Below are 57,671 nucleotides of genomic sequence, written 5' to 3' on the forward strand. Positions count from 1 at the left end.
TTGCTGTACATCAACACTCGCCAATGGTTGGCTAAGATCACGACAGATCTCGCCATTGGCGATCAGCGCGAGATAACGTGAGCAACAAACTCTTAAAAAAGAGGTGAAATTGCTCACGTCATGTTTTGCTTGCAGGGATTCGCGATACAGTTTACAAATCATCTGATTAATACTCATGTTATCGCGTGCGGCAATTTCTTCTAAAGTGTGCCAAAAAAACTGCTCTAACCGAATTGAAGTGACGACACCATCAATACGTAAAGACTTCGTTTTATTACTCCATAATTCACTGTGAGCATTTATAAATAATTGGCACATGACCTTTCCCTGTAATTTTAGTTAAAACAAAGCGACAAACTGTTTTAACATAGCCGGATGCGCAGGCCAAGCTGGTGCTGAAACTAAATTTCCATCGGTAATTGCACCATCCATTGGTAACTCAACGTACTCGGCACCGGCCATTTTCACTTCTGGTTGGCAAGCTGGGTAAGCAGAGATTTTTTTACCTTTAATAACACCTGCGGCGGTGAGTAATTGCGCGCCATGACACACCGAAGCGATAGGTTTATTGTTATTTGCAAAATACTTAATGATCTCAATTACTTTAGCATTCAAACGTAGATATTCAGGTGCACGTCCTCCTGGTAAGTAAAGCGCATCGTAATCAGCGGCATTAATGTTGGCAAATGTCGCGTTGAGCGCAAAGTTATGACCGCGCTTTTCGCTGTAGGTTTGATCCCCTTCAAAATCATGAATAGAGGTGGCAATCATATCGCCTGCTTTTTTATCTGGGCAGACTGCATCCACATCGTGGCCCATTGCCATTAATGCCTGAAACGGCACCATATTTTCATAGTCTTCTACAAAGTCACCAGTGATCATTAGTACTTTAGCCATTTGCTGCTCCTTACAATTTGTTAATGTATTTACTGCTTGTTCAGTTAAACATGCTCACAGTAAGTAAGGGTAGTATGGGAATACTACAGCTTTAATTTATCAACTAATCGGTAATATCATGCTGCAATCGCTACGGTAAAAAATCAATAAATGCTCTGACCATATGTTTTTAAGGTTTTCTCGCTAGACTTATAAAAAACAAAATATAATTATTAAATGATACTTTTGAGGCTGCTTTTATCCTCTGCTTTAGCAATATTTCCAGTCTTACCGAGTCTGTTGCAACTTAGATAAGACTGAAGATTATTGTTAATGAGCAGGCGAATTTTTTATGCAATGAGGTGCAAAAACCTATTTGCTCAGCTTAGTAATACGAAGATGTTATCCGTATATAAGTTGACTTTTAGTAATTATTTCCTACTTTCACTTTTACAATGATCTTATGTCTAGACTATATTTGAACTGGTAACTGATTAATTATTTTAATTTTAGTGCAATCTTACAATCAGCTTTTGTATGCAAAGATTGCCTTCATTATTGAGAAGTGATGCACTGTATTGATGATTAGCTATTCTGATATGGCCGAACGAAAACTTATTATTAGGTTCTTTTCCGTAATAGGTACGGTGACAACGCTATGTATGGCAATAATCGCTTTGTTTAATAATCAATCTACTTTGGTTTACCCTCTATTAGGCTCATCAATTTTATTTGCTTCCCCTTTTTGCCTTGGTGATAGAGTTGAGATTTCCTCTTTAATTGTTCTGTATACTTTATATGCTTTAATGATTTATTTAGTACTTACAGGTGGGAGCCATGGCACTGGGCCGATTTGGATTTTTATTGTATCTCCGGTTACTTTTTTTGTGCGTGGTTTTAAACGGGGAATCATTGATTTAATTATTTTTGTAATTTGCGTAACTGGCGCCTTTTATTTATCGAGCTACTTTAAATTTTACAGCGGCTACTCGGTTTATTTTCCAATTCGCATTATTGCTTCTTTTATTATTGTTGCTCTGTTGAGTGGCTTTTATGAATATTTTCGGCAAATGTACAGCCATCGTTTGATTGAACTTGTTCAAAAAAATGAATATTTAGCGACTCGTGACCCTTTAACAAACCTACCCAATCGACGTTATGCAATGGAAGAGCTCGAGCAATTTGAAGCACAGCAGCAAACGGCGAGTATCATTATTGCGGATGTAGATAATTTTAAGGATATTAATGATCAATATGGTCACTCAGTTGGCGATGAAGTGCTAAAACACCTTGCTGAATTATTTGTTGCTCAGTTAAGTGAAAATGATATGGTGGCGCGCTGGGGCGGTGAAGAGTTTTTATTTTTTCTACGTCATAAAAATAAACAACAAGCGACACAATTTGCCAACGATATTCATCATGCTTTATCACAAAATCGTTTAGATATTGGTGTAAACCAGCTGGCTGTTACAGTGAGTATGGGGATCAGTAAATTAACCGCGGATGTGTCTATTGATAAAGCGATGCACAAAGCTGATGAATTGCTTTATCAAGCAAAGGAGCAAGGCAAAAATAAAACGTGTGTTTAGCGCTTATTGGGAACGCTATGAATACATTATATATAACAGGAGCCGGTGTGAGTGCCGCCAGCGGTATTCCTACCTTTCGAGGTGAAGATGGGTTTTGGACTATTGGTAGTAAAAACTATACGCCAATGGAAATGGCTACACGTGCTATGTATGTAAACAACCCGCGTGAGTTTTTAGCTTGGTATTATCATCGCTTTGCCACCTACCGTAACCATGGTCCTAACGAAGTTCATCAATGGTTGAGCGATAAAAACCTGATCACACAAAATATTGACGGGCTAGATGGCAAAGCAGGCAATAAAAACTATATCGCCATTCATGGTCGGCTTGATAAAATGACTTTGTTTCATGAGCAAGGTGATGATGTGAAAGCGCATGCGACACCGTGGGATAATGTAGACGAAAGCCGCTTACATGAGTCACTGCTTGAGCTGTTTAACATCGAAAACCAGCAGCCTGTGCTGGATCAATCTTTAAAGCCTTTTGTGTTGTTATTTGATGAATATTACACTGAGCTTTATCGTATTAGCGAAGCACAACAGCGGATGCTTGATGCCGATAAAATCGTTTTTATTGGCACTTCGTTTAGCGTTAATATTACTCAAATGGCGCTAGAAGTGGCACGCAGTTACGATATCCCAATCGAAATTGTTGATCCAGAACCTGCGCATGTTATGCATCGTAATGTTAATTATCATAAAATGACGGCATTAGACTATATTCAACGTAACTAAACGCGAGCTTGATACGCGCTTTATTTAGCAAAAAAGATCATAAAAAGCATAATCACGATGACTGTATTTTTGATTTTTACAAAAATAACCGTTACTAATTAAACATAGCAATACTGAAGAGATGTAAATGAAAGACTTAACAGCAATAGCCAATTTATCAATATTATTAGTAGAGCCATCAGATGTTCAGCAAAAGCTTATTATAAAGTCACTTACTCAATGCGGTGTTACACAAATAGAAACTGCTACTTCTCAAGCGCAAACGTTAACAATGCTGGAGAATTATCAGCCGGATTTGGTCATTAGCAGCATGTATTTTTCTGACGGTAGCGCTGATTCTTTATTGCAAAAAATCAGAGTAACCCCAGGTATTGAGCATCAAGCTTTTATGTTGGTATCGACAGAGCGCAATAAAACCTATCTTGAACAGTTAAGGCAGTCCGGGGTATTAGCTATTTTACCAAAGCCGTTTAGTGCTGAGGCAATTACGCGAGCGTTAAAGGCAACATTAGATATTATTACTGAAGAAGAAGTTGAATTAGAACATTTTGATGTAACGCTATTGCGTGTACTTGTGGTTGATGACAGTCGTTTTGCACGCAAGCATATTATTAGGGTCTTGGCTGGAATGGGAATACCGGCGCCTGTAGAAGCCGAAAATGGCAAACAAGCGATTGACCACCTTAATAGTCAATCATTTGATTTAATTGTTACTGATTACAATATGCCAGAAATGGATGGTAAAGAGCTAACGGAGACCGTAAGAAGCTCGAATGCTTACTCGCATATTCCTATTTTGATGGTGAGTTCTGAGGCAAACGACACTCATTTAGCTAATATTGCTCAAGCTGGTGTAGACGCCATATGTGACAAGCCATTTGAACCTGCCACAGTAAGAGAGCTGCTATTTAAAATAATGTCTTAGATATTAATGGCTTAATAGTAATCTAGGCTGCTATTAAGTCTCGTAATTAAGAAAAGTAATTCTGAACACTAAAAAGACATAGTTGTTGTCTTTGCTAATGAAGTCATGTTTAAGCGTCAATATTCATCAAATTACACTGGAAGTTGCAGGCAGTTACGATATCCTTGATATATGTTTGCTCCAGCGTCAGCGCAAATGTGAGTTATAAAGAATGCTGGTATTGCAGTGCTGCCAATAGCTAACTCCAAGTGTATGTAAAGGAATACGTTGATATGCAATACATTGGGTATACTACAATACTTGCCGTGATATTTATCAGTGGTTGCAGTGATATTAAAATAGAGAAGCAGTGCTTTGAGCCCATTCATTATCAAGCAAGTAAATTATTTCAAAGTAGTGAAATTCGTGTCGAACCTATATGGTTTGGCCATCCTCGAAACGACTACTTAAAAGATCACAACGTAGAGGGTCATCTCAGCCCTTACGGCGGGTTTGAAAAGATATCAGCCTCTAGTCAGCTTACTCTTACCGGAAATATATATAAGATAACGCCAAATATAGGTGAGCGTTATATTGGCAGAAATTCAGAGTATCTTTTATTTGAAGTCACAGTTGATGCAAAAAAGTATGTGATTTCTGATCAGATCCCTGAGCATATCCTGCTACCTTTACGGTGTTTTTTTAATTAATGCCGTGTCTATATAGATAATGTTATTTCGTTGGCTGCTAGTGGTGCTTATCTTGTCGCCTACTTGCATAGTTAAAAACATGGAAAGTCGTTGTTCAAAAATTTAATTTAATTTAAATAAGGAAATGTTTAACAATGAAGTATTTTAAAACCCCTGAATTTTTGCATGAAGTGTTTGGCGAAAAACAATCGATTTTAGAGATCACCGGTACTATTTTGTTTGCTTTAGTCGGCAGTTGGGTTATTTATTCGGTTGCGGAGATTAAACTCGATAATTGGCGAGCAATCTTAGCTTTTATATTAATTGCTGACGTATTAGCAGGATGTATTGCTAATTTCACTCTTGGTACCAATGAGTTTTACACAAAGCGTCCTAAAAATAGGCTGATTTTTATTGCCATTCACGTTCATATAATAGTGATTGCGTGGTTACTTTCACAGCCACTAGATACTGCACTGCTTATGTGGGCATATACGATAGTGGCAGCATCTGTTGTTAATGCGTTACATGGTAAATCAATCCAGGGTTTTATTGCTGCAAACTTAATGTGTTATGGCATCTTTTTGTTGATTTACTTATCGCTGCCAACGTGGTTTTTGATGGTGAGTCTATTTTTTATGATCAAAGTTTTATTTAGTTTTGCTGTTGATCACTATCGGCAATCAGCCTAGATGAATCCACTTAGGTATAAAAACCAGTACAGCTTAATTAGCTGTACTGGTTTGCTATTTGGCAAAAAAGCTTATTTAAATAATGCTAAGTCTTTTTATCTCCTGGGCAGAAGTGTGCCAAATGTGTTGTTAAGCGTTAAAAACGGGTACGAATACCAAACGTAATACGACGCTCAAAGATATTTTGGGTGATCACATGATCAGACCACTGTGCGTAAATATCTTCTTTTTCTTCGGTTAGATTGCTCACTGAGGTATAAATGCTCATATCTTCAGCAAATTCATAGCCGGCATACATATCAAAGTACAAAGTGCTATCGGTCCAAAATGGCATTACCCCTTCGCCCATTGGCGAGCTTAAGCTGTCTAAGCGATCACTACGGTAGTTGGCTGCAAGACGTAGTTGTAATGGGCCTTTTTCGTACCAAAGTACAGCATTGGCTGATTTTTCTGAGTTATCTTGAATTGGTAAACTTTTACCATAAACATCAACGTTAGCGCTGTCACTTGGCGCATAAGTAAAGTTTAGTGATGAGCCTAAGCCATCAAATGGCGCTGGTAAAAAGTCAAATGCTTGCTGATAAACAACTTCAAAACCTTTTATGTCACCACCTTGGCCATTTATTTCAGTGGTTACAGGTACTTCACGGCGAATAATGCCATCAATATCAGGCAAGCCTTGCATGACAATACCGTTTTCAACAAATGACTCTATGTCCATTAAAAAGGCTGAAATACTTAATAAACCGCTGTCATTAAAATACCACTCAGCAGATAGGTTATAGTTAGTTGCGCGCCATGGTTCTAGATCAGGATTACCATTTTGGCGACCTTGTACTGCCACTAATAAGTCAGGGCTTACTCCAAGCTCAGCGGCAAGTACATCTCCGGCTCGGGTACGACCAACACTTATACCACCAGCAAGCTTTCCAATATCGAGCGTGGTCATTGTTTTACCGTAACCTGCACGTAGGATCACATCTTCGGTTAGGTTTAAATTAAAGTTCATTGATGGTAAAAAATCTGAGTAATCTCTGTTTAGCCATTTTTCACCGGTTTTCTCACTGGCAGTACACAACGAACAAGGACGCGCAGAGCCTAGTTGATTTTGCAGCATGTCGAGTTCGGTTTTAATATATTGTGCGCCGATATTTGCGGTATAGCTCAAATCACCCAATTCACCAGCAAAGTTTGCTTTAAAGTAAGCTGTTTGAGTTTGTTCTTTTACTTGGTAAGTACGTGACGGATTAGCTAATCGTTTGTTACCCGGGTAAATTGCATTTTGAAATGCCATTGGATCGTCCATTACTTTAGGATCGATTAAGTAAAAACTATGCCCAGTGCCACCTGGCCCTAAACCATTGACTTGGTTGACCCAACCATCGGGCATATCACTAAAGAAGTTAGTTTTCCCTATGGTTAAATCACCACCTGCTACGCTATTTTCACCGTCGCCATTGGTATCACCTAATGATGCGCCGGAATCTTTCCACATCACATCGGCACTAATATTGCCGGTGGTAAATGGTGCAACGAGAATATAGGTTTCGCGCTCTACGTCTCGTTTTGATGCCCGCAGACCAAAATCAAGATTCTGTAGGTGATCTGTCTCAAAGGCATAATGGCCATCAATACGGGCAACATCAAGTGTGGCTTGTTCTTCAAAGTTATTTTCAGAGTAGGTTGAAACGAGATTATATTGGCTTATATCATTACCAAAGCCTTCTGCAAAACCAAGGGTTAAATATTCGCCGCTGCGAGAAAAGCTCACATCAACTTCTTCTGGGCCATAGCCATTGGGGTTAACTGGCGTAATACCATCACCATGATTTTTTAATAAACCATGTTGTGCGCCTGAGGTTAAAAAGCCGTGGGCCACATTTTCAGTATGGCTTCGCTCTGCAGAGCCATGAATATACCTAAATTCACCAGAGAGTGGGCCATCACCTTGGTATTCGAATAAAAAGCTAGCATTGGTTGATTCACGGTCGTTAGTTAAACTTTCAGAGTAGGCGCTTACCCGACGAACTTTTAAGTTAGCATCGTTGACTGTGTATATTTGTCCGCCCCGATCATTATCTAAGCGAGGAATAAAGTTATCAGAATACGCCCAAATAGAACCACGGGCATTATCAACCATCACCCCTTGCTTACGATCGGCGTCATCCATTTTTGTATAAAACAAGTCACCAGTAAAAGTTAGTGTGTCGGCAATTTGATATTGAATGGTAGTGTTTAGGCCAAGGCGATCACGCTCTGTTTCTCGGTCCATCACGCCATAAAAACGTTGGCTGTAAAAGCTGTCGTTAAAATCGCCATCACCGTTAAAATCGCGGTCGGTTTCATTTTGCACTTCTGAAGAGGTTAAAATTGTGCCATTACGGTAATTCGCTAAGGTGCTTTCGTCATAAGCGGCAGTAACAATAATGCCAAATTTGTCATTGTTATATCCGGCAAAGGCTACCAGTTTAGGGTCGGTTTGCTCTGATAAACTACCACGGGTTGCTTCTCCTGTGAGTGAGAAGGTTGTGCCTTGGTCAAGATCAAATGGTCTACGTGTTTTTAAATCTAAAGTACCTGAAATGCCACCGGCCAAGGTGTCGGCTTGAGGTGATTTAAGCACATCAATCCCTGATAGCAGCGCCGCTGGGACATCAGTGAAGTCTGGTTGTAATGTTGTAATTGAACCTGCACTTAAGAATTGTTCGCCATTGAGCAAAGTGGTTACTTGCGGCATACCGCGAACGTTAATGGTTGAGCCCTCACCCGCAGAGCGGCGAATTTGTATGCCTGGGATACGTTGCAGCGTATCGGCAATGGTTACATCAGGCAATTTACCAATATCTTCCGCGGTAATAGAATCCATTATTCCAGTACTAAAGCGTTTGTTGTTAATATCTTGTTTGTTACTGGCGGCAATACCGCGCACTTCAATAGTTTCTATGTCGTCATTTGCTGTCTGTGCTTGGTCTGCGGCAAAAACGCCAAAGCTGGTATAGCCACATACAATAGCGGCGACGGTTTTTGCTATTAGGCTCCTATTTAAAGTGGGTTGGTGACGGTTTTTAATGCTCATGCTGATATACCTCATCCTGTAGATTTAAAAGTTAATTATTATTTCCTGTTAATTTGTAACAGGTGTTGACTACTTGCTTGTTATTAATTAACATCACTTTCAAACAAAATGCAATAACAATTACATTAACATTTGATAATTTTTTGATTTTTAATCCAACGTTGCTATCTAAGGTAATGATTTAAAATAAGAGTTTTATTTATGGAAAAGTTAGCCATGAAACGCGCCGCAAAAATTTATACTATGAATAAAGGCTTAGGCAACAGCGAAACGATCATACAAGGTGATTGCAATGTTGCTAAGCAGCAGGTGAGTCTTCCTTGTGCGTGTATTTATCAAACGCGTTTAGATAATAACATTGCATGGATGGCTGAGTTCGCCAAACAAAGTCAGGTGGAGTTTTCACCGCATGGTAAAACCACCATGGCACCGGATATTTTTAAAAAGCAATTAAATGCAGGTGCTTACGCGATCACCATTGCAACTGTGCAACAAGCAGTGGTAGCAGCACAAGCTGGCGCTAAGCGCATTATCATGGCGAACCAATTAGTTGGTAAAGCCAACATGCAGCAGCTTAGCTATTTATTAAAACAGTATCAGGTTGATTTTTATTGTTTAGTGGATGATGTTAGCAATGTAACAAGCCTTGGTGAGTTCTTTAGTAAGCAAGGCATACAAGTTAAATTATTTATTGAGTTAGGTGTGCCAGGTGGACGTTGTGGTGTAGTTGATGAAAAAAAGCTCCAACAATTGGTTGCGCATATTAAGCAGTTTTCTTCATTACAGCTTGCGGGCATTGAAGTGTATGAAGGAGTGTTGAGTACACAAAGTGAAGTGACTGCATTTTTAACGGATGCGGTAACAACATGTAAAGAGTTGATTGAGCAGCAGGCTTTTGCCACAGAACAAGTAATTATTACCGCAGGTGGCTCAGCGTGGTACGACTTAGTCTGCGATGCTTTTGCACCTAGTAACATGCTCGATAACATGGTGCCTGTGATCCGCCCTGGCTGTTATGTCGCTCATGATCAAGGGATTTATGGCCATGCGCAGCAACAGATTCTAGCGCGTAATCCGTTGGCGTGTAATATTGGTAGCGATTTACAATCATGTTTAGAGGTTTGGGCATATGTACAGTCATTGCCAGAACCGGGACGAGCAATTATTGGTATGGGTAAGCGCGATGTGGCATTTGATGCCGGGCTACCTATTGCGAATTTACATATTGACCAACACGGTGTTGTTACTAAAGCAGGTGCTGATTGGCAAGTTGAAAAAATAATGGATCAGCATGCCATGCTGCGTGTTGATCAAAATAGCCACTTAAAAGTCGGTGATATTATTGCCTTTGGGACTTCACATCCTTGCCTGACATTTGATAAATGGCGTTATATTAATGTTATCGATGATAATTATAACGTTGTTGGTATCTTTGATACGTATTTTTAGGAGAGTAGTTAATTGGATATTGTTTCACGAATTAAAGAGCGTTTAGGCCATTTACGGCAATCAGAGCAACTCGTTGCACAATTAATTTTAGCCGATCTGCAATATGCAGCATCGGCAAGTATAAGTGATTTAGCACAGCGCGCAAAAGTCAGTCACGCATCTATCACTCGGCTAGCAAAAGCGCTGGGCTGCGATAATGTGCGTGATATGAAACTACAGCTTGCACAATCACTGGCAGTAGGAGAGCGCTTTATTAGTGAAAATGCCTCTGTACGTGAAGATATTCCAGCTATATACAAAGCAATACACGATATTCTCGATATTAATGCCGGATTAATTGAACAGTCGCAGATTGAAGAAGCAGCTCGCTGTATTGCTGAAAGCCGTCATACGTTAATTTTTGGCGTTGGTGGGGGTAGCTCTGTAGTTGCACAAGAATGCCATAACCGCTTGTTTCGACTGGATGTACTCAGTAACGCTTACAGTGATCCGGTGATGATGAGAATGACTGCCGCCAGTGTTGATATCAGTGATGTGGTGGTGGTGTTATCGCTTACAGGCTTAGCAAATGACTTAATTGATGCGGCAAATATTGCCAAAGATTATGGCGCTAAAGTGATTGCGGTTTGCCCAGAGAGTGCGCTTGCTGATATCGCAACGATTCACTTACCAATTAAAACTAACGAATCAGATTACATTTTTACGCCCAGTACAGGCCGTTACGCGATGCTTGCTGCAGTAGACATATTGGCAAGTGAAGTGGCTATTTTAACGCAGAAAAAATCTCGCGAAAAACTTCGTCGCATCAAACATGAGTTAGATGAGTATCGTCAAGGACCAGACAGAGCACCACTAGGAGATTAATGATGCGGCACGATATCTCGCAATCAGCAGACACAATCATTTATCAAGCAAAAGTATTTGATGGTTTAGGCAATGCGCCTCAGTACATGGATGTCGCAATTAAAGGTGAACATATTGTCGCACTCGGCGAGTTATCACAGTGGCAGGCAACACACACAATAATGGCCAATGGATTATGCCTAGCCCCGGGGTTTATCGATGTACATACCCATGATGATCTTGAGTTGTTAAGAAACCCAGCGATGGCAGCGAAAATAAGTCAAGGGGTGACAACGGTGATCACCGGTAATTGTGGGATCAGCGCGGCGCCGGCAAAACTAACTGCAGATGCGCCGGATCCAATGAATCTGCTGGGTGAAAAAGCAGAGTTTACTTTTGCACAGATGCGCGATTATATCGATGCATTTAATGTACAAAAAGCCAATGTGAATGTTGCCGCATTGGTAGGGCATACCACATTGCGCAATAACGTTATGGATGACTTATTACGTCCAGCGACGCTTGACGAAATTGCCGCGATGCAATTGCAATTGGATGAAGCCATAACCCAAGGTGCCCTCGGTTTGAGCACTGGGCTTGCCTATCGCAATGCACAGTGTGCACCTGAACAAGAGGTACAGGCATTTGGCGCTATCTTACAAAAGCATGATGCTTTATATACCACCCATTTACGCACCGAGTTTGATGCCGTGCTTGAGGCGATGGATGAAGCGTTTGCTATGGAGCAAAAGTTTGGCATTAAAGTGATTATTTCCCACTTGAAGTGTGCAGGTAAAAATAACTGGGGACGCGCCCCAGAGCTGTTAGCAAAATTTGCAGCACAAGGCGAGCACTCAAAATGTAGTTGCGACGCATACCCGTATGCGGCCAGCTCCAGTACCTTAGATTTGAACCAAGTGACTGACGACTTCGATATTTTTATCACTTGGTCTGATGCCCACCCTGCAATGGCCGAGCAATTACTTGCTGATATTGCTAAACAATGGGACGTCAGTTTGCTGGATGCTGCTGAAAAACTGCAGCCAGCTGGTGCTGTGTACCATGGGTTAAATGAAGACGATGTAAACACTATTTTAGCGTTTGATAAAACCATGATTGGTTCAGATGGTTTACCGTGCGATCCACACCCACACCCTCGGTTATGGGGCTCATTTCCCCGAGTGCTGGGTCATTACAGCCGTGAACAAGGAATTTTTTCATTAGCAACTGCGATTCATAAAATGACAGGCTTAAGCGCGGCTAACTATCGGTTGGCAAATCGTGGAGTGATCAAAGTAGGCAACTTTGCCGATTTGGTGTTATTTGATGCCAATGAGATTATTGATAACGCAACATTTGTTGATCCAGAGCTGGCGGCTTCAGGAATTCATCGTGTCTGGACCAATGGCCAAGCAACCCTTATAGATAAACATATTCTACCTGCATATTCAGGTAAATTTTTAACATCCCTAGGAGCAAGTAAAGATGATTAGACGAATTGGTATTGAAGGCGGTAAAGGTACCGGTGGTCAGCACTTACCGTTTGCACGCGCAGTAGAAGCGGGTGGTTGGCTGATGGTATCTGGACAAACCCCAATGAAAGATGGAGAAGTGGTTGAAGGGGGGATTATTGAGCAATCAACACTGGCGATTGAAAATTGCCTCGAGATTATGAAAGAGGCCGGTTATGAGCTCAAAGATGTGGTGCATGTTACTGTTATTTTAACTGATTCTCGTTACTTTCAGTCGTTTAATAAAGTGTTTAAAGAGTATTTTGGCGCTAATCCACCGGCACGTATTTGTGCGGTCGCGGATTTAGTCGTCGATTGTAAAGTTGAGGTGGATGTTACCTGTTATAAGGCGCCTTAAGATTTTGTCAGTAGCTGAATGACAGCGCTGACATTTACACCTAAGAGCACACAAAATAATAACCGCTCTTAGGTCAGAATAATAACTAACATCAACCACGTAATTAATAATTAGAAGTGCTGTTACAAAGCGCAGCGTGGATTGGTGGAGCAGGGTGTCTTATGAAGTGGCAATTATTAATGGCCTTTTTAGGCTACTTAGGATTTATGATTTGGTTTGGTTGGTGGGTAAGCCGAAATTCTAAAGGTGGCGATGACTTTTTACTGGGGGGACGTAATTTACCGTTTTTTCTTACGTTAGGTACTACAGTTGCCACTATGGTAGGAACAGGATCATCAATGGGGGCTGTGGGATTTGCTTATTTAAATGGCTGGGCTGGGATGATCTATGGCCTTGGTGGTGCTGCGGGAATTTTATTATTAGCAAAATTATTTGCGCCAGTGCGTGAACACCAATTCATGACTATGAGTGAAGAAGTATCATACTATGTGGGAGCACATCCACTCGTTAAGAATACCATCGCAATATTTATTTTTGTCGCCAGTATTGGTTGGTTAGGAGCGCATATTCTGGGCGGTGGTATGTATTTAGCATGGCTTACTGGGTTATCGCCATTTTCGGCAAAACTTATTATTGCACTGGGCTTTAGTATTTACGTGGTGATTGGCGGTTATGTTGCTGTGGTATGGACCGACTCTATTCAAGCATTGGTGTTATTTGTTGGCTTTTTCTTGATGGCTGGGGTCGCTCTTTATGAAGTGGGTGGCTTGGCTGATATGGCCAATGCGCAACCTGCGCTTAACCAAAGCTTTTTATCATTGGATAAAATAGGTGCAGTGCATGGCTTATCATTATTTTTCGCGGTGTTAATAGGCGTCTTGGTTGCGCCATCATTTCGCCAACGTATTTATTCTGGCAAGCATGTTAAAAGTATTCGTCAATCGTTTTATTTATCGGGTGGCTTGTATTTAGTATTTGCCATAGTACCTGCCATCATCGGTATGGCAGCTTATGCACTGAATCCTGCTTTAGAGAACAGTGCATTTTCTTTCCCTTTTATGGCGTTTGAATTATTACCTTTTGGCTTGGCAGCGCTGGTTATTATTGCTGGCCTTTCAGCCACGATTTCCAGTGCTAGCTCAGATGCGATTGCAGCTGTGAGTGTATTAATACGTGATCTGTATAGTTTAGTATTCAAACGAATGCCCCACGCTAAAGATGTTGTATTACTTTCGCGGATGGGCTTAGTGATGACGATAGGCATTGCGTTATTATTGGCGTTATTAACTAACGATGTGATTGGTTACATTACAAATATGATCGCCACTTTAATGTCGGGTCTATGTGTATGCGTGTTATTTGGTCATTTTTGGCCACGCTTTAATTGGCAGGGGGCCATTACTGCTTTATTGGTTTCGCTGTTGGTCTCGTTGGCGATTATTTTAACGCCAAATTGGCTGGCTTATTGGAGTAACCCAATTATTCCGGCCACTTTAGGCTCCGCTTTATTAGCTGCTATGGTAACTTTGTTTACCCCAGTTCAAGTGTGCACATCTGCACAAGCATTAGCTATTTTAAAAGCTCAACGCGAGGAAATGCAACATGATTAAGATTGCGTTTTTTGGTGAAGCGATGCATGAACTATCTACAAATCAAGAGCTTAATTTTGGGGGGGACACCTACAATACGGCAGTTTACTTTAAACGTCTTATGGGAGAACAGGTGCATGTTTATTTTATATCTGCCATTGGTAGCGACGAACTAAGTAAGCAAGCTAAGGCTAGGTGGCAGCAGCAAGCGCTTAAACTCGATTTTTTACAATATGCAACAAATCATACTTTAGGCGCTTATGGTATTACGCTTGATGCTAATGGCGAGCGAGTTTTTCATTATGATCGAAAAAATAGCGCTGCCAGAGAGTATTTTAAGCTTGATACTCAACATCAATTCTTAACTGCATTGCAGCAGCAACAGTTTGATTACCTTTATTTTTCAGCTATAAGTTTAGCAATTTATGATGACCCAACTAAACAGCTATTAATGACTGCTATTGCACAGTTTAAGCAAGCTGGTGGCATCGTTATTTTTGATAGTAATTATCGCCAAGTGCTTTGGCAAAGTAATATGCAAGCACACTATTGGTTTCGCCAAGCCTTTTTAGTTGCAGATATCATTTTTGTTACCAACGACGATCACTTTGGTGTGTTTGGTGATTGTGAACAACAGCAGTTGGTCGACTTTTATCGGGCATACCCACAAGCGTTGCGAGTGATTAAGCAAGGACTGGATGACACCATTGTGTTACAGCAACAAACAATTAATTACTATCCAGTAACCGCAGTCGCGAAGGTAATTGATACTACCGCGGCTGGAGATGCGTTTGCAGCGGGTTTTTTAGCTGAACAAATATTAGCGAGTCCTTGTGCAATTGCAGTGCAGACTGCCCAGCAACTTGCGGCTCAAGTGATCACCGCCGCAGGGGCAATTGTCGCTACAACAGTGACTCTCAAAGCAAGCAAACAACAGGAATTAAACAATGCATAAAATTATTCATTTTATGATGGGGGCAATGCTACTGAGCAGCTCTTGTTATGCTTTTTCTGCGCCCGCCACCGAAGCGCTGATGCCAATGCCTAAAGAGGTGCAATCATTGGCTGGGAGTACTACCTTTGAAGCAACTCTTAAGGTATTTATACCTAAAACGCAGCACGCTATCGTCCTGCCTTTATTAAATAGTTCGTTGTTTGCTACCCAATTTCAGCATCTACAAGTTACGCCAAGAGCGGCTGCGCAATTACACATTAATATCACGCAAACAGTGAGCGAGTTACCTTATTTAAATATGGATGAAAGTTACACGCTAACTATTGCAGATAATAAAATTGACCTAACGAGTGCTAATCAATACGGCATGCTTAGAGGATTGGCGACTTTATCGCAGCTATTATTTAGTGCTAAGCAGCCGCTACAAGTTAATAATCTAATTATTACGGATGAACCAACTTATCCGTGGCGTGGTTTATTATTTGATGGCGTGCGTCACTTTTTGCCAATTGCAGATGTAAAACGGACATTACGTGGCTTGGCTTCAGCCAAGTTTAATGTGTTTCACTGGCACTTAACCGATGATCAGGGCTGGCGAATTGAGCTAAATAGTTACCCTAAACTACACCAGCAGGCATCCGATGGTCTTTATTATACTCAAGCACAAATTAAAGAGGTGGTTAGCTATGCGGCAAAGTTAGGTATTCGGGTGGTGCCAGAGTTTGACGTTCCGGGTCATGCCAGCGCGATTATACTTGCGTATCCTGAACTTGGTAGCGGAACTCAATTAACTCAGATGGAGCGACGTTGGGGCGTATTTAAACCGTTACTGGATCCAAGCAACCCTGAGGTTTATAAATTTGTTGATGCAGTAGTCGCCGAGCTTGCGGGTTTGTTTCCTGATCCGTATTTGCATATTGGTGGCGATGAAATTGATGATACTGATTGGCAAGCCAATAGTCATATTCAAGCTTATATGCATAAGCAAAAACTGGCTGATAGCCATGCATTACACGCCTACTTCAATCAACGGGTTGCTAAAATATTAGCAAAATACAATAAGAAAATGATTGGTTGGGATGAGGTATTACATCCTAATTTGCCTAACAACACCTTAGTGCAATCATGGCGTGGTCATCATTCATTGGCGGCGATCACTGAGGCCGGTTTCGATGGTTTGTTATCAAGCGGGTTTTATATTGATCAGCCGCAGTGGACGAGCTATCACTATCGTAATCATCCGCTGCCGCCGGCGAAACCCGCAGTAACGGCGAAGACTGTAATCGGACATGTTGATTTTACCCTCACACGCATAAAAGGCAGCGCGGTGACTGGCGATATTACTGTCTTTGCAAGTGATCAGTCTCGTATGCAAGCAATTGTCAACATCGCGGGTAAAGGGGCATTCATCACTGATAAAGTGACTAAAATAGCGAATAACTATCAGGTGCTTATTGATACTTGGCTTGGGCCAACTCAGCTGACATTTAGTTTAACGCAGGCTAGCAAAGATCCCGCATTCGTGGGTAATACTCCTTATGTGTTTAGGGCAAATGTCGGTGGTGAGATACCTCTGGTGCAGTTGAACCAACAACTAAAACATCAGCAGCAACGAGCCAAGCTAGGTAATGTATTGGGTGGTGAAGCAACTATTTGGGCTGAGCTTGTCACCTCTGATAATTTAGATACGCGTATTTGGCCAAGACTCTATGCAATAGGAGAACGTTTTTGGTCACCGACTAGCTTAACGGATGAGCGCAGCATGTACACTCGGCTTGCGCTAATGGACCAATACGCCGATGAACAGTTAGGCTTACTACATCAACAGCAGTTTATTCAACGTTTAGAGCAGCTACCAGAGGTTTCAAGCAGTGCGCTTAACGCGTTACTTACTTTTAGTCAGCTGATAGAGCCCGCACACTATTACACGTTGCATCATTTAGCGTTTCTAAGCGATGATTACCATCAGTTAGCGCCACTGGATAAATTAGTGGATGTTTTACCGGTAGAGAGTTTAACCTTAAAACAATTTGATTATGCGGTGGATGATTACCAACAACAATGTGATCGCCAACAACTTACCGCATTGCAAAGTCAGCTAGTAATGTGGCAGCAAGTACTTACTAATAATCCGCAGGTATTTTTAGCGGTTAATGAGTGGCAAGCAAGCTATTTGGCAATTGTTGATGCTCTGCAAAATAAAGATGCGTTAAGTGAGTCGCAAGTTATCGAGATCAATCATGGTACGATTGCGCAAGTTATCGCATCAATTAACCGATTAAAACAGGCGCGTTTAAGTTGCAGTAATTAATTTACTGCTTGGATCAAATTAAATGCCCTGTTAAGGGCATTTATTACTGTCGAGTCCGTTAATTACTCGGCATCAAAAATAACTCTCGTACATTGCAACGTGGGTTTGCCTCTATAGCAAATAGTACCGCCTCGGCTACATCATTTGGGTCAAGTTTGTCGGGTTTTGCTTCATCAAAAAAAGGCGTATTGACCATGCCTGGGGCAATAGTGGTGCAGCGTCCTTGCCATGGCTTCATTTCTTCAGCTAAGTTTTGCCCAAAACCGTAAGCAAACCATTTCGTTGCGCCATAAACAGAGCCTTTAAGGGCAATCCGTCCTGCGGCTGAGCTGGTTAAAATAAAGTGTCCTGTGGTTTTTCTTAGGTGTGGCAGAGTGAGTTTTGCGGTGTAAAGCAGTGCATTGATATTAATATCAATCATTGTTTGCCATTGCTCAGGATCGCCCTCTTCAACACCTGGCGTTTGAACACCCATACCGGCATTGGCAAATGCAACATCAAGGCGGCCAAAGTGTTTTATACCTGTATTAACTACGTTTTCAAGCGATGAAAAATCAGTGGCATCTGCGCAAACTGCTAATGCGTTATCAGCCCCGAACTCTTCAACCAGCGCATTAAGTTTGTCTTCACTGCGAGCGGTCAAAATTACTTTATGACCGTTTGCGACTAAGGTTTTTGCTGTTGCTTCACCAATACCACTGGAAGCGCCTGTAATAAGTACAACTTTTTCTTTACTCATGACTTGCTCCTCGATTAAATCTGAGACTAGATTTGATACTCTTAGTGGTAATGGTAACAGTGAAGGATTAACCTCCATTGAATGCTTATTACACCAACTTGCTGGTTTGATTTAACTATATGATTTTTAATTGTTTTTAAAGATTAAAATAAAAAGTTAGGTTTATATTTATTATGCTATATAATCGCGCGGTTTCGCTTTGAGGCCAGCTTATTTTTTAGCAGGCTACAAATCGCAAATGGTTATAGCAGCTCACACTTATTGGCTTATAACAATGTGGTTTTAACCTTGTGTAAGCTATGTTAAACCTTGCTCAATTGCAGCAATTACTTAGTGGAAATAAACAGTGAAAGATAAGTTATTAGTGTTTTGGCAAAATCATTCAGAAACCATAATGACTCTAGGTTATAAACTGATTCTAGCGTTGGCTATTGTTATAGCTGGTGCTCTAATTGCGCGCTCTGTTAAAAGAGCGATCCAAAACTCTAAGTCGCCTCTTAAGAAAATGGATAAAACCTTACTACCAATTTTATCGAGTGTGCTGGGCTACTTGGTGTATATCATTGCAGGGTTGTTTATTTTAGATATTTTTGGTGTTAATACAGCCAGTTTAATAGCACTTATGGGGGCGGCTGGCCTTGCGATTGGCCTTGCGTTAAAGAATACCCTCAGTAATATTGCCGCAGGTATTATGTTATTAATACTTAGGCCATTTAAAGTTGGTGACTTTGTTGATGCCAGTGGCACAACGGGTACTGTGAGTGAAATTAACCTCTTTACAACTATTTTTAAAACCAATGATGGCCTATATATCGCTTCGCCAAATGGCAAAGTGTGGGGTGGTAATATTAAAAATTTCACTCGCAATGGTAAAAGACGCATGGATATTGTAGTAGGTATTTCGTTTGCTGACTCAATAGATGATGGCTTAAATGTACTTAAAGAAATAGCCGCATCAGAAAGCCGATTATTAGCGGATCCAGCACCTAAGGTGATGGTGACATCGATAGCTGAAAGCTCAGTGAATATTCAATTACGTGCGTGGACAGTTAACGGTGATTATTGGCAAACAGTCTGGGATCTTAATAAACGCGTAAAAGAGTCTATTGAGCAAGCAGGGCTGACAATTCCATTTCCGCAGCGTACGTTACATATATCGGAGTCGATGGCATCGGCAATAACCGTTAACAAGGATGTGTAAATAACAGATAGTGATTTAATATATTAAATAGCAATCTGTCAGCTTAACGCCAGTTAATTAATATTGACTGGCGTTTTCTTTTTGTGCTCATTGAAAACATGCTGATAAGTTCGTCTACTTGATCCCATTTTATCTGTTCTGTCAACGTATTAGCAGCGATTTAAACGTTATAGTAAATGCCTTTATGGTAGGTTACAAAAGCGAAGTGACTGCTGATAACATTATAAGGTTGTAAGCGATTGACGAATTTAACTCACTTAAGTAATTTATAAAACAGTACAGTACTTTGTAATTCGCCCGATGAACTAAGGGCAAACTGTGGTATTTCACCGGCTTCTATATAGCCTAATTTTTCATATAAAAGTGAGGCAATATCGCCTAAGCGGGTATCCAGTACCAGTAGTTTTAATTGTTGCTGCAGCGCACTTTTTTCAAGGGTATGCATAAGTTGTTTTGCAAATCCTTGGCCTTGGTATTGGCTATGTACCATTAGCTTTTCAACCTCACCGCGGTGAGCGCCATTAGCTTTTTGACACAACGATAATTGCACTGCACCAATTACCTCAGATCCTTCGGTGATAACAAATAATTCGCGGCTATCATTTAATAAATCGCATTCAATACTGTGCCAGTAGTGATCTGCTTGTGCGCGCGTCAATGGCGCGATAAAACCAATCGATGCACCATTGTTAACGCTATCAACCAGTAAATGATTTAGCGATTGCTGATATCCCGCTAGTGAACTGATTTTATGTATTTGCGTATCTACAACGCTTGTATCTTGCATGGTTTATCCTTCTAATTGAAATGGATACACAGAGCCTAGGTGCAGATGTTGAGTTAATTCATCCAGCGCTTGCCAGCTTTCACGTAACAAGTTTGGATCTGCAAAATCATCATTACTAAGTTTGTCACGATAGTGCTTATTCGCCCAATCACATAGTTGTTGGTACTTACTATCGTTTAAAATAACGGCAGGATTGACTGCCGCGAGTTCTTGCTGATTTAGCGCTACACGTAAACGTAAGCAAGCAGGGCCACCACCATTTTGCATGCTTTGTTTTAAATCAAAAAATTGCACTTGATCAATTGGATTGTCTGCAAGGATCATTTCTTCAATATAACTGTTAACTGCCTGATTGTTTTTACATTCTTGTGGAGCAACCAGTAACATTTTGCCATTGTTTAAACTAACCAGTTGGCTATTAAATAAATAGCTAGTTACAGCATCTTGCACGCTTACTTTGGCTGTTGGCACCTCAATAATATGCAGTGTTTTGTCGCCAATATATGCATCTTTTATTTGTTGTAGGGCGATAGGCTGATTTAAGAAAGCTTGCTCGTGACAGAGTAATACATTGGCGTTACCCACCGCGATTACGTCATTATGGAACACCCCTTGATCAATCACCTCAGGGTTTTGTTGAATCATTAATTGGCTAGATGGTTTTAGCTGATGTAGTCGGCATATTGCTTGTGATGCTTCAAGTGTCTGCCTTGCAGGAAATTTAACTGGCTTAGGCAGTGCGCTGTTAAATGCGCTGGCACCATATACAAACAGCTCCAAACCTTGAACACCATGCTCGTCGCCTAAGCGAGTATGGTTAGCCGCGCCCTCATCACCAAAAAAACCTTGATCTGGCAAATGGGTATGATGACTAAAGTAGCCTTCGTTATTAAACATGGCTTTAAGTAATCGTGTTGTTGTTTGAGGCTCAAGGGAGCGATGAAATTTGTTATTCAAATTAGCAGCAGTAAAGTGAACTTTGCCATCAAGTGTGTCGGCTGATGGTGATACAGTGCCGGCATTGGCAGTCCACATTGATGATGCTGAATAACATGCGCGAACTAAAACAGGATCAGCTTTAAACGCTTTACTGATCACTTGTTCAGCAGTGCCTGTAAATCCTAAACGACGCAATACATTTATATCAGGGCGGGCATGTGGGGCAAATACCCCTTGAGTTAGTCCCAAGTCATGCATAGCTTTCATTTTCGCTAAGCCTTGCAGTACCGCCTCTTTTGGATTGGAGTAACTTGCCGCATTATTTAATGATGCTACGTTACCGTATGATAATCCCGCGTAGTTATGAGTCGGGCCTACAAGGCCATCAAAATTAACTTCTACAGCTGTCATAGTTATCCTGCAATTTTACTAATTTTAGTGTATTTAAACTATACAGAAAATAATCAGTAGTAGGTTAATTAAAATTAGCTAATTCTAGTTCTACGCTCTGCAAGTTTTGTTGCAAACGTTTTTGTGCTGCGAGTAGGTAGCTTTTTTGCTGTGCTATTTTTGCTTGTTGTTGACGCAGTGCTTTATAGATCACTCGTTTGGGTAAATCATAGTGCTCGGAGGCTTGGCTAATTGTTAATTGATGCACCGACAACTTTTTAAGCGCTTCATCTAAGTGCGGGTAGTTACTTAACATATTCACGCTCCTTTTCTGCGGTGGTGTGAGGATCATTGGCATGGTGAATATGCCAAATGCTTATATCTAAGCGCCATAGTAAATACAACATATGATAAATATTAGTCATAGCTCGCTCCCTGTAGACGAGGTAAATGAAGATAAAACTCAGATTAGTGAGTTACTCTTTTGTAAGGAAGATCTGTGCCAGTCTGAATAATTATTTTTAGTTAAAACAAATCAATAGCTTAAGGTTTTTTCGTTGTTGTATGATTGAGTATAAGCACTAATGTAGTGAAAAATAATGATGGCTTTGCACTTTGCTGGAGCAGAAGGGGAATTATTGCGCGTTCAGATGAGCGCGCAATAATATTAAGTAAGTTTAAAACCCTTCAAGTACCAGCTTACCGCGTGATTGATGAGATTCTAATATTGCGTGCGCTTTGAGCAGGTTTTCTATATTAATTTTCCCTAAATGTTGGCCTAAGGTAGTTTTAATGATGCCGTTATCAACTAGCTCTGCTAATTCAGTAAGTAACTGATGTTGCGCTATCATATCGTCAGTTTGGAACATTGAACGAGTATACATAAACTCCCAATGCAGTGAGATACTCTTGCGCTTGAGCGCTAAAATATCAAAACTTGCTGGGTCGTCTATTAAAGCTAATTTACCTTGTGGTTTAATCACTTTAATAATTTCATCAAGATGTTGCTCGGTATGAGTGAGGCTAACGACATAATCAAATTCAGCAAGGTTATGCTCTGTTCGTTGTGTATCTAAGCTTTGTGAGTGATCAAGCACTTGATCAACACCTAGCCCATTTAACCAGCTAACACTATCTACGCGTGATGCAGTGCCTATCACCGTTAAGTTGGTTAGCTGTTTGGCCAACTGCACTAAAATTGAGCCAACACCGCCTGCGGCACCAATAACTAATAATGAAGCTGGTTTTGCATTGTTGGAACGTGATATTTGCAAACGATCAAACAGTAATTCCCAGGCTGTAATACTGGTTAGCGGTAACGCAGCAGCTTGGGCATCGTTCAAGGTAGTAGGCGCACGGCCAACAATACGTTCATCAACTAGTTGAAATTCAGCATTACTGCCTGAGCGAGTTAAATCACCGGCGTAATAAACCCGGTCGCCCAGATTAAATAAACTTACTTTATCACCAACAGCTTTTACGATCCCAACAGCGTCCCAACCAATGACTTTGTGACCTTGTTCAGGGCTAACATTTGCGCGGATCTTCGCATCGACAGGATTAACTGAAATTGCTTTTACTTCGACCAATAAATCGTGACCGGATGCTGTTGGAATAGGTAACTCGATGGCTTCGAAAGAATGATTGCTAAGTGTTTTGGTTGCTGTTTGGTATCCAATTGCTTTCATGAGTTGCTCCGTTAAATTGTTTTGCTGCACCCACTATAACGCAGTTTTATAATAGAAAAAGAGTGGGGTATATATACACGAATCTCTCTCAAAATTTTTGATAATTAACTTAAGTCAGTATTGAGTTTATCAAGTAAAGTAATTAGTTGTGTGGCTTCTTGCTGCGTAATAGATGGAAAACGGCAACGAATTTGCTCAGGGATATTCGCTGCTTGTTGTTGCAGCTGTATGCCTTGTTTGTGTAACTTTACGACTCGCTTACGTTTATCTGTTTCATCTTTAACCACGGCTAATAAGCTTTTATCGGTCATTTTTTTCAAAATTTGTGTCATGGCGCCGCCATCTATTGCGGTTTTTTCCAGCAGCTGTGCAATACTGATCTCATCTTCTTCCCAGAGCGCCATCATCACCACATACTGTGGATAGGTCAGTTCAAGTTCGTTTAGTGCATCTCGATAGGCACGTACCACTGAATTGGAGGCCATATACAGACGATGACAAATTTGATTATCTAATTTCAATTGTGGATATTTCATAGTAGCTCTCGAATGATGACACTGCATTTTAATTTGCATGCAAAATATTTGCAATGATCAATAAACTACTTTATTATTTTGCATGCAAAATAAATTTAGTCCCAACCTTAAATAAGGAAAACATTATGAAAGAATTACTACAAGTCGCTTACACAGCTAAAGCAACTGCAACGGGTGGCCGCGAGGGCACTGCAAAATCAGACGATGGCCGTTTAGATGTGGCACTTTCAACTCCAAAAGGGTTAGGTGGCGATGATGGTCAAGGCACTAACCCTGAGCAGTTGTTTGCAGCGGGTTATGCAGCGTGTTTTATTGGCGCATTAAAATTAGTTGCAGGCCAAGCTAAAGTTAAGTTATCTGCTGATACCCGCATTGATTCAGAAGTATCGATTGGTCCAATCGAAGGTGGTTTCGGTATCGCTGTAAAATTAGCTGTTTTTGTCGGTGATGTAGATAAAGACACCGCAGAAGCGTTAGTGGCTAAAGCACACGAAGTTTGCCCATATTCAAATGCTACTCGTGGTAATATCGCAATTGAATTGTCGGTTATCTAACTTATTGTAAATTTAATAATTTATATTTTTAAAGGCGCATTTTTATTTTAAATGCGCCTTTTTTGTGGCTTTTATTTATAACCATGAGCTTTTTAGAGCGCCATTTATAACCAAGAAGCGCAATTGTGATAATCTGTACTAAAATTTGTAATCCTTAGTTTGCGCTACCCGACAATCAATATCCTCACTTATATCATTGTATATTAATACTATTTCAGTATGTTAAACCATGTATGTCATTGCCAAGCATTAACACAAATAGTTCAGTAATGATCAACTCGATGTCTAAATTGGCTTTGTTATCGGGAAAGTTTATTAACCACTGGTTAGGTTGAGTGGTCTAGGAATATCCATTAATACGGTTTTTTTCAACAAAATTGATTAACTTATGAATAATTGAACTAGAATGTAAACGTAGTTTTAATTCGAGGATAAGTGGAATGCGGCAATTAGCGTTGGCGAAAAAGTTACTATGGCTTACTTTAGGTAGTATTTTTATCACCGTTGTAGTGCTATCGAGTGTGCTTTGGTGGCAATTATCAAGCAGCAATAAAGTGTTATCAGCACAAGCTGAAAAATTGATAGTTACAGAGGTAGAAGAAAAGCTCACCAGTAATGCTGCAGTGTACGGTGAAAAAATCGCAGGGTTTATCAACGAAGCATATCGAGTGCCTTTTTCACTCGCTGCGATACTTGGTAATGAATCGGCTAAAGATGCTTTAACACGTGATTCGGTGGTACAGCTTAATCGCTCTATTATAGAAGGTAATTCGATACTTTCTTCAATCTACTCGCAATTTGAAGCTAATGGTTTTGATGGTAACGATCAACAATATAAAAGTGGTTTTGATCATTCAGTCGCAGGCCAAGGCACCTTAGAGATTTACTTCACTCGCAGCCGTGAAGGTGTGATTGAACAGCAAGTTGTTGAAGATGCAGCAGAAAAATACGTTACGACTTTAAACGAATTTGGTCAACGTGAGGCTGAGTGGTACTTATGTGCTAAAGACACTAAAAAACCGTGCATTATGGAACCCTACTTGTACGAAATCTCCCCCGGCAATTCGGAAATGATGACATCTTTGACTGTGCCAATACTGCGCGACGGTAAGTTTATTGGCCTCAGTGGCGTTGATATTACACTGCCAGTTTTTCAAACTATGACCGAGCAGTTATCAAAAGAATTATATAATGGTCAGGCGCGAGTTACCTTATTAAGTTCGATGGATTTAATTGTGGGTAGCAGTCATAACAAAGACAAACTTGGTCGTCCGCTAAAAGAAGCAGTCTCTGCCTCGGTGTTAAAAAATTATACTAGTTTGAAAGAAAGCTCTGGAGTACAAAAGAGCGAAAATGAATATTTAGTCAATTACCCAATAGATATTAAACTTGCTGGTCGTCAGTGGACTTTGCTAGTAGAAGTACCTGCAGAGCTTGCACTACAAGGACCACAGCAGCTCAGTGCAAGTATGCAAGATAATGCCAACACTCTTGGTGGGTTAATTTTAATATCTGGGTTAGTGATTGCTGGCGCTGCATTTATTATTATGACTTTAGTTGTCAAAAGCATCGTGGCGCCGCTGCAACAAATTCAGTTACGGGTTGATAATTTAGCCAGTAGTGAAGGGGATTTAACACAAACGTTAACGGTTGACACTCATGCAGAGTTAATTGCGCTCGCTGTTGGGTTTAATGCGTTTTTGGAAAAGTTACGTGATTTAATTGCGCAATTAAAAGATGTATCAGGGCAAACTAAGGAGCAGGCACAAATTGCCGCACATGTAGCCGTTGATACTAAGCAAAATGTGCAAGCTCAGTTTCAAGAAATTGAAAGTGTCGTAACGGCAATGAATGAAATGAGTGCCACTGCACTTGAAGTTGCCCGTGCTTCAGAGCAATCAGCGCAGCAAGCGGATGAAATTAATTCATTAGTGGTCAGTAGCGAAGCGAGTTTATCGTCTGCGGTATCACAAGTGAAAACTATGTCTGAAGAAATAAAGCAAGCCAATCAAGCCGTAGCCAAAGTGGCGGCGCGTAGTAACGATATTACACAAATTTTAGATGTGATCCGCACTATTTCAGAGCAAACTAATTTACTCGCACTTAATGCTGCGATTGAGGCAGCTCGCGCTGGTGAACAGGGGCGAGGCTTTGCTGTCGTAGCCGATGAAGTGCGTGCTCTGGCATCTAAAACTCGTGCGTCAACAGATGACATTAGTGGCTTAATTGACAACTTACAGCTTGAAGTGGGTAATGCCTCAACAGTGATTGAAAAAGGAGTTGTGCGAGCACAAACTGCAGTTGATGAAACTACCGTTGCTTTTGATGCTTTACACAGTGTGGTAATTAAAGTGGAAGAGATAACTAATCAGATCACCCAAATAGCGACGGCTGCAGAGGAGCAAAGTTCTGTAACTGAAGAAATTAATCGTAATTTAACGTTGATCTCCGATGCTGCATCACAACTTGCTGATTTATCAACTCAAGCTGGCGATGGTAGTCAAATGCTCAATCAGCTTGTTGCACAACAAGACGATGAATTGAATAAATTGAAAACATAATACCTCCAATGTGATTAACTTGGTTCTGTATAAAACCGGTATAACTTAACCTGTCGCTCACAAACTAGCCACGCCACTTCGGCGTGGTTAGTTTGAGTTACATTATCAACTCTAAACTAGGTCCACCCCTAATTCAGCTGTCAAAATAATACAAACCAAAGAGCGGCAAAATATTTCAACGCGCTACCTCTTTCAAATTAGGTATGGCTTTTATACGTAAATCATCAGTCCAGCAAATCGATTTACTCGACTATTTTTATGCCGTTTCTATTTAAAAATAACCTGTTTGTTACTGCGAGTGTAAATACGTTTTTCAGGTTTTGTCCATTCACCCTTTTTTAAATAAGAGGTAGAGACAACAAACTGCTCATCTTTAAAATCACTGGTTGATTTTACTTTTGTAATGCCTTCTTTTGAACCTGTTACGGTTTCGTATGCTACAAACTGCGTAGGGCTCAATACTTTCAATATCCCTTGAGTATAAAAGCCTGCTGTAGTGAAATAATAAAAAACTAATGACTGCTTTTTACTATCCCAAAATATCATTGATTCGCCGCCATATTCACCTTCATTAATTGAGTGAAGGGTACGAATTGCTTTCCCATTGAGGGCTCGCTCCCAGCGACTTACATCCTGAATCTTTGGCTTATTATCGGCAACATTGAAATCAGCTTGCCATGTGCCGAGGTAAGGTTTAAATACTTCAAGCTCTGGTGCTAAGTCAATCGTTTGTGCACTAATAGCACCAGCGTAGATAAAGCAAAAAGATAGTAAAAGTGTTTTTAGGTATGACATAATCGTGCCTATCATTATTAGTTTTTCAAATTGTAGTATAGGCGAGAGTCCGTTGATTAAAAAAACATTATTGCTTTTTTCTGTTAGTTTTCTAGTTGTATTAGTGATTGGTGGGCTGCTTGATTATTGGCCATATTTGGTCGCCAGTGTTTACTGTACTATGAGCAGTATTACGTTTTTAGTTTATAAATGGGATAAGCGTTTGGCGATAGAGTCAACAGATCAGCCTATTAGAGTGCCGGAACGTAGTTTACATATTTTAGCATTAATTTGTGGTTGGCCGGGAGCACTGATCGCTCAGCAATGGTTAAGACATAAATCACAAAAACGTGCATTTATTGCGGTACTTTGGCTCACTATCATTATAAATACTTCTGTATTAGGGGCTGCCTATTATTGGCAATTGCTTTAAATTGATGCACTATCAGGTAACCTAAAAATAACAAAAGTCTGATTTTATGTATTTTTTATATCGCTGCTATCATTTTATTTTAAAATGTATTGTTATTTTTATTGGTATTCCTGATCCGCGTTTGTATCAAGGTTATAGCGGGTTTAAGCAATGGCTTGCATTACTTAATCCTAATAAACCTGTGTTAGTTGTAACTGACAATACGTTAAAAAATTTAGGCGTTGTTGCTCCCATTTTAGCTTTGCTGGATGAGCAGGCAATCTCTTGGCAGCTGTTTAGTGACGTTGATGCTAATCCAACGATTAGCAATGTTGAAAGCGGTTTAGCACTTTATCAGCAATACACATGTCATAGTATTATCGCCGTTGGTGGCGGCTCAGTAATTGACTGTGCCAAATTAATTGGCGCACGTGCAGTAAGACCTAATAAATCAGTTAAGCAGTTAAAAGGCTTGTTTAAAGTACTGAAAAAACTTCCCCCATTATGTGCTATTCCAACAACTGCAGGTACTGGCTCAGAAACGACCGTTGCTGCGGTGGTAAACGATCCGCAAATGCAAACAAAATATGCCGCCACTGACTTTGCTCTTGTACCAAGTGATGCAGTTTTAATTGCTGAGCTAACACAAACGGTGCCTGATTTTATTACCGCAGCTACAGGTATCGATGCACTCACGCATGCACTTGAGGCATACATAGGCACTAATGGCCTTGCTTTTAGTGATGACAAGTCATTGCGGGCAATCGAACTTATTTTACAAAATTTATTAACAGCGTATAAAAATGGTAATGACTTAGTTGCGCGGGAAAATATGTTACTCGCTTCATTTTATGCAGGACAAGCGTTTACCCGAACATCTGTAGGTTATGTGCATGCTATAGCGCATCAATTTGGCGCGCAATACGGCACAGCTCACGGTTTAGCAAATAGTGTGGTATTGATGCATGTGCTGAAATTTTATGGTTCCAGTATAGATAAAAAGCTGGCGGCTATTGCTGATCATTGCCAATTAACACAATCACACCAAAAACCAGCAGAAAAAGCAGCAATACTATTAAACACCTTAGAGCAGTTACTTATTGATTTAGCTATCCCTCGTCATTTAAAAGAGCTAAAAGTAGCTGATATACCTAAGCTTGCTGATGCTGCAATTGTAGAGGCTAACTGGGACTATCCAGTACCAAAATTTATGAACGTAGCTCAATGCCAAGCCATTATTCATAAAGTAGTGAGTGATACGTAATAAATGAAAACCTTCCCATCAGCACAGATAGGGAAGGTTTAAGCGTTAAATTAGCGTTTTAACTGTGCTTCAGGTTGATTTAATAATTCAATTATAGGATTTTGTGCAGTGATTTTTGCTTTAAGAGCAAAGCCGATCAATAACCCTGCGATAAAGCCACCTATATGAGCGCCATAATCGATACCATCAGGTGCTGCAATCATGCCATAAATATTGATCCCTAACCAAATTACAAAAAACCACACTGCAGATAATTTCTTTTGATAAATGATAAACATAAAAGTTAGGCTGGCGTGCCTAAACCACATTAAGTACATACCAAATAGCCCTGCAATTGCGCCGCTAGCCCCGACACTTGGAATAATCGAGCTGGGATCAAAGATAAAGCTAGCAAAAGACGCTGCCAAACCGCATACCATATACCATATTAAAAACTTTTTATGACCTAATACGTCTTCGAGGTTATCACCAATAATGTATAAAAAGTACATATTACCAATAAGGTGCATTACTGAGCCGTGTAAAAAAACACAGGTAATCACGCTCCATAAATGTTCGCCTTGAGAGATCTTACTTGGATTCATTGCAAATAATTCGAGGGTGGCACTGAATGCGTCTGAATTGAAAAAATACAAGGCAAAAACAATGGCATTGAGTGCAATTAAACCGCGAGTAACCCACGGCGTTTGTTTTGGTTTTAGGTTATATTCAACGGGCATTTGCGTTAAAAATTGAAACAGATAAGTTTTCCAACTAACTTTTTGGTTTAGCTTGTCTAGGCTTGCTTTGAGCTCGGGGCTGTTTTCAACGCTTTCTAATTGACCTTTTTCAATCCAACTGCCATCACAATGACGGCAAACATCAATTTCGGTATGAAAATCTTCGAGTAAATGAAAGCGCTCAAGGTTCTTACTGCAATCGGGACAGTCTAGCTTAGAAATACCTAATGACTCACCAAAATGAGTCTCGTATTTTTCACCAATAGGACCTTCGTTGATTTCGGCAATCATCCGGTTAACTTCGTTTTTTTCAAACCATAAGCCACCGCATTCGCGACAGATATCTATCTCTTCACCTTGATAATGAGTAACATCCAAAGGGTGATCTTTGCAGTGAGGGCAGCGTTTAGTTGGCATTATCAGCCTCCTTCAATGAGCCGATAATAATATCGTTTTGTTGTAATTCTTGTTGTAAATTTAATGCACTAGCTTTTAGTTGAGGTAATGTTTGTTGCTCAATAATATCGGCAATTTGATTTAGTTCAATTGACGCTTGGCGCGCAGACATTTTACGCTTTAACGCCGCATCAATGACAAACTCAGCACGACTATAAAAACGACGAATTTGTGTTAGAAATATACTCGGAGTTTCAAGAGTTGTTGGTGAGTACTGCATAGTTTGCCAAATATACTTTTCAAGCGTGGGTTTATTATATTCAAGTTCACTTGTGTGTGGGCTTTTGGCTAAAAGTAACGAATAGCGTTTTATATTCTCTAAATTATCATTTACTTCATCATATAATGAAGTACGCAAATAATAGTTATCCTCCATTTTACTATATGAATCAAATTTTAGTGCTTGCTCTAAACCGCTTTGCGCAGCTAAGTAAACACCAAAAATAGTTGAAAGTACTAAAAACACTTGGTTCAACCAAAAGCTAGTACTTTTTAGCTCTTTATTATCAACTTTTTTCAGTACGTTAGGTATTCGAGGAGGTGTATTTGCTTGGTCAGAGTGGTTTTGTGATGACTCCAAAATTCATATCCTTATTTTTACTGTCCATTTAATAAGCGCAACAGGATACGGGGATTTTTTTAATACGACAATTACTTTTTATGGAAACTATACTTAATTTTTAACACAGGCAATACAAATTGGTGATGGCAAGAATAAACTTGCCATCAGTGGTGTCATAATGCAGATTGGCTTGCTTCAATTTGATCTAACTCGATAGTCAGGATCGTTTTCTTATCAACAGTAACCCACTTTCTATAGGTTAAGTAACCGTCTTTAGTAATTTCGATGTCGTATTTACCTTCATCGAGTTCAATACCTGCTTGGTATTTCGGCTTTATATTCATTATGCGAATACGGGCATCATCAGGAGAAGTAATAACGGTCAGTGATATTGCACTGTTTACTTCTTCTGTGGTGACAACAGATTGCTCAGCAGAAGCCGTCTGTTGTTCAACTTTAGGGTTACTTGAACAACCTGATAGCATCACTATAGCAACCAGCGCACTTAATTTTTTCATAATTACTCCATTAAATTGTTCATTATAAACATCTTTGTTTATATCACTTTTAGCAACGAAAAATCATGGAATAACAATAGGAAGGATTATGTATTTACTAGAGTCTTCCATGACTTTTATATTTACTTTAACTATAAATCAAATGGCATTTTAGTATGTATAAGGATGAGGTTCAAATCATAGTTGCAAAAAATACCAGTTTTCCTTATTTTATTATGTTTATAGCAATAAAAGAAACAGTTTCATTATGACTATAATAAATATTAGTTTAGGGTTTTGCTCTTTTTAAGCTTAGTAAATCGTTGCCACGTACCCAATATTAAAAAAGCGACTAGCATAAATACAGTGATGTAAAAGGCCATTATGGCCACTTTGATCATTAGTAAACACGCGATAATAATGGCGAAGATGATCGCGATACGAATAATAGGGCTTTTGATAAATCTATTTGAAAAAAGTAAGGCGGTTAGGCTTAGCTTGCTGCGGGTGTTTTTCTTAACATCCATGTTTTGTGTCCTTAGTGTTTTTTGTATTAGCGTAATTTACGCGTTTAAATTAGTGTGTATTTTATGCAGTGATAACGTCATCATCATTATTATCACGCTCAAAGTTCAGATTAAATTGGCCTTGGCGATTAATGGTAAAAATAGCGCGCGTCCATTTTTCTGGTTGGTGCTTTGTTGCTTTATCAAATACTTGTTTGAATAAATTGACAATCTCGTCTGTCACGGTAATTGGATGTTCGCTTGAGTCGTCGACTGTTTGATAATAGGCTTTGCATTCAAGTACGTTTTCATCTTCGCAATTTAAAATGAGCTGGGCTTCAAGCCATGGCTCATTTATTTGCTGGTACAAGTATTGCCCAAGTTGTTGTGGGATGTTTTTAATATTTGGTTGCATGTGCTGTCCTTAGCGTTTTCTATATAAGTTAATTATTGCTCAATGAGTACGACGATAGATTTACCTTGCTCAGCCGCATCTCTAAAGGTTACAAAGTATTTATCTCGAACTAGCTCATAGGCTTCGGGGTTTACTTCATCGTCTCCATCCTTTTCAATTTCAGCAATAATTTGCTGCCCTTCTAAGTTGCTAATATCAAAATTGTATTCTTCCTCCATTATCGCGTATAAATCTTTAACCATATCCGCAGGAAAAAAACCAAAGCTACCGCTGATATCCGCATCGGGTCGGAGTAGTTTGTGAGGATAAAAATTAAAGCTAGCAATCAATAATAAACGGCTATTACCTGCGATGGCGTCCCATAATTGCAGTGCTGGTTCAAAGCCGCGCAGATTTATTTCGATAGATTGCCAATGAATGGCTTCATTTTGGGTTATCTCTAATAACTGTTGGTATTTGCTTTCATCATCATCGGCAAGCGTAGTGGGGTAACTATCTTCGTCAATAAGTAATAGGTGAATTAAACTGCTCATAGATAATAGGCTCGTGTTGTGTGATTATCGAAACTAATCAATTAAAAATAAAGGTAAATATAGTGAATCGGTTTGGCATTGCCAACCATGCATGTCTTTGCCTAACTTTGCCATAGTAAGAGCATTTAAACAGATAAAGCCTTCTTCCATATCTTTTAAATCACCAAATTTACATTCATCTTTATGCCAAGTTATGGCTTTGTCGATACTAGTTTGCCAACGTAATTCATCACCTGAGACTAAGGCCGAGATTGCTTCTAATAAAGGAAGTATATATTGCAGTACATCTTTGTCTTTAGTGTTTTTGGCTTCAAGTAAAGCAGCCTCAACATCATCTTTATTAATAGTTTGGCCTGTACCAATCGCTTTTAATAGTTCAGCGTATTGGAGTTTTGCTTGATGTTGAACGCTGGATAACTTTATTTCACTGTGTTTAAGCTTTTCTAAAACATCCTGCTCAGCAAAGAGAAGAACAACATTTAGCTCTTGTTGAATAGTCCAATCGTTATTACTCGTTTTTAATTTAGGGTCGAAGCCGCATAAAAAAGCAAACGGTGCTGCTTTTTCAAAATTGGGTTTTACTTCTGAGTGCTCTTCGAGTGCGTATTTAGCGTATGCAAGCATAAAATAGAAATCGGTTATTTTAAATACGCTATTTTTATTTTGTTCAGGGGTTCTAGTATTATCTTGAAAACGCTCTATCCATGCGGCCAAATGGCTGTTTGCACGTGAGATGTTTTCTTCTATATTTTCTATTGATAGTTGGTTTAACTGTAGCATTATCAATTCTCTATGGTAAAGGTTGTAATTTTCCTTCGACGACTTGACCGCCTTTTTCAACGGCTTCAATAACAATTTTATTTAACGGTATATCTAAGTCATTCGCATTGAATAAGTCGTTGCCTAGTGTATTTTGAGCCGGATATTTCTTGGATTTTCTCATGCTTTTAATTGTATTTTTTATCCACTTCGTGGTCATTTGATCGCCTTTCTTAGCTCCTTTAGTGAGCTCGGCGCCAGGTCCCTTAGCTTCAACGATAAAGTATTCTAGCACGTTGCCATTTTTATCCCGCTTAGCCCATACTTGGTCAAAACCGGGGCCCGGACCAAAGCCTAGCTCCATTTTCGCAGGTGGCGCGGGCTTATAAAAGTGTTGTGCCATATAGGCACTTGCTGCACGTTCACCTTTAACTTCGGTAAGCTTCGCTTTAAATGCACCAATGCGATGGCTTGAATCACCATTTTTAATAGCGTCATCTAGTTTGTTCTTATAAGCCGTTTCATAAGCCGCTAAGTTTTTATAATGGGCATCAAGGGCTGGGTTTCTGACTCGCTTAAGCGCTGTAGCCCCCTTCAAGTCATTCCCTTTCGGCGGCTCTAGTTCATTGGCAACGGTTTTCTTCGGTTTGCCTACTATACCCGTGCTTGCCGGTGGCTCAAATTCATCGAGGGCTTTGTTTACGCGATTGCCAATTTCGTTTGCGGCGTTTTTTACCCCTTGGTCTATTTGCGGGGTGACTTCATCAAGCTGTTTGACCATAGCTTGCATGCCGTCAATGGCCGAGTCTGGCAGTAGGAGGTCGTATTTCCAGCTGGTTGAAATATCTTGCAAGGTATCTCTAAAGCTTTTAATAATTGCTTTGACTTCACTGGCGGCTTGTTTGCCTAAGTCTTGCCAGTTTATTTCGCGCAGGTATTTTACTGGGTCGCCTTTGCCTACTTTCGTTGGGTATAAAGCCGGAACACTGCAATAGCGGCTTCCATCGATTCGTTGCTGTCATTGGCTTTATCATCAAATAATAATTCGTTGTGGGCTGCGGGGGAATTATGTCGCGGGGTAAACCCGCTGCCACGAATGCGTAGACTCGAATTTACTTGTGCAAAAATGAAAGGCTAGGGCACTAATCTTTGAAGACTGTAGCGCCCAGCTTTACAACATACATGTTGTTAAAGAGCGGGTTTATTTTTTACTTGAATTTAAGTAATTAATTAGTGCATTTACTGCGCAGTGATTACTTCATGAACGGTATTCTCACGCTCAAAGTTGAGATTAAATTGGCCTTGGCGATTAATAGTAAAAATAGCGCGTGTCCAGTTTTTGGGTTGGTGCTTAGTGGCATTCTCAAACAAAGTACTGAATAACTCGATTATTTCGTTAGAAACAGCGATTGGGTGCTCACTTGAGTCATTTGCTGTTTGATAATGGGCTTTGCATTCAAGTACGCTTTCATCTTCGCAGTTTAAAATAAGTTGTGCTTCAAGCTACGGCTATTTTATTTGCTGATAAAGGTACTGACCGAGTTGTTGGCGGATGTTTTTTATGTCTGGTTGCATATGCTGTCCTTAGCGTTATAAATTGTTATAGTTAAGATAGAACGCCAAAACTATTAAATAAGGTTATTCCACACCACCTTATTTTTTCTAAATACGTTTCAAACTCAGGAGATTTATCTTCATTATCTATTAGTTGGTTGATTTTTTTCATTAAATCGATTTCCGTATCACTAGGATCACTTAATTGTAATGAAATAAATGGAGTGGGGTGATCAGAAACTACTTTTCTAATTTCTAAGAGTACGTAAAGTGTAGTGGCATAGTTAATTTGGCCACCCATTAAGAAAGAAATGTTATGCTAATAAGCATACAAATTTGGGTGAAAAAATGACGAAATTAAAACGCGCAACGTATTCTGCTGCAATCAAATTAGAAACAGCTCAGCTTGTAGTTGATCAAGGCTACACGCAAGAAGATGCAGCTAAAGCTATGGGGGTTGGTAAATCAACTGTAAGTAAGTGGGTAACTCAATTAAAGCAAGAACGGAATGGCCAGTCCCCATTGGCTTCATCAATGACGCCTGAACAAATTGAAATCCGCGAACTTAAAAAGCAAATCCAACGCATTGAATTAGAAAAGGATATATTAAAAAAGGCTACCGCTCTCTTGATGTCCGACTCCCTGAGCAATTCTCGTTAATTGAGAAATTAAATCAACGAGAGCGTTACCCAATCAGCGTGTTGTGTAGCGTATTCAATGTGCATCGCAGCAGCTATAAATATTGGGCCATACGGGATACAACATCGACACCAGAGCAAGTAAGGTTAGAAGCGGAAGTTAAAGTTATACATGCAATGAGTGGCGGTTCGGCTGGGGCACGGACAATCGCAGCAATTGCAACGAATAACGGTTTTGAATTAAGCCGTTATCGCGCCGCTAAGCTGATGGTTAAACTAAAACTAGAGAGCTGCCAAGTACCACAACATCAATATAAACGCGGTGGTAATGAGCACCTTGAAATCCCGAATTTTCTAGATAGGCAGTTTGATGTTGTTGAGCCGGATACGGTGTGGTGCGGTGATGTGACGTATATTTGGATAGGCAATCGCTGGGCTTATTTAGCGGTCGTTGTTGATTTATTTGCACGCAAAGTCGTTGGTTGGGCAATGTCATTGTCGCCAGATACTAACTTAACGCTAAAAGCGCTTGAACTCGCGTATGAAAGCAGAGGAAAACCGACAGGACTGATGTTTCACTCAGACCAAGGAAGCCACTATACAAGCTTGAAGTATCGCCAACGTTTATGGCGCTATAAAATCACACAAAGCATGAGTCGGCGCGGAAATTGTTGGGATAATGCGCCAATGGAACGATTTTTTAGAAGCTTTAAAACGGAGTGGATGCCAAAAGTTGGATATGAAAACTTTGAAGAAGCTAAATATAGTGTGAGTGATTATATCAACGGATATTACAACAATGTTAGACCACATCATTATAATGCAGGTTTAGCACCAAATGAATCTGAGGTTAGATACCAAGATTCTAAAACTGTGGCCAAAATTAGTTGACCACTACAAAGTGCTATTTCGCTAAAAAATTGGGTTATCTGCTCATCAGTTAGATCTTCATCATATAGCTCATCAAATATTTCTTCTATTTTTTCATTGATGTCGTTAAATGCCTCATATTCGTAAAAAATATTATTCCACTCAGATACAGAGTATTTGATTATTAGCCAATCGCTTTCAGGAAATTTTTCTTTTTTCTTTTCCAAATAATCATTAGAGTTCCAAGAAAAGCCAAATGCACTAAAGCCTGAATCACAATGAATAGCTATTGAATTTATATCTTTATACTTGTGAATCAACTTGTTCAAGAGCGCTTTATAAATATCACTTAGATCTTCGACAAGTTGATTTTTTTCTTGTTCAAGATCCATATTGTTCTGCCTTTCGATATTGTTGCCCATTGTTCTAATACTTTATGTATTCTTTAATATTAACAATTTATCTTTTAACAATAAAATCTGGCAGTTGTTTTTCCACAGTTCATAATAGCTACTTAAATTTATTTTAATTTCAAGTAAAGGTGCAGCAATGTACCAACTTAAATAATAGTCATTGTCAATTCCATACAAGGCTTCAAAAAACGCAAATGTTACTTCATTATCATTTCTTTTTGAGTCTCTAATTAAATCTCCAAACTCATCAAAAAGCCAATAATGTGGAATATCGTCATCTATGTGAGACTCGAACTCAGTAGGCGTTACAAATTTAATTTCAAAATTATCTGTTGCACTTCGGAGTTCATCATCCAGATTTTCTAATAAATTAACTTGTTCTAATATAAAGTCTTTGGCATGAGATACGATTGCTTCATCGCTAATATTGGCTCTTCCTTTGACGTCTTTAATTGATAAAACGTTCTCTATTACTTGAGTTAGCTTCTCTTGTTCAGGAAGAAATTGTGTTATCTGATTAACGTTATTAATTATTCCTTCCTCATGAAATATATAAGTGAAATGGGACTTATCAAATTCTTGTGTACCTTGACAAAAGCATTTCCAATCTTTAATTAAATTATCCATAAGTTCTCACTATTTTATTTAGGTAATACTGAAGGATCTATTTTCCATCTAGTAATTAAAGTTTCTAACTGTGTATGAAATTGATCTAGAGATTGACTATTGTCAATTATTTCTAGTAATTCTTTGTGAAAGGTTCCAGACCCTTTTTTTCCATGCATACCTAGGGTGCTACTGTTAGGTACTTTCCATTTCAACTCAGATATTTTTGTTCTAACCCGCTTTATTTCTTCCATAGGGAGGCCCCATTCTTTAAATTTTGGTGTTCTAGCGACCATATACCATTCGTGGTAGCCACCGGGCTTTCTAATCCGAGACTCAATACTCTCGCGAATACTTTTATCATCCCAAAGTAACCGCATTTCCTCTAAAGACAAATTATTATACCATTCATTAAATTTATTATTTCTTATAGAAGGAACTTTACCATTTACTAATAATTCATCAATGGATCTATTGGCTACCTTAGCCCCCTTTAAATCATTCCCTTTCGGCGGCTTTAATTCATTGGCTACCGTCTTCTTCGGTTTGCCCACTACACCCGTGCTTGCCGGTGGCTCAAACTCATCGAGGGCTTTATTTACGCGATTGCCAATTTCTTGCGCTGCGTTTCTTACCCCTTGGTCAATTTGGGGGGTGACTTCATCAAGCTGTTTGACCATAGCTTGCATGCCGTCAATGGCCGAGTCTGGCAGTAGGAGGTCGTATTTCCAGCTGGTTGAAATGTCATTAAGAGTATCTCTAAAGCTTTTAATAACTGCTTTGACTTCACTGGCGGCTTGTTTGCCTAAGTCTTGCCAGTTTATTTCGCGTAAGTATTTTACTGGGTCGCCTTTGGCTACTTTCGTTGGGTAAAGAGCCGGAATACTGCAATAGCGGCTTCCATGGACTCACCGCTGTTTTTAATCACGACTTTACCCACGCCTTTTACAGCAGAGTATTAAAGCGTTTATGGAGTAAAAGCTAATGAAAGGCTAGGGCGCTAATCTTAAAAGATTCTAGCGCCTAGCCTAACAACATCCATGTTGTTAAAGAGCGGGTAAATCAATATTGTTTAATAAGTTTGCTGTGCAGTGATAACGTCATCATCATTATTATCACGCTCAAAGTTCAGGTTGAACTGACCTTGCCGTGTAATAGTAAAAATGGCGCGCGTCCAGTTTTCTGGTTGGTGTTTAGTGGCATTCTCAAAAAGGGTGTTGAATAAATCGACTATCTCGTCTGTCACGGTAATCGGCTGTTCGCTAGAGTCATCGGCTTTTTTAAAGTGAGCTTGGCATTCAAGTAAACCTTTATCTTCACAATTTAAAATAAGTTGTGCTTCAAGCCACGGCTCTTTTATTTGCTGATAAAGGTACTGACCTAGGTGATGCGAGATGTTTTTTATGTCTGGTTGCATGTGCTGTCCTTAGCCATAGATAAATTGAATCTATTAGTGATCATAACTTTCAATTTCATCAGCCAGCTCTTGATCCCATTCAAAATCAATATTGAAGTCGCCTGATGGCTCAAGTGTAAAGGTAGCCTTATTCCATTTAATTTCTGGGTTATCTGACATTATCGTAGAGAGACTTTGGAACTCTTTAAATAAGTAATACCCTGATTCTAAATCAAAGCTTTTATCCTCAAAATTTGTATATGTTGCATCAAACTCAGCAGCATCACCAAAAAACTCAACCTCAACCTTGCACTCTTTCCAATCAGCAGTGATTTGCTGTACTAGATATTCTGCAATATTCTCGTAAATATTATCAACATTATTCATTATAATTAACCCCCTATAGCAATAAAAAATTACTTTGATGGAGTTGTTTTAATTATTGAATCCAAGAAAGCATCATTAGCTAGCTTTAGCTTTGTTAGGTCATAATTCGTCGTCATTTTCTTCTAGGATAGCTAAAAACTCATGGAAATTTACGCTAATATTTCTTATTGCTTTATCACCATCTTCGAGTTGTGAAGAGATAATAAATATAACTTCGGGCTCAGTCAGTTTATGACGAAAATCAAAAGCGATTAAATTTGAATCAAAAGTTATAGCGATAGGCACTATTTTATTCGATAAAAATTCATCTATTTCTTCTTTTTGTTCGGAGATGCTATAAATGTCAAAATTATCATCTATTAACTCTTGGCAATGAAGGAAGTGTGCGATTGAGCTTTGCCCTTTCCCTACTTTAAAAGATGAATAAAATGGCTTATCTCCAAAGTGTAATTCTATGAAGTTTAAAAACTCTGACGGGAATTTAATCTGAAGTTCGCATTCAAGTTCCTTTAAGTAATCGGGATTGTAAGTTGGCTTATTTTCTTCCCACAAATACGGTTCACATTTTAACATAATTAATACCCTCCTCCCCAAATAGACATACCACCAGTATGCCTAAAAGTGTCATGTGTTGTTCTATCAATAAGCTGCATTCTGCCAGTATCTTGATGATGATGCCATGTTAAACCCTTTGCTGGATCTTTCGATGGTGGTTTTTTCATAATATGTACTACTTGTTCATTACTTAATCCTAGCGTCTTGGCTAAACTTGGGTTTCTTTCTAATTGCATAGCAAGATTTTTATTTGCTGCTTTAAAATGTTCAGTAGCTTTACCCGAAGTTATATGACGATCAGGTATGTGGGTATCAAATTTACTGTCAAATATGGGGAAACCATTCGAATCATACTGTAATTTCTTGCCTTTTCGATGTAAGTACCCATTTTCATCCAGGTTATTCTTATTTCTAATTGTAATTGCATCAGAGGGTTGTCCACCAATAGGGATAACTTTCCCATCTGGAGTTAATTTAGGTTTTCTGGCAAGATCATTTATTTTATCCAAACTATTAGGGTCAATAGCGGTGTTTCTGTTAACCGTTTTAGCCCCCTTTAAATCATTCCCTTTCGGCGGCTCAAGCTCATTGGCTACCGTCTTCTTCGGTTTGCCCACTACACCCGTGCTTGCCGGTGGCTCAAATTCATCGAGGGCTTTGTTTACGCGATTGCCAATTTCGTTTGCGGCGTTTTTAACGCCTTGGTCTATTTTTGGGGTGACTTCATCAAGTCGTTTGACCATGGCTTGCATGCCGTCAATGGCCGAGTCTGGCAGTAGGAGGTCGTATTTCCAGCTGGTTGAAATATCTTGCAAGGTATCTCTAAAGCTTTTAATAATTGCTTTGACTTCACTGGCGGCTTGTTTACCTAAATTTTGCCATTTTATCTCCCGTAAGTATTTTACTGGGTCGCCTTTGCCTATCTTGCGTAGCACTGCAATAGCGGCTTCCATTGACTCACCACTATTTTTAATTACAACTTTACCCACGCCTTTTACAGCAGAGCCTAATAATGGAACCAAACCAATGGCGGTTAGGGTAAAGGCTATCCAACCGTCGCTGTCATTGGCTTTGTCATCATCGGTGAGTAACACGGTATTTGCACAAATATCACGAATATCCATGATTTGGTCAACCACCGGTATCATCGAGATAATTGTACCCACAACGATTTGTGATGTACTCGGGTTTCTATTAAAGTCACCTTGCAGTGTGCCCCATAACCAATCGCCTGCTTGGTTGGCTAAATTGCCAGCCTCTTCCAGTTTTGCAGTGTTACCGCTATTGATCATGTGCACAGCATCGGCGGTGGTTATTTGCCCATACAACGGGTTTGGTGTGGTGTTATCTTCAGGCTGAAAATCGCGACTGTCTTCGCCGTATTTAACACTGAACTGACCGCTGGGAATATTGCTGAGTTGTGCTTGTCCATTGTCATCTAGTTGCCCGGTCGCTTGCGTTCCATCATCAAAGGTAATGGTGTAGGGCGCGTTTTTAACCGGGCTGCCGTCTTGGTAAACGTATTCTAAATCGACCACACTGGCGGTAGTTGCAGCAACGCCTGCATCATTTATGGTTACATCATTAATACGGCTAATACTCGCAGGACTTGAGGCACTTGGGCTACTGGCTGTTTGCGGGCTTTCTATATCGTAATCAACTGGCCCATCAAAGGTGACAATGTTGCTGTCGAGGGTGAGTATATTGGTAGCGATGATGGTGGCGTTGCCTTGGCTATCGAGTTTAATTTCGCCGCCGGCGTTATGAATGATTAAATCGCCTTGCCCAGAGCCTGTGATGTTAATTGACTTACTGGTTTGTAAAAACGTTGAACCATTTGGTACGTTGAGCTTTAAATCACTGTTATTAGTCTTTAGTAAAATATCACTTTGCGCGTTTATTTTAACCGCACGCCCCGAAATTAATGACAGCTCTTGGTCAGCTTTTACATCGATTTTTTTACCTGTGAACGCGTTGTTGCCGGCACTCTGGTAATTGATATTGCCGTTGTTAGTTTGTTGTTTGAGTTCATTTTTAACATCAATAAATTGATTGTTCTTTATCACAAACTGTACATTGTTTTGCTCGGTTTCTAGGCATAAATCGCGCCCGGCGTGTAAGTTTATCGTCCCAAGTTGGCTTATCCATTCTATGAATTGGCGGCCAGACTGTTTGGCGTTTAGCTCAAAGTAATGTTCACTGGCAAGGGTTTGTAAAATAACTTTTGGCTCATTGTCGTCATCATCAAATAGTAGTTCGTTGTGGGCTGCGGTTAATAATCGGTTATGCGTTGGATTGGCTGCGGTTACTACGCTTGGTTGATCGCTATTTAGTGCAAAGCCCATAATGTAGGCGTGATTAGGGTCGTTGTTAATACAGCCTATTAGTACCTCTGAACCACCGACGAGTGGAAAGTGCCATCCAGTGGCCTGAGGTTGGTTTTGGCATGCATACAGCGCTAACTTTTGCAAGGCAGGGCTTGACTGCGTTAGTGGTCTGGCATTTTTGTCAAAATCAACGCGGGCTCGATATTGCCCGTTGTCATCAATAAATGCATTGCCGGTCAGTGATTCTACTTTCGCAGGAAATACCATCGGTTTTGCTTGATGGGGAATAGGGAGTGGCTTAAATGGGGTGCCTCGTTCAATGAATTGCGCTTTACAACTGTATTTAGAGAGCCCTTCATGGCTACTTTCGTCACTTGGTTGCTCGCTGTAGTGCTCGACTGCGATACAGAGTAAGTCACCACTGCTACCAATACCGGTGTTATCACTTAATGAAATCGAACATCCCGCAAATAAATCACATACGTTACCGGTTAAGCTAATAACTTTATTTAAACTTGCTAGTGCATTACTAAAATTTTGTGCTTGATTAGTTGCGGCGGATTGCGATAACGCGCAGGGTTCAAAGAATGATTGGCTATTGCTGGCAACGGTATTAAATTGCCCATAGGCTGCACTGTTTGCAGTATTGTTATAAATAGACTCAGTAAGTTGAGCATGCATAAAGCCAACAAATTGCTCTCTGTGTTGGTTATTCATTCCAGCGCTACTGGTAACTTCTAAAACGCCGCGCTCAAGGTAGGGACTATTTAAATTACTGTCGCTTATCACCAGTATTTCAGCCGAGTCTTTGCTTTCAAACCAATAAAATAAACCATGGGAAGCCAGTAAACGATGAAAAAACTGCCAGTTACTTTCCATTGCTTGTACGCACTGAGGCATATCAGCAAACGGTTGGGTAACTCTGAAATCTACTTGACCTTGAGAGTATCCGGCTTGTGATGCTATGTAGTGTAAAACATCTTTTAAATTAACGCCGATAAATACTTTGCTATCTGAGGTGTTTTTTAGCGTACTCAATCGATCTTTAATGACGATATGATAGCGGCGTTTTTTATTGAATAACCCAAGATCGGTGCTTTGTGTTATGAGGCCTGCTTGGTGGCGATAGTAATTGTCTTTATTTACAAATGTAATTAAGGCCGATTGTAATAATAAATCGTTTAAAGGCTCATCAGTGAGGGTGTCGAAAATCAGGTCAAACTCAAAGCTTTTATTTAAGCGTTCAATTCCCTTTACCTGAGTTACGTTCATTGTTTTATTATTAATATCTAACAATAATCGTGATTTAGACATTTCCTTGTCCTTTTGCTACCTTGGTCGATAATGCGTGTAAAAATACACATTAATCTAGCGATAATCAATGAAATATTTGTAATCAACGATATTTAGATTATATGCAAATAGGTTCATAATGTGTTCATTTTTAAAATTATATGGTGTGGTCGCTTTTATTGGGAACAACTTTAAGTTAGAAATAGTTGTATTTTCGCACTGAATTCGGTTGACATTTTAACAATTATGTTTGTATCATGCGCTAATTCTAAGGACTGAATAATTACCGCGTTAGTGCAACTTTAAGCTGACTATGTTAAATCAAGGATGATAAAATGAGAAAAAAAGATTTTATAAATCAGGTTGATAGCCTTTACTCCTTGGCTTGGTCTCTAACCTGTAACATCTCCTCTTTACTTGATCAAACAGGTATTCCTGCACATCGTGTTTTTTCTGAATCTGTTATAGATCAGTTTTTCTTCTTTTTGAATAATCCTCCAAAGAACGATGGAAATATTATTTTAATTAATGAAAATATATCTAGTTATATTCAAGAGTTAATAGTTTTAAATTCTAAATTAATATCTTCAATCGATCATGTTGTCATCAAGTCTCTAGCTGTTGAAAATCAAGAAAATAAAAGTTCAGGTTTTTTTTCTAGAATTTTAAATGACAATCGCTGGTCAGATTGTGCGTCAGTGCGTTTTAACAGGGTTATTTGCCCTGTTTATGAAGAGATCCTTTGTAAAAACTGAATAATCAATTTTAAAATATCTAATGAGGTATTAAATGCGTTTTGCAATAAATAAAGTAATCTTAGCTGTGCTGTTAATGTCACTCACTGCGTGCATGAGCACTAATGTAGAGTTAGACATTACAGCAACAGATAATTTAAATTTAAATCAATTTGATGAAGCACTTCCAGTGGTTCTCAGAGTGTATCAATTGTCTGATATTCAGAGCTTTAAAACAGCGACGTTTGAAGAACTTTGGAAGTCAGATAAATCAGTATTAGCAAATTCATTGATCACGTTAGAAGAACGCACTATTAATCCTGCCGAAAAAACAACGATCGCTTTTGAACAAGCTGAAAATGCTCGTTTTGTGGCAATTGTTGCGTTATTCAGAGATCGCCAAGGAGACAAATGGAAAACGTATTATCAACTAGGTGATGGTCCGGTTAAATTATCGACTGCATTAGATGTGCTGATCACAAATAATGAAGTGCAGTTGCCTGACGTGGATGAGGCACAGTAATGAGTACTAAAGCCCCCGTAAAACCCGTCTGGGCTGAAGGTGTATTATTAGCACAACACCATTTTCAGTTATTTGATGAGTATCATGAGCAAAATCAAATTGTAAGACAGCGACTTATTTCTCCATTGGTGTTTGGTATCCAGCATCTTGCAATTGATGAGTCAGCGTTATCACGTGGGCTATTAAAAATTACTAGCTTCAAATTGTTACTTGAAAATGGTCGATTACTTGATTTTGATCGCCAACAACATGACGAATTAAAGCTGGAATTAGATCCTAACCTAGATGAAGTGATTATTTACATCGCGATTGCTGCCAATAAAATCGTTAGTAATATTGAAGGTTATGCAACAACCGGTCAGCTCAGTGCCTATCATGCAGACTATATTGAGTTAAATGATGATCATGATGCTGCACGTAATCGTGAAGTGCTGATAGCGCACCCTAAATTTATATTACTAACAGATAGTGATGTAAAAACTTATTTTGATACTTTAGCGTGTTTGAAAATAGTCCGCGCAGAAGACGGCTCTTTTGTTGTTAATAAACACTTTGTACCACCACTGTTAAATATCAGTGCTTCGGTATATTTAACTGAGCTATTAAATCGCACCGCAAATTTAGTGAATGCGAAAGTCAATGTGTTGCTTAGTCGCAGGAAAAACTTTGGTTCAGTGACTGACTTTGGTCCAAACGAGATGAATAGCTTTTTATTACTTAATGCGATGGCACCTTCAGCAAAGCGGTTGGATCATTTAAAAAGTTTGTCATTAGTTCATCCAGAGCGTTTGTACTGTGAATTGGTTGATTTGATCAGCTCTGTATCGATGTTTGAACACAGTGATTTAGTAAACCAAGTCCCTCCTTATCAGCATAAACAACTCAGCCATGTATTTGGTAAGTTAGATGAGTTGCTAACTAAGCTACTTGAAGGTGTTGTGCCTAAGAAAATGGCTGGCCTTAAACTTGAAAAAATTTCCAATGCTATTCATCAGGTTGCGACTATTGACTCAGCAATTTTTGAGCATAACGACTTCTATCTCGCGGTTTATTTTGAAGCTGAGGATACTAAGTGGATTGAAACATTTAGCGACCAAGTTAAAGTTGGCGCAACTGAAAAACTCGATATTATGATTTCATCAGCCCTTGCAGGTGTTCAGCTAACTCACTGCCAACGGCCGCCAAATAAATTAGCAATAAAGAGTGGATATGAATATTTCCGTCTTGAATCACATGGTTACATTTGGCAGCAAATAATCGAAGAGCAGTCGTTAAGTTTATTTATTCCATTTGGTTTGCAAGCTGCGCAAATCGAAATAGTTACTGTCGCACGCAATTAAGTTAGGTGAAATGATGCAACAACAATCACAACAACAAGATTTAATCGCCTGTATATCACCGGTTATAAATGCGTTATCGCCATTAAAGCTCAAGCAATCAACCGATCTTGAGCTGAACGATTTTCGTGATCAGTTATTAAATAGTTTTGATGAGTTTGAGCGTAATTGTTATGCCCAACAAGTGACGACTAGTGTGATGCAAGAAGTAAAATTTGCTCTTACTGCAATGTGTGATGAGTTTGTAATGAGCTCCGGAGCGCATTTTCGTATGGACTGGATGTCACGACCGCTGCAGTTAGAGTTTTTTGGCAATAACCGTGCAGGTGAAGAGTTTTTTGAGCGTTTAGCGACTTTGCGTACTGGCGGTGAAAATAAATTTGCGGCGTTAGAAGTGTACTATATTTGTTTGCAATTGGGTTTTGAAGGTATCTATAAAGTTAAAGGAATAGAACAGCTTAAAGCTTTGATAGTTGACATTCGTGCACAAATTGAAGATGTCAAAGGCACGCCTAATGCACTGCTTTCTGATAATGGCGTACCTGCTGAAGGGTTTGCTATGAAAGTCGGTCGTAATGTCCCTTATTGGGTTATTCTGTCGATTTGTTTAGGCTCAATCGCTTCCCTATTTGCAGGCTTTCATTTTGTGATCAACAAGCAGGCTACACAGAGTACGCAAACCATAAGTAATCAGGTGGAAGTACTCACTCAATTGAATAAAACCAACGAGACACGATAAGGCAATACCATGCAAGGAAGAGTAAATAAAAGTGGCCTAGTGCATTTTTTACTGGGCTTAGTGTCATCTCGCGCCACAGGACAGTTGATCGGTCTAATTGCAGTGCTGAGCATTGTTTGGTTTGCTGGGCGCATGGTGGGCTTAGACACGACTGATAAAAAGCTGATTGCTATGGGAGCAGTTACGGCGGTATTCATTTTATTTATTTTTACTCGTTGGTTATGGACTAAGCGTTCTGGCGATAAGTTAGCTTCTGAACTTGCAAATCACAATGCGGGCTCAAGTGCTGAGCTTGATGAAATAAAAGAAAAAATGCAAGAAGCGTTAGGCTCATTAAAAGCATCGCACTTAGGCGCTGGCTATCGTGGTAATACCGCTCTTTATGCACTACCTTGGTATATGATCATTGGTCCATCAGCGACCGGTAAAAGTACTTTATTTGCTAACTCTGGATTACATTTTCCGTATTCAAACTCTAGCGAACTGCATATTCAAGGTTTTGGTGGCACACGTAACTGTGATTGGTGGTTTTCAGATCAAGCGATCTTAATTGACACCGCAGGACGTTACACAACTGAGCAATCAGAAAACAAAGAGTGGTTATCATTTTTAAATTTACTGAAAAAGTACCGCCCAAAATTACCTATCAATGGCGTAATGGTCGCAATTAGTGTAGCTGATGTTTTAACCTCTGACAGTGAAGAAATTCGCCAGCATGTAAAGTTAGTCCGTGAACGTATTGAAGAGTTGATCACGCAACTAGGTGTTATTTTCCCTGTTTATATCACTTTCACAAAAACCGATTTAATTAGTGGCTTTGAACCTTTTTTTAATGACTTATCTGAAAAAGAGCGCGAGCAAGTGTGGGGCGCATATTTACTTGATATTAGTGAAGATCAAAAAACCGATCCGGCTGAAATGTTCGAGCTCAGAATGGATGAATTATACGAACGTTTGTGCCAGCAACGTTTAAGTAAAGTGGCCCGTGAACGAAATGAGCATCGTAAACAGTTGATCCTTGATTTTCCTAATCAGTTTAAATCGGCCTCAACAAAACTAACCGAATTTGTAAACTTGCTATTTAAAGCGAATCCGTACCAAGAAGTTCCTTGGTTTGCAGGCGTGTATTTTACCTCAGGTACACAAGAGGGCACACCAATTGAGCGAATCACCAACGGTGTACGCGATCAATTTGGCGCGGTTGTGGTTGAACAAAAACAAGAAACAATCACCCAAAGCTATTTTATTAATCGCGTTTTTAATGATGTTGTTTTTAAACTACAAGATTTAACTCGGGGTAATCGTAAAAAGCGCTTAGTAGGTCGTTGGTTAAAAGGTTTAACTGTAACCACGGGGCTTGCCTCAATAGCGGCGATTACAGCGTTATTGATTACCTCATACACCAGTAATCAGTTATTGCTTAACCAAGGCGAAGCACGCGTGAAAGCGGTGGTTGAAGTTAATGTAAATAAGGCGAAGGCGGATCAAAAGCTAGCTGCAACACTTGCATTATTTGAGCATTATCAGGAGCTTGTAAGTTATGAAAAAAGCTTACCTTGGTATTTTATTTTTGGTATTTACGAAGGTGACGAAACAACTCAAAGTGTCGCGAATGTATTATTTAACCAGTTAAACCAATTGATCACACTTCCTGCTGAAAAACAGGTGTTAGCACAATTAAAACAGTATGAAAGTCGTTGGAACTCTGATGAGCCGGAGTCACGCGTAGGTATTCGACAACCTTATTACGAAGCACTTAAATTACATTTAATGCTAAGCACACACCCCGAACATAAAAATGATGAATTTGCTAAACAGCAGCTACTTAGTTTTATTAGTAATCACTTTAATATTGATTTAACAGCGCAACAAGATACACCCATTTATAGTCAATTAACTGCGTTGTTAGATGTGTACTTAGCTAATTTAGGTACTGATCTAGAGCATCCTGGGAAGATTAATTTTTGGCAAGCAAATGAAACCGCAATTTATACTGCGCGCGAAAGTTTAAATACTCAACCTGAAGCTGAGCCTCTGTATAAGCAAGTGATAACAAGCTTTGCTGAGCGCAAAAAAGCATTACAGCTTAATCAGTTTATGTCGGCTAATAACCGTGATGTATTAAAAAGTAGCTATGCAATTCCTTATGTATATACCAATGCTGGTTGGCAAGAATATGTCTATCCTGAAATTAAACGTATTTCACGGTTAGTGTTCTCAGGCGATTGGGTTATGGGCACCAGTAATGACGAAGGGCAAAATGCTGTAGATGAAGCACAAGCTGAGTCCTTAGCCAAAGCAATGCGTGCTTATTACTTTAAGGATTACGGTAATACTTGGTTCGAATTCTTAAATAGTATTCAAGTCCCAGCGTTTAGAGACTTAAACGATGCAAGTATTGATTTTGCTCGCCTTTCATCAAACGATGGCCCATTGATAGATTTAATGATGCTGGTGAACAATAACATAATGGTTGCTGACGAACCTTCAGCCGTTACCGCGAATAATGACAAAATTGCGACCTTAGTTGCCGGTGCTGCCGACGTTGCGCAGAAAAAAGCAGCAAAAGGAAAGCTAGCTAAACAAGCTATTAACAGCCCTGATTTTTCACAAATGAGTACGGTTAGAGCGCCAGAGCTGGAATCTCGCTTTGCTGATTTACGCCGTTTTACACAAAACGATGATAATAAGCGCAGTTCTGATTACATGGGCCAGTACATTAGTTCATTAAGCAGCATCCACTCAGACATAAAAGCGATGGCGGCGAGTAATGAAGATGATGGCCAAGCTATGATTTTTGTCCAAGATTTACTCTCAGGTAATAATCAAACCAATGCTTTGCAGTCATCATGGATCATCATTGAAAGCCAAACACGTGCTTTAGACCCACAAACAAAAGAAACGTTGGATACTCTTTTCAAAGCGCCTTTACAAGCGGGTATAGCCACAATTATGGCCAAAGCACGAAGCCAGTTAAATGAAGAGTGGGAAAACCAAGTTTATACAATGTACAGCAACAGCATCGCAGGAAAGTACCCATTTAACCTAAATGGACCTGATGCCGCGATTGCTGATGTGTCGGAGTTTTTAAACACTGAGTCTGGCATATTATGGAACTTTACTAACACTCAACTGAAACCTTTTATGAAAGTACGTCGTGGCGTATGGGAAGAAAAACAGTGGAATGGTGTTGGTATTGGCTTTAGTAAAGAATTACTCGATGGTTTAACAAAAGCAAATAAAGTAACACGTTCACTATTTACTAGTGGCGCAGATTCTGCGGGCTTTAATTTTCAGATGATGCCAGTACCACAAAGAGGCATTCGTGAAACTTATTTAGGCTTTTCAGAGCAAGGTTATCGCTATCGTAATGAGCCGGAGGAGTGGCGTAACTTTTCTTGGCCTGGTCGTGGTGCTGCAGAAAAAGCGATTCTTTATGGTTTAGATAATAAAGGCAATCGAATTTCGATTGAGCAAGATGGTCCGTGGGCGCTACTTAAAGTGCTTAATAATGCTAATGTAAAATGGATAAAAGGCACTGAGTTCTTAGCTACATGGGAACTAACCGATAAGTCAGAACAGCAATTAACAGTACAGTTTTCCTTAAAATCAGGGCGTAATAGCGGTATTTTCTCAAAATATATGCTGACTTCGTTTGCTTTACCGAACTCGTTGTTTTCGAAATCGCCGCAATATGCGCAGTCGAATAATAATTCGGTACAGTAGGGGCGGATATGTTTAATTTATTTTCTAAAAAGAAATCGCCGTTACTAGTAAAACAGTTTTCTTACGGTTATATGGGGAAAACACCAGTACGACCTGATTTTGTGAAGTTAAATATTTCATCGCGTGAATCAGTGGCATTTGATCATTGGTTACAAGAAGGATTTGCTCACCTTAATCGTGGTCGAAAGGCGAATAATGTTGCTGTACTTAATGGTGTTAAATCGTTGTTTTTTGTATCTGGGAACAGTGAAGACAGTAGTTTGCTTGGTATTTTACAACCAAGTAAAGATAGTAGTGGCCGTTTTTACCCTTTTAGCTCTTTTATACATAGCGGATTAGACACTTATAAACGCCATCCAGCATTTTTGTTCTTATATGCTAGTCATGTGATTGAGCACTTAATTGGTGTGAATGATCGCATTAAAGAAGCGCCATCAATTGATGCGATGGCGGAACAAGCTCATGCTTATAACAAGGTCGCTGATGCGTTGAAGCAACAACCAAATTTAAATCAAGAGCTAGATAAACTGCGCATGATACCGATGAGTGTGCTGTGGCAGCATCTCCAGATGAATGATGTGCATAAGCGTGCTGTATTAATTGAAGAACTATCTGCAGTATTGAAGTCGATTGCAAATAGAGGCTGTCTACGCAGTCAATTTGGTATTCGTTTACCAATGCCACAGTTTAGTCATGAGAGCGCCTTGGTCGCTGGATTTTGGCTGCATTTAATAGCATCTGTGGTTGCTGATCACAACTGGCAACCGTGGTTCTTTTATCAACTAGGATGTGAAGATCATGCGCCTAGTTTAACGGTGTTTTGTCGTCCTGTATCGGCATCCTATTTTAGCTCGATTTGGTTAAATGAAGACAAATCAACACAAATTATTGATTTGACGAATTTACCATTGAGCAAAGTGCCAAGTGACTACAGTATTAATTTTGCCGATATGGATAACGTAAGTGTATACGATGCACTAAGACGATGGTGTAAAGCATGAGTTTAAAGCAACCACATACTCACAATAGCTGGCAACTATGGCTGGATGAACTTGCTGCACCATTGCAAGGTTTGCCGTGTGGCGAAGATTTAAAATACGAAGAAACATTTAAAAGTCTCAAAGCATCTTCATCGGGTGTTGGTGAGGTTGATTTTAAAGTGATGTTTATTCAAGCAACTGACTTATTACAGAATAAGAGTAAAGATTTACGTATTGTTAGTTACTTATGCTTAGCTGCAACCAGTGAATTTGGGGTGCAGGGGTTAATTAGTTCAATCAAATTGTTTAATAAGATATTGGCTGATTTTAGCAACGACGTACACCCACTTAAAGAGCGCATGCGCAGTGCTGTAAATACCTGGTTTTTACAGCAACAAGAACGTCTAAAAGGGATTTCGCAAAGTCATTCGGCAACCGCAGAACAATGGGCCGAACTAGATGCGGTATTAACCGATTACAACCAACACTCAGTACCATTATTAGATAGTGAATCAGGTCCTTTATCTACTTTAAACGAGTGGACTGACGAGCAAATGAAACGCAACCCAGTTGCAAAGGCAGTCGAGCCGTCAGTTGTTAGTAAAGACGATACTGAACAAGCACCAAGCGACGGTACACCGGCAATACATTCAACATCATCAGTGCACAGCTCTGTAAGTCAAGTTGCAAGTATTACGGTTGGTGATCTCAGCAGTGACACGGCTTATTTATCAGCTATTCGTGAATTACTGAATTTTGATAAAGAACAAAATAACATCGAGCGGGTGATTAAATTATCACGTGCTGCACGTTGGTCTGGGCTGAAAATACCGGCTAATGAAAATGGTAAAACACGCTTACCAGCACCAAGAGCTGCGGCTTTTGCACCGATTGAAAATGCACTTGCCAGTGAACAACCAGAGCAGGCACTCATGCTTGCTGAAGGCTTATTTATGGAAGGTGCGATGCAATTTAATCTCAACTTACAAATGTTGGTATTAAGTGCGTTAAAACAATTAAATAAAGGCAAGCTAAGTTACTGGCTTGAGCAGCAATTGATTAATTTAACTAGTCAGTTTCCGCTTTTAACTCATTTACAGTACGACGATGGCACAGGGTTATGCAGCCCAGCCAATAAAGAAACGTTACTTGAAATTAGCAATGCACAAACGCCAGCAAGCAATAATTCGCAAGGCAATATTTTTGATGAACATTATAGCTTATTGGCTGATGAAGTAGTGCAAGGACAACTCAGTGCTGCGCTTAGCAAGGTTGAACAATTAAGTACCCCTACCGGGTTTGACCAATCACAAAGCCAATTATTAAAAGCCAAGTTGTTACTTAAAGCGGAGCATTATGAACACGCTTTGGCAATTTTAACCGAATTACTTGAGCAAATTGAAACTTTTCAATTAGCGAAGTGGCAACAACATTTTTGCATGGAAGTATGGCGTTTTGCCAAGCAATGTTACGCCAATCTGTCGTTGGCAGAAAGTGATGAAATGAGTTTAGCTGCTAAGCAAATTAGTCAGCGAATGATGGTAACCAATCCGGCTCAAGCAATAGCTTGGATTTAGTTACAAGAGCCTGACTAATGGGTCGAGGTTAATTGGAATTGATACAAACTGCAAAGGAAGAAACATGACAGATACATTTCAAAAAGAGATCCCAAGAGCTCGGATCAATATCTCTTTAGAGCTTGATACGGATGGCGCATCGCAAAAAAGCGAATTGCCACTAAAAATGCTGGTAATTGGTGATTACTCTAATGGTTTAAATACCCAAGACCTTGCTGAGCGTGAACGCGTAACAATCAATAAAAATAATATTGAGCAAGTGTTAAAAGATATGGCACCAAAGGCAAACTTTCAAGTTGCTAATAAGATCAAAGGCGATGGCGAGATCAACGTGAATTTACAGTTTGATTCGTTTAAATCGTTTGATCCAGAATCAGTTGCTTCACAGGTACCTGAGTTAAATAAAATGATGGCAATGCGTAACTTACTGCGTGACTTGAAATCGAATCTTTTGGATAACTCATCATTACGTAAAGAACTAGAGCGGGTATTACAAAACCAGCCAGAACTTGATGAGTTAAAAGCTAAGCTGGATGAAATTGCCCCGCTTGCTTCTGAAGACGAAAAACACCCAGTTACTGAATAAGGACGTTACCATGTCAATGCAAGAACAATTAAACGTTGCAGCTCATTCAATTGAGCAAGCTCCGGTATCAACCTACGAAAGCCTTTGTAACTTGGTCGATATTGCCCCAGTTGCAGATGAGATCAAATTAGACACTTTTCGTGATGCCAGCAACCTTGCTGAAACCCGTGCGAATGAGCGTTTAACAGCGGCAATCAATGTATTTTTAGATATGGCTGGCAGCAGCGGCCAAGAAGTTACGCGTATCGATAAGTTGTTGTTAGATGACTATATTGCGAAAGTTGATACGATTATCTCACAGCAGTTAGACCAGATTTTACATAATCCAAACTTCCAAAAAATGGAATCAGCTTGGCGTTCATTGCGTTATTTAATTAATCGCACGCCAAACAATGCCAACATCAAAATCGAAATGCTCGACGTTGATAAAGAAACCCTGCGTGATGACTTTGAAGAAGCACCTGATACCACGCAATCAGCATTGTACAAGCATGTTTATACCTCAGATTACGACACCCCAGGTGGCGAACCAGTATCGACTATGGTATCGAACTTTGAGTTTGATTGTTCAGCGCCAGATGTTTCATTACTACAAGAAATTTCACGCGTATCAGCTGCGGCGCACTGCCCATTTATGGGCAGCGTAGGACCTAAGTTTTTCTTGAAAGACTCACTTGATGAAGTATCTAAAATTCAAGATATTGGTTCGTACATGGAGCGTGCTGAATTTTTACGTTGGAAAAACTTCCGTGAATCAGAAGATTCACGCTATATCGGCCTAGCGTTCCCACGTTTCTTATTGCGCTTACCGTATGGTGAAACTAATCCACTGCGTAACTTTAACTACCAAGAAGATGTAAACAGTGAACACCATGAGCGCTATTTATGGGGTAACGCAACGTTTGCTTTTGCCGCCAATATTATTCGCAGTTTCCATGATAATGGTTGGGCAGTTAACATTCGTGGCCCACAGTCGGGCGGTAAAGTTGAGAATTTACCACTTCATTCATTCGAAGCAGGTAAAGGCTCAGAAACTAAGATCCCAACAGAAGTATTGATCTCAGAGACTAAAGAGCTTGAATTTGCTAACCAAGGGTTTATTCCACTTAGTTATTATAAAAATTCAGACTTTGCGTGTTTCTTCTCAGCTAATAGTGCGCAAAAGCCACAAGTGCTTGAAACGCCAGAAGCAACCTCAAACGCACGTATTAACTCGCGTTTACCGTATATCTTCTTAGTATCGCGCATTGCGCATTACTTAAAAGTGTTGCAGCGTGAAAACATAGGTTCGAGTAAACCTCGCCATGAATTAGAGCAGCAGCTTAACGATTGGTTAGGTGCGTTAGTTACTAAAATGAATAACCCTGATGAGTCGTTAATTGCAACGCATCCATTAAAAGATGCCAAAGTGACTGTTGCTGAAATTCCGGGTAACCCAGGTTATTACCGTGTTAGTACGTACATAGTGCCACATTTCCAAGTGGAAGGTATTGATGTGCGCTTAGCACTAGTAGGGCAGATGCCTGGCGAAAAATGAACTGCCAAGCCGCCGATGAAACGCATTTAACGCAGGCTTTTAAAGTGTAAATACGTCAATTTGGTGAGTAGCTGGTTGGTGTAAAAAACGTTATGAAAAAGATTGCCCCAAGTTGGTTGCATCCAACTTGGGACATGTTCCCCAGTGGCGTGAAGCAGAGGGCTTTTTGGGGGGCATAAACATGGTTGTTTATGCCAATGCCAACTAACAGGAAACACTTCATTCTAAAAGGAGAATAATGAAATGGCAATTCCAGCGTATATGTGGTTAAAGGATGACCAAGGTAATGACATCAAAGGTTCTGTAACTGTTGCAGAGCGTGAAGGTTCAATCGAGATCCTACACTTTGATCATGAACTTCGCATTCCTACAGATAACGACACGGGTGAACTTACAGGTACACGTAAGCATGAACCGTTTGTAATTACTAAAGCGGTAGATGCAGCTACACCGTATCTGTATAAAGCGTGCTCGAACGGTCAAACACTTAAGCAACTTGAGCTTAAATGGTACCGTATCGATGACACAGGGACTGAGCGTGAGTATTTCTGCCACAAGTTGGAAGATGTAAAAATTACGTCAATCTCACCAACAATGCACAACGTAAAAGACTTAGACAAGGAGCGTTATCCGCACCTTGAAACAGTATGTTTACGTTATAAGCGCATTACTTGGACATACCTTGATGGCAACATCGAGTTCTCTGACTCTTGGACTGAAGGTCGATAAGTCGGAATTTTTAAAGGATATGCGCAAGCATATCCTTTTATCAGAGGTAAGTTCATGGCGTTATTCGATTTTTTAACTCAACCTGTCATTCGTAATGGACATCAAGGTTTTCAGACTGATGAGCAAAATAGTGTCTGTAACCATCTTAATGAGCTGCTTAATGCTCGCCGTGGGGTGTTAAAGCATTTGGCTGATTATGGTTTGCCCGATATTGAAGATATTTACGAAGGTTTGCCTTATTCGCAACATACTTTGGCGTTTGAGGTTAAAAAATTGATTGAGAAATATGAGCCAAGAGTGCGTTATGCCAATGTTATTCCAATGGAAATACGTGAAGAAAATTGCGTGATCCGACTGGATATTCAAGCATTTCTAACCAGTGGCCAATGTATTAAGTTAAACACGCGGTTTGAATCAGGCGGTAAGGCTGATGTAATGCAGCACGCTAAAAATGGTGACTAATATTTCAATGAAAAGGATATTTTAATGCAGCAATATTTTGATGCTCAAATGCGTTTATTAACGCAGGCCGGTAAACAGTTTGCACAACATTATCCTGAGCATGCGGGCATGTTAAATATTGATGCCTTAAAAGATCGCGACCCGCATATCGAGCGTTTACTCGAAGGTATGGCGTATTTAACTGCGCACACACAAAAACGCTTAGATGAATCAGTACCAGAAGTGTCAGAGCAAGTGCTGCGTCAATTATGTCCTATTCTGCTTAGTTATTACCCTTCGAGTACGGTAGTGAAATTTAGCCCTAAGCTGGCAATGCAAAAGACTCACATGATTGAAAAGGGTCTCACATTAAAAGCAGATAATACGGTAGTTGATCATAAAAATATTACTTTTACCACCACGCATAATCTAACAGTAGCACCATTCGATGTTGAGCATGTGCGCTATCAAGAATCACATTTAGGTGCAGAGCTGCGCATTGGTTTACGTTTTGTATGCCAAGGTGAGCGTAAAAATTATGACTTATCAAACTTGCAGTTTTATTTACGCGGCGATACCCCGTTATGTAGCTCTTTATTTAAGCTGCTGCAAACGGCAGAGAAACATGCTGAACTTGATTTTGGCCCTGCGCATTTTGAGCATAATAAAAAGCTTAAAGTAAAAGGTTGCAGTGCCAGTTATTTAAATATTGATGGGGCTCTTTTACCGAGTGCTGAGCAAAGCCATCCAGGATATGCATTATTACTAGATTACTTTAATGCCAAAGATCGTTTTTACTTTTTAACTTTTACAGGTTTGCAAGACGTTGAGTTTGCAGATCATATAGACCGCTTT

Annotated in this window: 56 protein-coding genes and 1 pseudogene (2 of these 57 running past the window's edge); 30 read left to right on the plus strand and 27 right to left on the minus strand. The window is 39.7% G+C overall.

Annotation, left to right across the window (positions count from 1 at the left end; genetic code table 11):
• On the minus strand, positions 1–318 hold the 5' portion of the coding sequence (locus tag H5162_RS00715; protein ID WP_145242060.1) for a ribbon-helix-helix domain-containing protein. It extends 39 nt beyond the left edge of the window; 318 of the gene's 357 nt are visible here — the first part of the coding sequence; the start codon lies at positions 316–318; its stop codon lies off the left edge, out of view.
• Positions 319–339: 21 nt separating this feature from the next.
• Positions 340–897: a DJ-1/PfpI family protein gene (locus H5162_RS00720; protein ID WP_182732110.1), complete on the minus strand. Its 558-nt coding sequence runs from the start codon at positions 895–897 to the stop codon at positions 340–342.
• A gap of 641 nt (positions 898–1,538) precedes the next feature.
• Here H5162_RS00720 and H5162_RS00725 point away from each other — a divergent pair.
• From H5162_RS00725 to H5162_RS00745, 5 genes are all read left to right on the plus strand, one after another.
• The gene (locus H5162_RS00725) at positions 1,539–2,465 is read left to right on the plus strand and encodes a GGDEF domain-containing protein (RefSeq protein WP_182777363.1); all 927 of its coding nucleotides are present in this window, start codon (positions 1,539–1,541) and stop codon (positions 2,463–2,465) included.
• Positions 2,466–2,482: 17 nt separating this feature from the next.
• Positions 2,483–3,199, plus strand: coding sequence for a Sir2 family NAD-dependent protein deacetylase (locus H5162_RS00730; protein ID WP_182732111.1), 717 nt, complete (start codon positions 2,483–2,485; stop codon positions 3,197–3,199).
• 127 nt (positions 3,200–3,326) lie between these two features.
• On the plus strand, positions 3,327–4,124 hold the full coding sequence (locus H5162_RS00735) for a response regulator (protein ID WP_145242054.1): 798 nt from the start codon (positions 3,327–3,329) through the stop codon (positions 4,122–4,124).
• A gap of 272 nt (positions 4,125–4,396) precedes the next feature.
• Entirely contained in the window at positions 4,397–4,813 is a 417-nt protein-coding gene (locus H5162_RS00740) for a hypothetical protein (protein WP_182777365.1), read from the plus strand.
• Positions 4,814–4,947: 134 nt separating this feature from the next.
• Positions 4,948–5,484 carry a hypothetical protein gene (locus H5162_RS00745; protein WP_145242050.1) on the plus strand — a complete coding sequence of 179 codons (537 nt, stop codon included), beginning with the start codon at positions 4,948–4,950 and terminating at the stop codon, positions 5,482–5,484.
• A gap of 136 nt (positions 5,485–5,620) precedes the next feature.
• Here the strand turns inward: H5162_RS00745 and H5162_RS00750 are convergent, their stop codons facing one another.
• A complete protein-coding gene (locus H5162_RS00750) occupies positions 5,621–8,560 on the minus strand; it encodes a TonB-dependent receptor (protein ID WP_182777368.1) in 2,940 nt (979 codons plus the stop codon).
• 201 nt (positions 8,561–8,761) lie between these two features.
• Here H5162_RS00750 and H5162_RS00755 point away from each other — a divergent pair, with 201 nt between their 5' ends.
• From H5162_RS00755 to H5162_RS00785, 7 genes are all read left to right on the plus strand, one after another.
• Positions 8,762–10,009 carry an amino acid deaminase gene (locus tag H5162_RS00755; RefSeq protein ID WP_182760366.1) on the plus strand — a complete coding sequence of 416 codons (1,248 nt, stop codon included), beginning with the start codon at positions 8,762–8,764 and terminating at the stop codon, positions 10,007–10,009.
• A gap of 12 nt (positions 10,010–10,021) precedes the next feature.
• Positions 10,022–10,873 carry a MurR/RpiR family transcriptional regulator gene (locus H5162_RS00760; protein WP_145242044.1) on the plus strand — a complete coding sequence of 284 codons (852 nt, stop codon included), beginning with the start codon at positions 10,022–10,024 and terminating at the stop codon, positions 10,871–10,873.
• Entirely contained in the window at positions 10,873–12,345 is a 1,473-nt protein-coding gene (locus H5162_RS00765; protein ID WP_257326829.1) for an amidohydrolase family protein, read from the plus strand. The genes H5162_RS00760 and H5162_RS00765 overlap by 1 nt, the downstream gene beginning before the upstream one ends.
• Positions 12,338–12,721 (plus strand): RidA family protein, encoded by a 384-nt coding sequence (locus tag H5162_RS00770; protein WP_145242042.1) that lies wholly within the window; start codon positions 12,338–12,340, stop codon positions 12,719–12,721. The genes H5162_RS00765 and H5162_RS00770 overlap by 8 nt, the downstream gene beginning before the upstream one ends.
• A gap of 161 nt (positions 12,722–12,882) precedes the next feature.
• Positions 12,883–14,331: a sodium:solute symporter family protein gene (locus H5162_RS00775; RefSeq protein ID WP_145242040.1), complete on the plus strand. Its 1,449-nt coding sequence runs from the start codon at positions 12,883–12,885 to the stop codon at positions 14,329–14,331.
• On the plus strand, positions 14,324–15,265 hold the full coding sequence (locus H5162_RS00780; RefSeq protein ID WP_182733868.1) for a PfkB family carbohydrate kinase: 942 nt from the start codon (positions 14,324–14,326) through the stop codon (positions 15,263–15,265). The genes H5162_RS00775 and H5162_RS00780 overlap by 8 nt, the downstream gene beginning before the upstream one ends.
• Complete coding sequence (locus H5162_RS00785; protein WP_182733870.1) at positions 15,258–17,576, plus strand: family 20 glycosylhydrolase; 2,319 nt, start codon at positions 15,258–15,260, stop codon at positions 17,574–17,576. The genes H5162_RS00780 and H5162_RS00785 overlap by 8 nt, the downstream gene beginning before the upstream one ends.
• A gap of 58 nt (positions 17,577–17,634) precedes the next feature.
• Here H5162_RS00785 and H5162_RS00790 read toward each other — a convergent pair whose 3' ends face one another.
• Positions 17,635–18,315: an SDR family oxidoreductase gene (locus H5162_RS00790; protein WP_182733872.1), complete on the minus strand. Its 681-nt coding sequence runs from the start codon at positions 18,313–18,315 to the stop codon at positions 17,635–17,637.
• Positions 18,316–18,661: 346 nt separating this feature from the next.
• Between H5162_RS00790 and H5162_RS00795 the strand changes: the two genes are divergently transcribed.
• Complete coding sequence (locus H5162_RS00795) at positions 18,662–19,516, plus strand: mechanosensitive ion channel family protein (protein WP_145242032.1); 855 nt, start codon at positions 18,662–18,664, stop codon at positions 19,514–19,516.
• A 253-nt stretch (positions 19,517–19,769) separates the two neighbouring features.
• On the opposite strand, the gene H5162_RS00800 is transcribed toward H5162_RS00795, so the two are convergent.
• The 5 genes from H5162_RS00800 to H5162_RS00820 form a co-directional block, all read right to left on the minus strand.
• Positions 19,770–20,303, minus strand: a complete 534-nt coding sequence (locus tag H5162_RS00800) for a GNAT family N-acetyltransferase (protein WP_182732116.1) — start codon at positions 20,301–20,303, stop codon at positions 19,770–19,772.
• A 3-nt stretch (positions 20,304–20,306) separates the two neighbouring features.
• A complete protein-coding gene (gene astB / locus H5162_RS00805) occupies positions 20,307–21,653 on the minus strand; it encodes an N-succinylarginine dihydrolase (RefSeq protein ID WP_145242028.1) in 1,347 nt (448 codons plus the stop codon).
• A gap of 64 nt (positions 21,654–21,717) precedes the next feature.
• A complete protein-coding gene (locus tag H5162_RS00810) occupies positions 21,718–21,948 on the minus strand; it encodes a helix-turn-helix domain-containing protein (protein WP_182719062.1) in 231 nt (76 codons plus the stop codon).
• A gap of 361 nt (positions 21,949–22,309) precedes the next feature.
• A complete protein-coding gene (locus H5162_RS00815) occupies positions 22,310–23,320 on the minus strand; it encodes a zinc-binding alcohol dehydrogenase family protein (RefSeq protein ID WP_182777370.1) in 1,011 nt (336 codons plus the stop codon).
• Between the two features lie 104 nt (positions 23,321–23,424).
• A complete protein-coding gene (locus tag H5162_RS00820; protein ID WP_145242022.1) occupies positions 23,425–23,856 on the minus strand; it encodes a MarR family winged helix-turn-helix transcriptional regulator in 432 nt (143 codons plus the stop codon).
• Positions 23,857–23,981: 125 nt separating this feature from the next.
• Here H5162_RS00820 and H5162_RS00825 point away from each other — a divergent pair, with 125 nt between their 5' ends.
• A complete protein-coding gene (locus tag H5162_RS00825; RefSeq protein WP_182732118.1) occupies positions 23,982–24,410 on the plus strand; it encodes an organic hydroperoxide resistance protein in 429 nt (142 codons plus the stop codon).
• A gap of 440 nt (positions 24,411–24,850) precedes the next feature.
• Positions 24,851–26,971, plus strand: a complete 2,121-nt coding sequence (locus H5162_RS00830; protein ID WP_182732119.1) for a methyl-accepting chemotaxis protein — start codon at positions 24,851–24,853, stop codon at positions 26,969–26,971.
• 267 nt (positions 26,972–27,238) lie between these two features.
• Here H5162_RS00830 and H5162_RS00835 read toward each other — a convergent pair whose 3' ends face one another.
• Complete coding sequence (locus H5162_RS00835; RefSeq protein ID WP_182777372.1) at positions 27,239–27,766, minus strand: hypothetical protein; 528 nt, start codon at positions 27,764–27,766, stop codon at positions 27,239–27,241.
• A gap of 52 nt (positions 27,767–27,818) precedes the next feature.
• On the opposite strand from H5162_RS00835, the gene H5162_RS00840 reads away from it, so the two are divergent.
• Positions 27,819–28,178 carry a DUF1294 domain-containing protein gene (locus H5162_RS00840; RefSeq protein ID WP_145242014.1) on the plus strand — a complete coding sequence of 120 codons (360 nt, stop codon included), beginning with the start codon at positions 27,819–27,821 and terminating at the stop codon, positions 28,176–28,178.
• Positions 28,179–28,224: 46 nt separating this feature from the next.
• Complete coding sequence (locus H5162_RS00845) at positions 28,225–29,421, plus strand: iron-containing alcohol dehydrogenase (protein ID WP_145242012.1); 1,197 nt, start codon at positions 28,225–28,227, stop codon at positions 29,419–29,421.
• 50 nt (positions 29,422–29,471) lie between these two features.
• Here the strand turns inward: H5162_RS00845 and H5162_RS00850 are convergent, their stop codons facing one another.
• From H5162_RS00850 to H5162_RS00895, 10 genes and pseudogenes are all read right to left on the minus strand, one after another.
• On the minus strand, positions 29,472–30,557 hold the full coding sequence (locus H5162_RS00850) for a rhomboid family intramembrane serine protease (protein WP_182777374.1): 1,086 nt from the start codon (positions 30,555–30,557) through the stop codon (positions 29,472–29,474).
• Positions 30,547–31,176, minus strand: coding sequence for a hypothetical protein (locus H5162_RS00855; protein ID WP_259397348.1), 630 nt, complete (start codon positions 31,174–31,176; stop codon positions 30,547–30,549). The genes H5162_RS00850 and H5162_RS00855 overlap by 11 nt, the downstream gene beginning before the upstream one ends.
• Positions 31,177–31,331: 155 nt before the next feature.
• The gene (locus H5162_RS00860) at positions 31,332–31,676 is read right to left on the minus strand and encodes a PEGA domain-containing protein (protein ID WP_145242524.1); all 345 of its coding nucleotides are present in this window, start codon (positions 31,674–31,676) and stop codon (positions 31,332–31,334) included.
• Between the two features lie 263 nt (positions 31,677–31,939).
• Entirely contained in the window at positions 31,940–32,182 is a 243-nt protein-coding gene (locus tag H5162_RS00865) for a hypothetical protein (RefSeq protein ID WP_145242522.1), read from the minus strand.
• 61 nt (positions 32,183–32,243) lie between these two features.
• A complete protein-coding gene (locus H5162_RS00870) occupies positions 32,244–32,576 on the minus strand; it encodes an immunity protein YezG family protein (RefSeq protein WP_182760370.1) in 333 nt (110 codons plus the stop codon).
• A 32-nt stretch (positions 32,577–32,608) separates the two neighbouring features.
• A complete protein-coding gene (locus tag H5162_RS00875; protein ID WP_182760371.1) occupies positions 32,609–33,109 on the minus strand; it encodes a hypothetical protein in 501 nt (166 codons plus the stop codon).
• Between the two features lie 33 nt (positions 33,110–33,142).
• Complete coding sequence (locus tag H5162_RS00880) at positions 33,143–33,889, minus strand: immunity 49 family protein (protein ID WP_259398159.1); 747 nt, start codon at positions 33,887–33,889, stop codon at positions 33,143–33,145.
• Between the two features lie 10 nt (positions 33,890–33,899).
• Positions 33,900–34,721, minus strand: coding sequence for a hypothetical protein (locus H5162_RS00885; protein WP_310736405.1), 822 nt, complete (start codon positions 34,719–34,721; stop codon positions 33,900–33,902).
• Between the two features lie 386 nt (positions 34,722–35,107).
• Positions 35,108–35,443: pseudogene (locus H5162_RS00890) on the minus strand (DUF600 domain-containing protein).
• 31 nt (positions 35,444–35,474) lie between these two features.
• The gene (locus H5162_RS00895) at positions 35,475–35,723 is read right to left on the minus strand and encodes a hypothetical protein (protein WP_182760372.1); all 249 of its coding nucleotides are present in this window, start codon (positions 35,721–35,723) and stop codon (positions 35,475–35,477) included.
• A 47-nt stretch (positions 35,724–35,770) separates the two neighbouring features.
• Between H5162_RS00895 and H5162_RS00900 the strand changes: the two genes are divergently transcribed.
• Positions 35,771–36,951 (plus strand): IS3 family transposase gene (locus tag H5162_RS00900; RefSeq protein WP_182777376.1). Its coding sequence is split into 2 segments (ribosomal slippage): positions 35,771–36,029 and positions 36,029–36,951, totalling 1,182 coding nucleotides; the frame shifts between segments, so codons are not numbered across the junction.
• Here the strand turns inward: H5162_RS00900 and H5162_RS00905 are convergent.
• The 7 genes from H5162_RS00905 to vgrG form a co-directional block, all read right to left on the minus strand.
• The gene (locus H5162_RS00905) at positions 36,876–37,322 is read right to left on the minus strand and encodes a DUF4303 domain-containing protein (RefSeq protein ID WP_259398160.1); all 447 of its coding nucleotides are present in this window, start codon (positions 37,320–37,322) and stop codon (positions 36,876–36,878) included. The two genes, H5162_RS00900 and H5162_RS00905, sit on opposite strands and share 76 nt — an antisense overlap.
• Positions 37,323–37,364: 42 nt before the next feature.
• The gene (locus H5162_RS00910) at positions 37,365–37,970 is read right to left on the minus strand and encodes a hypothetical protein (protein WP_182760628.1); all 606 of its coding nucleotides are present in this window, start codon (positions 37,968–37,970) and stop codon (positions 37,365–37,367) included.
• A 14-nt stretch (positions 37,971–37,984) separates the two neighbouring features.
• Entirely contained in the window at positions 37,985–38,638 is a 654-nt protein-coding gene (locus H5162_RS21300) for a hypothetical protein (RefSeq protein WP_259398161.1), read from the minus strand.
• A 383-nt stretch (positions 38,639–39,021) separates the two neighbouring features.
• Positions 39,022–39,366 carry an immunity protein YezG family protein gene (locus H5162_RS00920; protein ID WP_182760629.1) on the minus strand — a complete coding sequence of 115 codons (345 nt, stop codon included), beginning with the start codon at positions 39,364–39,366 and terminating at the stop codon, positions 39,022–39,024.
• Between the two features lie 33 nt (positions 39,367–39,399).
• On the minus strand, positions 39,400–39,732 hold the full coding sequence (locus tag H5162_RS00925; RefSeq protein ID WP_182730839.1) for an immunity protein YezG family protein: 333 nt from the start codon (positions 39,730–39,732) through the stop codon (positions 39,400–39,402).
• 99 nt (positions 39,733–39,831) lie between these two features.
• Positions 39,832–40,305, minus strand: coding sequence for an SMI1/KNR4 family protein (locus tag H5162_RS00930; RefSeq protein WP_145242511.1), 474 nt, complete (start codon positions 40,303–40,305; stop codon positions 39,832–39,834).
• Between the two features lie 2 nt (positions 40,306–40,307).
• Positions 40,308–43,928: a type VI secretion system tip protein VgrG gene (vgrG, locus tag H5162_RS00935; RefSeq protein WP_182777378.1), complete on the minus strand. Its 3,621-nt coding sequence runs from the start codon at positions 43,926–43,928 to the stop codon at positions 40,308–40,310.
• A 314-nt stretch (positions 43,929–44,242) separates the two neighbouring features.
• On the opposite strand from vgrG, the gene H5162_RS00940 reads away from it, so the two are divergent.
• From H5162_RS00940 to tssF, 12 genes are all read left to right on the plus strand, one after another.
• Positions 44,243–44,662 (plus strand): hypothetical protein, encoded by a 420-nt coding sequence (locus H5162_RS00940; protein WP_145242501.1) that lies wholly within the window; start codon positions 44,243–44,245, stop codon positions 44,660–44,662.
• Between the two features lie 34 nt (positions 44,663–44,696).
• On the plus strand, positions 44,697–45,164 hold the full coding sequence (tssJ, locus tag H5162_RS00945; RefSeq protein WP_145242499.1) for a type VI secretion system lipoprotein TssJ: 468 nt from the start codon (positions 44,697–44,699) through the stop codon (positions 45,162–45,164).
• A complete protein-coding gene (tssK, locus tag H5162_RS00950) occupies positions 45,164–46,504 on the plus strand; it encodes a type VI secretion system baseplate subunit TssK (protein WP_145242497.1) in 1,341 nt (446 codons plus the stop codon). The genes tssJ and tssK overlap by 1 nt, the downstream gene beginning before the upstream one ends.
• Before the next feature lie 13 nt (positions 46,505–46,517).
• A complete protein-coding gene (icmH, locus tag H5162_RS00955; protein WP_182719396.1) occupies positions 46,518–47,240 on the plus strand; it encodes a type IVB secretion system protein IcmH/DotU in 723 nt (240 codons plus the stop codon).
• A 9-nt stretch (positions 47,241–47,249) separates the two neighbouring features.
• Entirely contained in the window at positions 47,250–50,966 is a 3,717-nt protein-coding gene (tssM, locus tag H5162_RS00960) for a type VI secretion system membrane subunit TssM (RefSeq protein ID WP_182730836.1), read from the plus strand.
• Positions 50,967–50,974: 8 nt separating this feature from the next.
• On the plus strand, positions 50,975–51,967 hold the full coding sequence (gene tagF, locus H5162_RS00965; RefSeq protein ID WP_182730835.1) for a type VI secretion system-associated protein TagF: 993 nt from the start codon (positions 50,975–50,977) through the stop codon (positions 51,965–51,967).
• On the plus strand, positions 51,964–53,523 hold the full coding sequence (locus H5162_RS00970; protein ID WP_182719398.1) for a TssA family type VI secretion system protein: 1,560 nt from the start codon (positions 51,964–51,966) through the stop codon (positions 53,521–53,523). The genes tagF and H5162_RS00970 overlap by 4 nt, the downstream gene beginning before the upstream one ends.
• Positions 53,524–53,587: 64 nt before the next feature.
• Positions 53,588–54,109 carry a type VI secretion system contractile sheath small subunit gene (gene tssB / locus H5162_RS00975; RefSeq protein ID WP_145242489.1) on the plus strand — a complete coding sequence of 174 codons (522 nt, stop codon included), beginning with the start codon at positions 53,588–53,590 and terminating at the stop codon, positions 54,107–54,109.
• A gap of 10 nt (positions 54,110–54,119) precedes the next feature.
• Positions 54,120–55,646, plus strand: a complete 1,527-nt coding sequence (tssC, locus tag H5162_RS00980; protein WP_145242487.1) for a type VI secretion system contractile sheath large subunit — start codon at positions 54,120–54,122, stop codon at positions 55,644–55,646.
• Positions 55,647–55,889: 243 nt separating this feature from the next.
• Positions 55,890–56,375: an Hcp family type VI secretion system effector gene (locus H5162_RS00985; protein ID WP_007584479.1), complete on the plus strand. Its 486-nt coding sequence runs from the start codon at positions 55,890–55,892 to the stop codon at positions 56,373–56,375.
• A 54-nt stretch (positions 56,376–56,429) separates the two neighbouring features.
• On the plus strand, positions 56,430–56,837 hold the full coding sequence (gene tssE, locus H5162_RS00990) for a type VI secretion system baseplate subunit TssE (RefSeq protein WP_182777380.1): 408 nt from the start codon (positions 56,430–56,432) through the stop codon (positions 56,835–56,837).
• Positions 56,838–56,861: 24 nt separating this feature from the next.
• On the plus strand, positions 56,862–57,671 hold the 5' portion of the coding sequence (gene tssF, locus H5162_RS00995; protein ID WP_182777382.1) for a type VI secretion system baseplate subunit TssF. Its footprint extends 909 nt past the window's final position; the window shows 810 of its 1,719 coding nt (coding positions 1–810); it begins with the start codon at positions 56,862–56,864; the stop codon falls past the right edge of the window.

The organism is Pseudoalteromonas sp. SR41-8, from assembly GCF_014163915.1.
In the GTDB taxonomy this organism is placed as follows: domain Bacteria; phylum Pseudomonadota; class Gammaproteobacteria; order Enterobacterales; family Alteromonadaceae; genus Pseudoalteromonas; species Pseudoalteromonas rhizosphaerae.

Bases quoted from the DNA above. Each gene is read 5' to 3' on its own strand.
- H5162_RS00810 (WP_182719062.1), bottom strand. From the start codon at position 21,948: ATGTTAAGTAACTACCCGCACTTAGATGAAGCGCTTAAAAAGTTGTCG.
- H5162_RS00910 (WP_182760628.1), bottom strand. From the start codon at position 37,970: ATGGATAATTTAATTAAAGATTGGAAATGCTTTTGTCAAGGTACACAA.
- H5162_RS00730 (WP_182732111.1), top strand. From the start codon at position 2,483: ATGAATACATTATATATAACAGGAGCCGGTGTGAGTGCCGCCAGCGGT.
- H5162_RS00745 (WP_145242050.1), top strand. From the start codon at position 4,948: ATGAAGTATTTTAAAACCCCTGAATTTTTGCATGAAGTGTTTGGCGAA.
- vgrG (WP_182777378.1), bottom strand. From the start codon at position 43,928: ATGTCTAAATCACGATTATTGTTAGATATTAATAATAAAACAATGAAC.
- H5162_RS00735 (WP_145242054.1), top strand. From the start codon at position 3,327: ATGAAAGACTTAACAGCAATAGCCAATTTATCAATATTATTAGTAGAG.
- H5162_RS00905 (WP_259398160.1), bottom strand. From the start codon at position 37,322: ATGGATCTTGAACAAGAAAAAAATCAACTTGTCGAAGATCTAAGTGAT.
- tssB (WP_145242489.1), top strand. From the start codon at position 53,588: ATGACAGATACATTTCAAAAAGAGATCCCAAGAGCTCGGATCAATATC.
- tssM (WP_182730836.1), top strand. From the start codon at position 47,250: ATGCAAGGAAGAGTAAATAAAAGTGGCCTAGTGCATTTTTTACTGGGC.
- H5162_RS00880 (WP_259398159.1), bottom strand. From the start codon at position 33,889: ATGCTACAGTTAAACCAACTATCAATAGAAAATATAGAAGAAAACATC.
- H5162_RS00930 (WP_145242511.1), bottom strand. From the start codon at position 40,305: ATGTTAAAATGTGAACCGTATTTGTGGGAAGAAAATAAGCCAACTTAC.
- H5162_RS00970 (WP_182719398.1), top strand. From the start codon at position 51,964: ATGAGTTTAAAGCAACCACATACTCACAATAGCTGGCAACTATGGCTG.
- astB (WP_145242028.1), bottom strand. From the start codon at position 21,653: ATGACAGCTGTAGAAGTTAATTTTGATGGCCTTGTAGGCCCGACTCAT.
- H5162_RS00835 (WP_182777372.1), bottom strand. From the start codon at position 27,766: ATGTCATACCTAAAAACACTTTTACTATCTTTTTGCTTTATCTACGCT.
- H5162_RS00725 (WP_182777363.1), top strand. From the start codon at position 1,539: ATGGCAATAATCGCTTTGTTTAATAATCAATCTACTTTGGTTTACCCT.
- H5162_RS00925 (WP_182730839.1), bottom strand. From the start codon at position 39,732: ATGAATAATGTTGATAATATTTACGAGAATATTGCAGAATATCTAGTA.
- H5162_RS00850 (WP_182777374.1), bottom strand. From the start codon at position 30,557: ATGCCAACTAAACGCTGCCCTCACTGCAAAGATCACCCTTTGGATGTT.
- H5162_RS00820 (WP_145242022.1), bottom strand. From the start codon at position 23,856: ATGAAATATCCACAATTGAAATTAGATAATCAAATTTGTCATCGTCTG.
- H5162_RS00940 (WP_145242501.1), top strand. From the start codon at position 44,243: ATGAGAAAAAAAGATTTTATAAATCAGGTTGATAGCCTTTACTCCTTG.
- tssE (WP_182777380.1), top strand. From the start codon at position 56,430: ATGGCGTTATTCGATTTTTTAACTCAACCTGTCATTCGTAATGGACAT.
- H5162_RS00780 (WP_182733868.1), top strand. From the start codon at position 14,324: ATGATTAAGATTGCGTTTTTTGGTGAAGCGATGCATGAACTATCTACA.
- H5162_RS00775 (WP_145242040.1), top strand. From the start codon at position 12,883: ATGAAGTGGCAATTATTAATGGCCTTTTTAGGCTACTTAGGATTTATG.
- tssK (WP_145242497.1), top strand. From the start codon at position 45,164: ATGAGTACTAAAGCCCCCGTAAAACCCGTCTGGGCTGAAGGTGTATTA.
- H5162_RS00830 (WP_182732119.1), top strand. From the start codon at position 24,851: ATGCGGCAATTAGCGTTGGCGAAAAAGTTACTATGGCTTACTTTAGGT.
- H5162_RS00765 (WP_257326829.1), top strand. From the start codon at position 10,873: ATGATGCGGCACGATATCTCGCAATCAGCAGACACAATCATTTATCAA.
- H5162_RS00985 (WP_007584479.1), top strand. From the start codon at position 55,890: ATGGCAATTCCAGCGTATATGTGGTTAAAGGATGACCAAGGTAATGAC.
- H5162_RS00920 (WP_182760629.1), bottom strand. From the start codon at position 39,366: ATGCAACCAGACATAAAAAACATCTCGCATCACCTAGGTCAGTACCTT.
- H5162_RS00755 (WP_182760366.1), top strand. From the start codon at position 8,762: ATGGAAAAGTTAGCCATGAAACGCGCCGCAAAAATTTATACTATGAAT.
- H5162_RS00800 (WP_182732116.1), bottom strand. From the start codon at position 20,303: ATGCAAGATACAAGCGTTGTAGATACGCAAATACATAAAATCAGTTCA.
- H5162_RS00825 (WP_182732118.1), top strand. From the start codon at position 23,982: ATGAAAGAATTACTACAAGTCGCTTACACAGCTAAAGCAACTGCAACG.
- H5162_RS00815 (WP_182777370.1), bottom strand. From the start codon at position 23,320: ATGAAAGCAATTGGATACCAAACAGCAACCAAAACACTTAGCAATCAT.
- H5162_RS00860 (WP_145242524.1), bottom strand. From the start codon at position 31,676: ATGAAAAAATTAAGTGCGCTGGTTGCTATAGTGATGCTATCAGGTTGT.
- H5162_RS00845 (WP_145242012.1), top strand. From the start codon at position 28,225: ATGTATTTTTTATATCGCTGCTATCATTTTATTTTAAAATGTATTGTT.
- H5162_RS00895 (WP_182760372.1), bottom strand. From the start codon at position 35,723: ATGGGTGGCCAAATTAACTATGCCACTACACTTTACGTACTCTTAGAA.
- H5162_RS00870 (WP_182760370.1), bottom strand. From the start codon at position 32,576: ATGCAACCAAATATTAAAAACATCCCACAACAACTTGGGCAATACTTG.
- tagF (WP_182730835.1), top strand. From the start codon at position 50,975: ATGTTTAATTTATTTTCTAAAAAGAAATCGCCGTTACTAGTAAAACAG.
- tssJ (WP_145242499.1), top strand. From the start codon at position 44,697: ATGCGTTTTGCAATAAATAAAGTAATCTTAGCTGTGCTGTTAATGTCA.
- H5162_RS00875 (WP_182760371.1), bottom strand. From the start codon at position 33,109: ATGAGCAGTTTAATTCACCTATTACTTATTGACGAAGATAGTTACCCC.
- H5162_RS00770 (WP_145242042.1), top strand. From the start codon at position 12,338: ATGATTAGACGAATTGGTATTGAAGGCGGTAAAGGTACCGGTGGTCAG.
- H5162_RS00790 (WP_182733872.1), bottom strand. From the start codon at position 18,315: ATGAGTAAAGAAAAAGTTGTACTTATTACAGGCGCTTCCAGTGGTATT.
- H5162_RS00740 (WP_182777365.1), top strand. From the start codon at position 4,397: ATGCAATACATTGGGTATACTACAATACTTGCCGTGATATTTATCAGT.
- tssC (WP_145242487.1), top strand. From the start codon at position 54,120: ATGTCAATGCAAGAACAATTAAACGTTGCAGCTCATTCAATTGAGCAA.
- H5162_RS21300 (WP_259398161.1), bottom strand. From the start codon at position 38,638: ATGCAAGCTATGGTCAAACAGCTTGATGAAGTCACCCCCCAAATTGAC.
- H5162_RS00865 (WP_145242522.1), bottom strand. From the start codon at position 32,182: ATGGATGTTAAGAAAAACACCCGCAGCAAGCTAAGCCTAACCGCCTTA.
- icmH (WP_182719396.1), top strand. From the start codon at position 46,518: ATGCAACAACAATCACAACAACAAGATTTAATCGCCTGTATATCACCG.
- H5162_RS00785 (WP_182733870.1), top strand. From the start codon at position 15,258: ATGCATAAAATTATTCATTTTATGATGGGGGCAATGCTACTGAGCAGC.
- H5162_RS00750 (WP_182777368.1), bottom strand. From the start codon at position 8,560: ATGAGCATTAAAAACCGTCACCAACCCACTTTAAATAGGAGCCTAATA.
- H5162_RS00720 (WP_182732110.1), bottom strand. From the start codon at position 897: ATGGCTAAAGTACTAATGATCACTGGTGACTTTGTAGAAGACTATGAA.